Source organism: Bacillus sp. 105MF (assembly GCF_000374885.1).
GTDB lineage: Bacteria > Bacillota > Bacilli > Bacillales > Bacillaceae_G > Bacillus_A > Bacillus_A pseudomycoides.
The window spans coordinates 1-57671 of the sequence record NZ_KB895573.1 but is presented as its reverse complement, the minus strand read 5'-3'; the positions used below and the strand labels follow the sequence as shown (position 1 = coordinate 57671).

The following is a 57671-nucleotide window of genomic DNA, read 5'->3' as shown; positions in this document are numbered from 1 at the left end:
GTGAAACTCATCATGAAAGATTAGCGGTATTTTCTTCTCTTACAGAGGCATTGGAAAAGGAGAAAACAGTATTTGCTAGCGTACTTAATCAAATAGGTAGATTGCGTAACCTAAAAAGTAACCTGTTACAAGAAAAGGAGGTATTGTCACAATCGCTTCAAGCAAACGGTATTTCTAAAAATGCATTATTGGAAATGTGGAATGCTATTGAAGGGAATCTTGAAAAGTTATCGAGTGTTATAGCGTTTCATAAAAGAAGTAAGGAGACGTTTACTTGGCATGATTTGATGACATTGGAAGAAAATAATCAGGTTCAAATTCCGTTTTCAATAGCAGTAGAAAATATATATGAGGCCTTAAAGGATATCGATGAAGAACTAGCTCAATTTGCACAGCACGCTATTATGAATGGTTGGGTTGATGCTGAGCCAAGAGATAATAGGCCACCTAGTGGATTTTGCGCTCCTTTTTTAAGTGAAGGAGAATCTCGAATTTCATTACGGTATGATGAAACAATTGATAGCGTAAGAATATTAGCTCATGAATTAGGGCATGCATGGCATTTTTATGTAATGAGCAATGAGCAGTCTACTGCTTTTTTAGATGACTACCTTCCAATGTGTATGGCAGAATCAGCATCTATTTTCTTTGAGATGGTACTTGTAGATTACTTAGTTAAAATAGCAGAAAGTGAAGAACTGAGAAAATCATTGCTTAGCTGGAAAATCAGAAATAGCTTTAATTATGTAATGGCCATTCGAGCTTCATTTCAATTTGAGCAAACATTTTATGAAGAAAGTCAAAAGGGACCTTTAAGTGCGGATGAATTAGAGAGATTATCTATACTTTCACAAAAAGCAGCTTATGGAAATTCTTTAACAGAATATCAACCTTTTGTTTGGATGAAATATGGTCAATTTTATACAGCGAGTGTTCCTTTTTACAATTATCCATATACATTTGGTTATCTACTAAGTTTAGGATTATTAGAAATTGCAAAACAAGATGGTAGTGAGTTTCATTCTAAATACAAAAAATTCTTGTGTGAGACTGGAAAACGCCCAGTCGAAGAGTTGGTGAAACAATACTTTCACATCGACCTTGCTGATAATGAGTTTTGGGAGAAAGCATTACTTCAAATAAATAAGGATATTGATGAGTATTTACAGTTTGTACAAGAGGAAGTTTAAGTCATTTATTATAAGAGAACACATAGGGGAAGTGTATGTAAGAAATGGAACAACAGTACATAAAAGGCATACCATTTTGTAGCTTAGAGTATAAGAGAGTAATAGATTTATTAAAAAATTGGTTATCTGAAAAGGAAAATAAACCAAAGTTTATTGTTACGGCAAATCCCGAAATTGTAATGTCTGCTAAAGAAACTTCAGCTGAATCTGTACGTTTTAAAAAGATTTTGTTATCAGCGGACTTAATAACAGCGGATGGAATAGGAGTTATACTTGGTTCTAAAATTTTAAAAGGAAAATTAAAGGAGCGCGTTACAGGTGCAGATTTAACTCATGACTTAATAGAGTATTGTAATCAAGAGGGATACCGGGTGTTTCTTTTTGGTGCTGCACCAGAAAGTAATGAGAAAGCATTAGAAAATTTGAAAATACGTTTTCCACATGCGGTTTTCGAAGGACAGCATGGATTTGTGAAAAATGAGCAGATAGAAGAAGTCAAAGTTCGAATTCAACAATTCGAGCCACACTTGCTATTGGTAGGATTAGGATCTCCTAGGCAAGAGGTATTCATCTATGAAAATCTTCAAGAATTAAACGTACCTTTATCTATTGGTATTGGAGGTATGATTGATATTTTATCCGGCACGGTAAAACGAGCTCCGAAACTAATGAGGGATACTGGTACAGAATGGTTATATAGGTTAGTAACACAGCCTAAAAGAATAAAACGACAGTTAATACTTCCAAAATTTTTAGTATCGGTTATGGCTGAGAGAGTCAGAAAAAGCGTTCATTAATTTTTTATAATAGAAACTTTATATATAATCGAGAAGAGGTAGACGACCAATGAAAAAAATCGGTATTATTGGAGCCATGCAAATTGAAATAGACTTACTTTTAGAAAAATTAGATATTTATGAGGAATATACAATTGCAAGAATGCCTTTTTATAAAGGAATATTTATGGATAAAGAGATTATTGTCACTCGCTGTGGTATTGGGAAGGTCAATGCCGCTTCGTGTGCACAAATTTTAATAGACAAATTTGAAGTGGATTGCATGATTAATACAGGTATTGCGGGAGGGTTACATCCTGATGTTAAAGTTGGTGATCTAGTTATTTCTACGAACGTTACACATCATGATGTAAATAAAAATCAAATGAAGAATCTGTTTCCATTCCAAGAAACATTTATTGCAAATCAGGAATTAAGAGAACTTGCACGAAAAGCATGTAATACCAGTGGTTTAGACATAAATGTTCATGAAGGAAGAATTGTAAGTGGGGAATGCTTTGTTGAAGATGCAAAGCTAAAAGAGAAATTGCTGGATGAATATGCGCCTCATTGCACTGAAATGGAAGGATCAGCAATTGGGCATGTTGCCTTTATCAACGATATACCGTTTCTTATAATTAGAAGTATTTCTGACAGTGCGGATGATGATGCAACTAGTTCTTATGAAAACTTTGCAAAAATTACAGCCGATCAATCTTCAAGAGTTATAATGGAAATGATTAAGAATATATCAAGTAACACAGTTGTATGATTTATATGTAAAGAAGGGCCTCTTTAATAAAAGAGGCCTTGTTAAGTTAAAAGAAATTTTTAACAGAGAGGTGATTATAATAAAGAGTGTAGAAATTAAAAAGATTATAGACCTTTCACAACTTGATATCACTCATCTTATAAAAGAAAGTAAAGAAGAGGGATTTCATTTTCTTCTGAAATTAGTAAATGAATACAAAAGCAAAACGAACACCTTTAGTAAGGTAGGGGAAGGCTTATATGGTATTTTCCAAGGAGATACTCTAATTGGAATTGGTGGCTTAAATAAAGATCCATATACGAAAACTGAAACGATTGGACGGTTAAGAAGGTTTTATATTTCCAAAGCATATCGAAGGAAAGGGCTAGGAAACTTATTATTAAAGAGGATACTATCTGATGCAAGAGAACATTTTCAAATTGTCGTTCTATATACAGACACAGAACGAGCTAGTCAATTTTACACTTCAAATGGATTTCTGAAAAGTGAAGAATATAAAGGATCAACCCATTATGTGAAATTATAAAAAAGATTCCATAGACGATGTTTTATGGAATCTTTCTCTTTCTATTAGTGATTATGATGATGTAACTTTCAAATGCTTTAATAAATTTTCAGGTTGACCTTGTACATAATAAAAGTGTGGATTATTTTCATCATCATAAATCATGATATAGGGTTTTTCGTTAAGCGGAAGTAGTACAAGAACTTCATCTATCGTTGTATGTATCCATTGGTTTGTAATCACCACAGGTTTAGACAAAGGGATTTTTACCATATGTCCAGTTTTAGGGACAACATTTAGATTTTTAAATGCTCCAGTAATTGATTTTGCATATTGTATTGCCTCTTTTTGAATTTCTGTGTTTAGAGATTGTTTTTGCACGACCATTTCCTTTTGACAATCAAATACTTCAATTTGTTTATTTGTTTCTGCGAAAACAGTTGCTGATAATAAAAACGAAAACAGAAAAACAAATCCTATTTTTTTAAACATGGAACAACACCTCATATTTACTATACCCTCAAACCCTATAAATATTTTTTGTCACATTCATGTAACAAAAATGTTGTACCATAACAAAGTAAAATAAGAAATTCATGTTACTTTGTTATGAAAATGATTACAATTTATAAGGCACATATAGATAGTTAATGGAGGAAGGTACGAGTGAGAGTATTAATCGCAGATGATGAGCAGGATATGCTTAAAATTTTAAAAGCTTATTTTGAGAAAGAAGGGTTCCAAGTTCTTTTAGCAAAGGATGGAGAAGAAGCACTTGAAATATTTTATGAAGTAAAAATTGATTTAGCAATTTTAGACTGGATGATGCCAAAAAGGAATGGGATCACTGTATGCCAGGAAATAAAAAAGAACTCGAGTGTGAAAGTATTGATGCTTACTGCTAAAAGTGAAAATGAAGATGAACTTGTGGCCTTACAAAGCGGGGCGGATGAATATGTGAAAAAGCCATTTCATCCAGGGATTTTACTTACAAGAGCTAAAAAACTACTGAATCAAGATGAAGTCATACAAGTTCAAAATCTAAAAATAGATTTGATAAAGAATAAAGTATATAAAAGTGATAAAGAATTAGAAATTACAAAAACAGAGTTAGAATTAATTAAATGTTTTTTAAATCATAAAGGTACAATATTAACACGTGAAAAGTTACTAGATATTGTATGGGGATTTGATTATTTTGGAGATGAGCGAACAGTGGATACACATGTTAGACGATTGCGAAAAAAAATAGGGGAAGATATTATTAAAACGCACCGCGGTTTAGGTTACAGTTTGGAGGATGAACGTGAATAAGCTTGGTAAAAAACTTTTTGTTAGTATATCGTTAACAATCGTTCTTATATTTACTATTTCATTATTGTTAATGAACTATTTTTTACCGAAATATAATATATACAAAACACGAGAAAAATTAAATATCATTACAGATCAAATCCAGTCTTCGTCTGTTGAACACTTAACAGCTACTATAAATCAAATTGAGAATGAGAATAATGTAACAATTGTGTATACTCCTATAAAAAATACAGAGGATGAAATTAATGAATCGTTACGCTCTGGGCTTATAAAAAAAAGAGTAACATTGAACAAGTTTTGGATTACAAAAGAAGACGTAATGAAAGTGAAAACTTCTGGACAAGCAAATAAATTATATGATCAAGAGAAGCTAAAAGCGAGCTTTTTTGCGAAATTTATTTCGAAAAATGAAATGTTAATCTTAGTAGGAGTATCTATTGCGCACTCGAATGAACTAATCGAGACACTTAATACATTTAATATATATATTTTTGGTTTTTCAATATTTCTTGTCATTGTACTTGTTTGGATATTATCAAAAACGATTACAACACCGTTGAAAGAATTAAGCGATGTTGCAGAAGATATTTCCAATCTAGAATTTAAGAAAGCAAAAGTGAAAACAAACGATGAAATTGGCGATTTAGCCAATAGTATTAATATTATGAGTGATAAATTATATGAAGCTCATCAAGATTTAACGAATAGAAATGAACATTTAAAACGGTTTATGGGGGACATTACTCATGAATTAAAGACCCCCATCGCTTTAGTCAAAGCATATTCTATGGGGATTAAAGACGGTCTCGATGATGGGACATATTTAGATACAATTATTAAACAAACTGATCAAATTTCAAATTTAATAGAAGAGTTATTACGTTTTTCGAAATTAGAAAGAGACTTGTTACAAAAAGAAGAAGTGCAGATAGAACCCCTTATTAAAAGTATAATTGATAAACATGAAATTGAGTTCCACGCAAAAGGTATACATTTACAAATAGATTGTCGTGCGAGAGATGCTAGTGTTTATGTAGATTTGGATAAAATGAAAATGGTATGTAATAATTTAATTTCAAATGCAATCAAATATACAACAAATCAAAATATCAAGATTGTATTGGAAGAGAGAAAAGATTATGTATATTTTAGTATCCAAAATGGAATTGCTCCTGAAGTAAGTACAGATATCGAAAAAATTTGGGAACCATTTTATGTATTAGAAGCTTCACGTAATAAAGAAATATCAGGAACTGGATTAGGATTAGCCATTGTAAAGAGTATTTTAGAACGACATGGTTTTGAGTATGGTGTCTCCATTATAAAAGAGGAAATACAATTTTATATGTATATGGAAAAGAGTTTACGAAAGTTAAACATACGATAATTTGAAGAGGATACCATGTCCAATATAAATTAATTTAGAAAACAACCTATATTAAACAAGTCATTATCCTGACCAATAAACAATACTATAAAGAGAAAAATATAATGGAGGTGGAGTCATGGGAGTTGTTAACGCTACAGATGCAGATATTGCACTTTTAGCAAGATTACTCAGAGCAGAAGCCGAAGGAGAAGGAACTCAGGGTATGTTACTCGTCGGAAATGTAGGAATTAACCGACTAAGAGCAAATTGTTCTGACTTTAAAAACCTTCGTACCATTAGACAAATGATTTTCCAAGAACATGCATTTGAAGCTGTTACGCATGGATATTTCTATCAAAGAGCAAGAGAAAGTGAAAAACGTTTAGCTCGTCGAGTTATCAATGGAGAGAGGTACTGGCCTGGGAAATTTAGTTTGTGGTATTTTAGGCCACCAGGCGATTGTCCTCAACAATGGTATAATCAGCCCTTTGTAGGACGTTATAAAAAACACTGTTTTTTTCAACCAACAGCCGCAACCTGTGAACAAGTTTATAACACATTTTAAACACTGATAAAAAAGTCTGTGATTACAGAAAAACCAATCCAAAAATGAACTGTACCTTATAAAGTGAAACTTTAATCAGTGGGGGTTTTCTTCATCCTCCACTGATTATTAGTTGAACGAATCGGGCTTTTACGGACAGTTCATCTCCCACCTAACTTCTTTGCTTTCGCTGAATTTTGAGGTGGGAGTGTTACTGTCCGTTAATGCGGGATAAAGTGGACAGTTTAATAAAAAGACCTTTAGAAATTAAGCACTTAAAAGATGGTTCCGGTATTCTACCGGAACCATCTTTTTGAGTGCCCACGATTTGGGGTACAGTTCAGATAACCTTCGTAAGCTCTTTTTATTTTTTGAAATTGTATTCTGTCAAATAGATGTCACATGAACATTTTATAGTATAGGTATACAAGGATTGAGCATAAACGATATAGGAGATATGAATCTATGAAACAATTATTAAAATATATAGTAGTAATTTGCACGTTGATGCTTTTATGTTATGCAGCTTATATGAAGTATGAAAAACAAAAAGAAATTGAAAATAATAAATTAGTAATTACTGAAATCTCGAAGCAGTACGGTATACCAGACTGGATTCCACTTGCAATTGCTGATCATGAAACAAAATTTAATCGAAAAGCTGTTGGAGATAAAGGGACATCTTTTGGGCTATTTCAGTTACATCGGGGCGGATTAGCACCTGCACAATTATCAGAAGAGAACTTAAAAGATGCAAAAACGAATGCAATAATAGCAATCTCACATATGGTGAGTTCCTATAAACGTGGAGTAAACAAAGGATTAACAGAATTAGCTCTTTTAAAATATGTTGCCAATACATCGGGATGGCCTGGAAATTTAGGAGAAGATTGGACAAATAATAATACGAAATATAATGTTGGGTTAGAGAAATCCTATGAGCTATATAAGGGAGAGTAAAATATAACAAATTCCTCAAGTTTTCACCTCTTTATAAACTGAATTTTCTGTTATTTCGTTGTATAGTGAAAGAAGTGGTAGAAGAATATAAAGGGGGAAGGAATTTGAGGAAAAAACAGTTTGTAATTGCGCTTTCAGCAATGTTTTCTCTAACACTTACATCTGGCATATCTAGTATTACGGTACATGCAGACCAGAAAGAAGAGAATTCAAAGAAATTTACTTTACCGCTAAATGGGAAAGTACCAGAAACGTTAGCTCAATCGGCAAAGATTGAGTTAGAAAATGGAATGACGAAACCAATTTATTCACTTGATGAGGCAATTGTAGAAAATTTATTTGTAGAAACAGAGATTGATAGTGACCGAGATGGTAAAAAAGATCGTGTATCGGTAAAGGTAATGCGACCGAAAACAGAACCGGGTGTGAAAGTTCCTGTTATTTATGAAATGAGTCCTTATCGTTCAGGGATAAATAATGTACCAGTTTATAATGTAGATGAAGAATTACATCCTACGGAAGGTAAACCTTATGCAGGACCAGCTAACCTCGGTTCATATGGAAATTATTATGTTCCTCGTGGATATGCCGTTATTTTAGGTGAAAGCATTGGTACTGGGAAATCAGATGGATGTCCAACAACTGGTGACGAACAAGAAATTATCGGTACAAAATCTGTTATTGATTGGGTAAATGGAAGAGCAAAAGCATTCACAGAATATGGTGAGGAAATACAGGCGGATTGGTCTACAGGAAATGTCGGGATGACAGGTGCTTCATATAATGGCACATTGCCGAATGCTGTTGCAACAACAGGAGTTGAAGGGTTAAAAACAATTATTCCTATTGCCGCGATTAGCAGTTGGTATGATTATTACCGTGCAAATGGTGCAGTTGTTGCACCAGGTGGTTATCAAGGTGAAGATACAGATAATATGGCCGAAGCAGTATTAACGAGAAAAAATCCTGAAGTTTGTCAAAAAATCATTAAAGAGCTTACTGATGGGCAGGACCGAAAAACAGGAGATTATAATGATTTTTGGGACAAGCGTAACTACGTGAAGGATGCAAAAAATATAAAGGCAAGTGTATTTGTTGTACATGGTTTAAACGATTGGAATGTAAAGACAAAACAGTTTTCACAATGGTGGGAAGCTTTAGGAGAAAATAATGTGCCACGTAAAATGTGGTTACATCAAGGAGGGCATGGGGGAACATCTAGTAATAACTGGCAGCAAACACAAAATAAATGGTTTGATTATTGGTTATACGGAATTGAAAATGGAATTATGAATGAACCGATGGTAGATGTACAGCGAGAAAATAAAACGTGGCAAAAATTAAAAAATTGGCCAGACCCTGCAGCAGCTCCGTCTAAAATACGTATGCTTTTAAGTAATAAAGCAGTAGATTTACCGCTTCGAATGGGTGCGGTACAACAAGTGTCTTCATTGTTAGATGATGCAAAAATTAAATCGAATCAATTACTAACAAATCCAGAATTAGAATCACCAAATCGGTTAGTATATGTAATGCCTAAGCTCGAAAAAGAAATGAGAATAAGTGGTACACCAAAAATTTCATTTAAGGGGAGTATTGATCGTCCAGTTTCAAATTTAACCGCATTACTTGTTGATTATGGTGGTGAGAAACCAGAAATTGTGACGAGAGGATGGATGGATCCACAAAACTTGAATGGAAAAGAAGAGTCAACACCAATTATACCAGGAAAAGATTACACATTTACATGGGACATGCAGCCGGATGATTATGTATTCCAAGCCGGCCATCAAATCGGAGTCGTATTAATTGCAAGTGATTATGACTATACGATTCGTCCAAAAGCAGGGACGAAACTTACAGTAAAATTAAGTGAATTAACACTGCCAATTGTAAAATAGAAGGAAGCCTCCGAATGTGGAGGCTTTTTTTGTACTGAAAAAAGGGGATGGATTCTAACATCAAATTGCCGAAAGGATGTTAGAAAGGGAATGAAAGAAGCGAAGAGAGTATTAGGATACCCTACATTCTTAGTATAAGTATTACGTTATTTTGAAATAACAATAGATTTATTATATAATATTTTCGTATTAATAATGGAGAATAGTAATTTTTAAAATAAGGAGAATGTAATATCCTATGAAAGATGTAGATTTTATACTAGAAAGTGACGAAACATTAAAGCCATCTGAACGATTAGTATTATTACTATTAGAAAAACATAGAATTCTATATACAAATGATCTGCTAGCACTATCTAATTTATCATATAAAACATTAACGGATTCATTAACTGAACTCGTAGTAAAATCATATGTATTAAAAGAGACGGGGAAGGGAAGAAGGCAAAATTGCTATAGGCTAATGTAAAAGTTATTGTATCTATAAAAGAATATAAAAATCATTTTTCAAATAAAATACAAAAAACATTTTCGTATTTTATTTGAAAAAATACAATTTAAGTAGGTACCTACTAATGATTGTTTTTATATTAAAACTAATTAATCATTTTCGCATTCTCAAAAAGATATTAGAAATAAAAAAATGTAATAAAGTCACTACAGTACGGAGTTTTTTTATTTCTATATAAACGTGGTGGTTTATTTTATAGAAAGATACAAAAATATATTTTTGATTAAACCCCAAACAGTTCATTCTAAAAATGAATTATTTTTTATTAGAAAATTATTTTTTTATTTGGTAACAAAGTAATGAAAATGAGGTTTAATATTTATAATATTATTATGTAAACTATAATGAGTTGAAAAGGAATTCTCCATGTTTAATAGAATTATTTCATAGTTAAAAAATGAAACGAGTCTATGTAAGAGGGGGATAAAGATGAATCCAATTGTAGCAATTACAAATGCTGTAATGAATGGAGAACAAATGTAAAGTTTGTTGATGAAGGACATATTATTACTTCTGGAGGAATTTCGTCCGGAATTAATATGTCATTTCATATAGTGAAAAATTTATTAGGGGTAGAAATTGCAGAAGCAATAGCAAAAAGAATGGAGTATGATATTGAGTTGTGCAATTAGTTGAATATGAAAGTCTTATTTATGTAGTGGGATAAAAAAGATCAGTAACAATGAATTGTTACTGATCTTTTTTTGTTTAAAGCTTTCGTATATATGCTAATTCTTCTTCTAATAGAAGTGGTCGTACAGAAGCAGCGGCATTTTCGGCTGCTTGATTAGCTGTTTTTGCTCCGGGAATAGAAACAGATACAGCAGGATGCGAGAGCACATAACGAAGGGCCAACTGCCCCAAAGTTTGTTTAGGGTTTGAAAGGGATCTCAATTGTTCAACCTTGCGTAAATCATCTTGAAACCATGTTTCTTTCGGCCAATCTTGTCGTAAATCACCATCAGGGAATGTTGTTTGGTCAGTAAATTTCCCTGTTAATATTCCCATTTTTAATGGTCCACGAATGACAGCTCCTAAGTTTTTCTCTTGTAAGTAAGGTAAAATATCATTTTCAGGTTCTCGGTTAAGTATGCTGTAGTCAAGTTGTATAACATCAATCTGCCCGTCTTTATTAAAATTTTTAATATATTGTAAATCATGCGTAGAAACACCAACTGCTCTTACTTTTCCATCTCGTTTTAAAATTTCAAATGCGCGAAGGAACGCTTCGGTTTCTTCTCTTTTATCCCACCAAATATGACAAAAGTAAACATCAATGTAATCTGTTTGCAGGCGAAGTAAACTAGTTTCAAATACTGCAATTACTTTTGCTGCTGTATCGTAGACAGGTTCTCCATCAGGATCATAGTGATGACCAATTAAACCTCCCTTTGTGGAAAGGATGATATCATTACGATGTTCTTTGATTGCTTGTGCCACTAATTTTTCACTATGACCTAAACCATATACATCAGCGGTATCAATAAAATTTACTCCGCATTCAATTGCTTTTTTCATTGCAGAGATAGAATGTTTGTCATTTACAGGACCCCATTCATCGCCACCAATTGCCCAAGCGCCAAATCCAATTTCAGAAACGGTTAAACTGGTTTTTCCTAATGCGCGGTATTTCATTTGTTTACCTCCTTAATAAAAGGAATCCCTAATAAATTATTCACTGAAAAAGCGAATGTGTTTGTGAGATCTTTTTGCTTAGCTTAAAAACATAAAACACTAATATATAGCACAAAAAATAAAATTTTCATCTGAAATATAGAGATGTCGTCGAAAGCTATCTCTAATTGGTTAATTTATGAGATTTTTTTATGGAGGAGCTTATTTTACGAGAAGAGAATTTAGGTTAGTAAGAAAGTATGCCTGTGGTAGTGAAATAAAATGGGTTAGGGGGATTTAAAAAATGAGGAAACTCAAGAAAGTAAATGTTCCTCATACACCACAATATCAAACACAGTCTAATGAATACCGAGTTATAAATAAGAGAAAAGTACGGCGATTTGTTTTAGTTTTTATTTTTATTCTTTCGGCCACTTTTTATATTCAATATATCCTTACTAAGCAACAAGAAATGATTGTAGAAAAGCGAGATACGATTAAAAACCAGCAAAAGCAATTACTTTCTTTAGAAAAAGATTCGCGTTATTTAAAGAGTAAAGTTGAAAATTTGACAGATAATGAAGAAGAGATTTTAAAGTTTGCGAGGAAAGAGTATCAATTCTCTAAGCCGAATGAAACTATATTTGTACTACCTAAGTAGATATACAGTAATGAAAGGAAAACATCTGTAACAGTTAGCAAATAGCTAACTGTTTTTTTAATATTAAATATTTTTATTCGTTCTTTGTAGGCAGTAATACTTTCTTATTTTATAAAAAGATATGTCATAACTGAGAATTTTTAGAGATGATATAATTCTCAAAAAAGGAGAGGGTAATATGAAAAAAGCAGACTTTATATATGAATTAGAGAAACGGATTGAAAGTATAAACGGAGACGTAAGTATCATGATACAAGGGGAAATTATGTATCGGTACAATGAACAATTGGTGCATCCATCAGCTAGCCTTATTAAGTTACCTATTCTTTCATGTGCTATAGAAAACATAAAGGATGGAACCTTAAATCCATATGAATTAATTCCTATTTCATCCCTCGAAAAGACTGGAGGAAGTGGCATTGTTGCTGCATTACATACACCAAATGTAACGATACAAGATCTCATTACATTGATGATTACAGTTTCTGATAACACTGCGACGAATTGGCTTATAAATAAGTTGAAAATAAATGATATTCAAAAACATATTGATTCACTGCAGCTAAATGGAACGAAACTACAACGATATATGATGCAAACACCTAAAGAAACGGGAAAGGATAATTTCACAACAGCTGAAGATATTATATCTCTTCTAAAGCATTATGATAACGATGAACAATTTTATTACCCACTTGAAAAACAACAATTAACTCATAAATTATGTGGGAATTTAGAGGGGATTGAAGGACTTTCCATAGCAAACAAAACAGGAGAACTGCAAACTGTTACACATGATGCTGCACGACTAAACATAAATAACAAAACGGTATATGTAGCTGTTTTAAGTTCAAATGTTGAATGTGTAAATCATACGAATTATATATTTTCAGAGATTGGACATTTAATTGTACAATATTTACTAAAATAAATATTGTTAAAATTCTGTCAATTGTATATAATATACAGTAAGCGGATACATTTCTTAATTAACGATGAGTCTATAGCTTATTCGCCTGTTAAGAAAACCGTTATCCTTGTATAAGAAAGGAAGATTTATGTGTACGCTTCTAATACGATTTATATCGTAGGGGACGCAAAAGCACCTCAAAACAATCCAATTACAGAAAAATTTAAAAGCTATTTTGTTGCATTTGTTGTTGAAAAAGATACAGGGAAAATTGTAGATGCGGATTGTTCAGCAACCATTTCATTAACTGCTCAATTTGTAAAACATTTATTTCTACATAGAAATATGAATGATCCACAATTAGTAGAAGAAATTAAAAATCGTTATTTCGGATCATCTCAAAAAGCATTGCTTGTAGCATTAAAAGATGCACAAAAAAAATATAATCAAATTGCTGCTTTGTCTACACATTCATAGACAAAATCCAGCCATAAGATTCATTCTTATGGCTGGATTTTTTTATTGGACAGAAAGGATGAATAGAAATGAAAATCATGGATTTAACAGTAAAACGTCGCTATATTAAGCTTCATACACCGTTTAAAACAGCTTTGCGCACTGTAACAGAAATTGAAAGTATTGATGTTTTTATTCACACAGATGAAGGGATTGTAGGAAAAGGGGCTGGGACTGCGACTCCAGTTATTACTGGGGATTTTGCAAGTGGAATGGGAGAAGCTATTTTAGGGCCAATCCGCTCTGTGTTAATCGGGAAAGAATTGCAGCAATTTCAAACGTTGTTGTTACAAATCCAAATGAGCTGTGTAGGCAATACGAGTGCGAAGGCAGCAGTAGATATGGCTGTATATGATGTGTATTGTCAATTTCATAATATCCCATTATATGCGTTATTAGGTGGAAAGAAAGAGATTCAAACAGATATTACAGTAAGTGTTGATGAACCTTTATTAATGGCGAAAGAAGCAAAAAGTCATGTGGAAAAAGGCTTTAACACATTAAAAATTAAAGTTGGTAAATCAACAGAATTGGATTTAGAACGTATTGAAGCGATCAGAAATGTTGTGCCGAAGGATGTAACTTTGCGATTAGATGCAAATCAAGGATGGAGTCCAAAAGAAGCTGTATCGATTATTCGAGAAATGGAAAATAGAAATTTAAATATAGAATTTGTAGAACAGCCCGTTCATGCGAAAGATTGGGAAGGAATGAAATATGTAAAAGATCATGTGCAAACACCAATCATGGCTGATGAAAGTGCTTTCTCGGCGCAAGACGCTTTAAAGCTTGTTCAAGGGCAATACGCCGATTTATTAAATATTAAATTAATGAAATGTGGCGGGATACGGGAAGCATGGAAGATTGCCGATATTGCTGGCGCTGCCGGTGTAAAATGCATGGTTGGTAGCATGATGGAATCATCGCTTTCTGTGGCGGCAATTGCACATGTAGCAGCCGCTCATCCAAATATTCACTACTTTGATCTTGATGCTCCTTTATGGTTAATGGAAGAGCCAAGCGGAATCACATATAACGGACCAAGGGTAAACCTGCATCACGCAGTGAATATAGAATAAAGTTTCGGCAGAAGAATTGTTTTTGATGTCACGCTTTGCTTGAACAGGGAGGCATATTAATAAAAGGAGGATGTGTTTATGAGAAAATCCATTACTTTGCTTTTTAGTTGTTTGTTAGTATTTTCATCTATTTCAGTTGCAAATGCTGAAGAGGTAAAAAGTAATCAAGCGTATGTAGATGTGGCAGCAGCAACATTATGGACTGGGCCAAATTTGCTTCGTCCAATTGATGAACCAAGTGCGATGAATCCTGTTAATCTATGGAAATGGACGAAATCGATGACGCTCGATGAAAAGCTTTGGTTAACAAGTACAAATAAATTAGAAACACAAGCTTTATTAGGGCAAGAAGTAACAATCATTGATCGGCAAGGTGAGTGGGCAAAAGTAGTTGTTCATGGCCAGCCAACGCCAAGAAATGAAGCGGGATATCCAGGATGGGTCCCGGTAAAACAGCTAACCTATAATCAAGAATTTGCAGGGAAAAAGGAACAACCATTTGTTCTTATTACAAAACCGACAGCTATTTTATACATTAATCCATCTGATAAATATAAATCTTTAGAGGTTAGTTATAACACACGCTTACCGCTAATAAGTGAAGATAATATGTCGTTTCGTGTAATATTACCAAACGGACAAAAAGCATGGTTACGGAAAAATGATGGAAAGGTTTATAAATCACAAAATGAAATCCCTATTCCAACGGGAGATGATTTAGTGAATACTGGGAAGTTATTTTTAGGATTGCCGTATATATGGGCTGGAACAAGTGGTTTTGGCTTTGATTGTTCTGGTTTTACACATACAATTTACAAATCTCATGGTATTACAATCCCGCGTGATTCTGGTCCACAATCAAAAGCAGGTATTGCTGTTGAAAGAGAAAACTTGCAAAAAGGTGATTTGCTGTTTTTTGCTTACAATCAAGGAAAAGGAAGTGTTCACCACGTAGGAATGTATATTGGAGATGGGGAAATGATACATTCTCCAAATGCAGCGAAAACAGTTGAAATTATACCAGTAGATACACCAGGTTACATTGAAGAATATGCAGGGGCACGTCGCTATTTACCTTAATGTGAAAGATTAGTAGGAATTTAAAAAGGGGGTTTTAAAGTGAAAAAGGTTACTCGCTTTTCATTAGTTAGTACGTTACTTCTTTCTTCGTTTTTAGCTGGTTGTGGAAAAGAAAAGTCCACGACAAAACCAAGAGAAGAGAAGAAAGTATTGCAGTTAACAGAAACAGGAGAAATTCCATCATTAAATTCCTTAAAAGTAACAGACGCTGTTTCATTTAACGTATTAAATAATGTAATGGAAGGATTATTTAGACTTTCAAAAAATGATGAGGTCATTCCTGGAATTGCTCAAAAGCATGAGGTTAGTAAAGATGGGAAAACATATACATTTCATTTGCGTGATGCGAAATGGTCTAACGGTGATCCTGTAACAGCACATGATTTTATATATGCTTGGAAGCAACTTGTTAATCCAGAAACGGGCTCTGAATATGCATATATCATGTATGATGTGAAAAATGCAGAAAAGATAAATAAGAAACAAATTGGATTGGATGAATTAGGAGTAAAAGCTCAAGATGATAAAACGTTTACTGTAGAGTTAGAACATCCTGTCCCTTATTTTACAAAATTACTTTGTTTACCATCCTTTTATCCAATTAATGAGAAGTATGCGAAAGAACAAGGAAATAAATATGGTTTAGAAGCAAATAAAACTCTATATAATGGACCATTTACATTATCAGAATGGAAGCATGAAGCAAGTTTTACAATGAAGAAAAACAATCAATATTGGGATAAAAAAGAAGTGAAATTAGATGAAGTAAATTACCAAATTGTTAAAGAAATTTCGACCGTAGTAAATCTATATCAAACAGATAAAATTGATCGTGCTGTTATTTCAACAGAATTTGTTGATAAATATAAAAATGATAAAGAATTGAAACAATATACAGATCCGGTTATGTATTTCTTCCGATTTAATGAAAATGTACCAATTCTAAAAAACAAAAATGCCCGCCTCGCACTTAGCATGGCTTTTGATAAAAAGGGACTTGCGACTTCATTTTTAAACGATGGATCAGTACCTGCAAACTACTATGTTCCAAATGGCTTTTTAAAAGGGCCAGATAAAAAAGATTTCAGGGAAACAACGACAGAGTTTAATAAAACGAATGTGAACAAGGCAAAGGAATATTGGGAGAAGGCCAAGCAAGAAACAGGAACGAATGAAGTTACGTTGGAAATGTTAAACTATGATTTAGAAAACTTTAAAAAAGTAGGAGAATATATTAAAGAACAATTAGAGAAAAACTTACCAGGATTGACGATAAAAGTGAAACTACAACCACATTCTCAAAAACTAGCGTTAGAGAAAAAGAAAGAATACGAAATGTCATTATCGCGTTGGTTACCGGATTATCCAGATCCAATGACTTACTTAGATGTCTTTATTTCAGAAAGTGGTGTCAATAATACTGGCTATGCAAATCCAGAATATGATGCATTAATTAAAAAGACAAAAATGGAATTAGGAAATGACGAAAAGGCACGTTGGAAAGCGATGCAAGATGCAGAGAAAATGCTATTGGATGATGCGGTAATTGCACCGGTGTTCCAGCGCGGATTATCTTATTTACAAAAACCATATGTGAAAGATTTATATGTACATCAATTCGGACCCGCGACTAGCTTGAAATGGGCAAATGTGAAAAAATAAAATGAAATATACAAAAAACAGACTGTGCCTAGAGAACAGTCTGTTTTTGTATATAACAATGTTTCATTATTGAAATTAATAAAAGAGAGAAAAATCATGCTATAATTTACCAGGATAAAAATTAAGATTTTATTGAAGGGGGAAAGGATATGTCTATTCATGTGAATGTAAAATTAATGAATACGAAAAGACTCTATATGAGAAAACCTCGTTTAGAAGATGTGGATGCTTTCTATCAAATTGTAAAAAACAATGAGGTAGGTAAGTGGCTTGCGATATCTAGAGGTATGTCACGAGAAGAAACTGAACAATATATTGGAAAGTTCATAGCGCATTGGAATGAACATAATTTTGGTGTATGGCTTATATTCAATCCTATCACGAGGGAAATGATGGGACACTGTGGTTTAAGGTATATTGATGGAACAGAAGATTTAGAAATCATGTATCTTCTCGATCCGAAGTTTTGGGGAAAAGGATATGCTACAGAAGCAGCCCATGCATCGATCCAATATGCTTTTCATGATTTGAAAGTCAAAAAATTAACTGCAAGAATTAGAATTGCCAATGAGAAGTCAAAGAATGTTTTAGAAAAGGCTGGATTTAAGTACACACATGATGTGGATTTTGATGGACATCAATTATCATATTATGAGTATAAGAATTTATTCTGATGAAAATTTGAATATTCATACAAATTACCCAGATAGTTTGTAAACATCGTATAGATTTATATACAAGTTTAACTTGTCGAAAGATAAAATCATTACTGAATTTAGAGTGTGAAAGAAATACAAAATCTTGTATAATTAAAATGTTTACTTGGAAACATTTCTTATAATGGATGCGTACATAAGTTGTGATAAGAGGGGGAAATACATGTAAATGATAGATGAATAGAATGGAGCATTTTTACGGAATAAAGGAGAAGAGAAAGAATGATGACGTGTTGTAAGCAAGGGTTAGAATTATTAGTAGACATGCAATATCGAGGTAATAAGAGAATGATTGTAAGTGGTTCTAGTGTAAGGTGGGTAAACAAATGAAGATGAAGCATGCTTTTGGCCCAATCATTTTAGCATGTATAATCTTTATCGTTATATTGCTTATTCCATCTAAATATCTAGTTTCACTTATTAGTAATGAAAAGGTAGAAGATGCGGCGACTTCATTACAAAAAGAAAAATTACAAGGTGTTTTTTTGCAACAAAAAATGTTGGAGAATTTGAATTATTTGCCGATGTACGGTTCATCTGAATTTTCCCGAATGGATGCATATCATCCGTCTAACTATTTTAAAGTAAAACCCGAAGGATTTACACCGTTTCTAATAGGAACTGGCGGAACGCAGAGTCTTGCTCATATTTTAAATGTGACTTCCACAATGGATCAATTAGAAGGAAAAAAAGTAGTATTTATTCTTTCACCACAATGGTTTACCAAGCAGGGGGTAAATGAAGGGAACTTTAGTAGTAACTTTTCTAAACAGCAAACATATCATTTTATTTTTAATGATCAAATAAAACCTGAAATGAAAAAGAAAATTGCGAAGCGGTTGCTAGATTTTAATGTTGTCCGCAAAGATTCTATATTAAAAAGCTCACTAGAAGGTATTGTATATAATGATACAACTCATAAGATAAAAGCGGGAGTATTGAAGCCGATTGCCTATATAAACCGAAACATTGCGGATCATAAAGATTTAGTGACATCTATATTCAATATAAAGCCAAAAAAAGAACAAAGAAATATGGAATTACGTTCACTTTCCTGGGAAGAAACAAGAAGGCATGCTGAACAGGTTGGGAAAGTAGAGTCTACATCAAATACATTTGGAATTGAAAATCCATATTACTATAAAAACAAATTTCAAAAGAAATTACATGGATTAAAAGGATATAAGGCAAAAGAATCTTATGATGAATCGCCAGAATATGAAGATTTACAAATTATTTTAGATATTTTTAAGCAAAAGAAAGTGAAACCGCTTTTCATTTCTGTTCCTGTAAATGGACCTTGGTATGATTACGCAGGGTTCCCAAAAGAACGTCGTGATGTTTATTATAAGAAAGTTCGAGAACAAGTTGAGAAAGCTGGATTTCCAGTTGCAGATTTTACTAGTCATGAATATGACAAATACTTTCTAAAAGATACCATTCATTTAGGATGGAAAGGCTGGGTATATGTGGATGAAGCATTACAACAATTTCATGCAGGGAAATAAATTTTAAGATTAAACCAAAAACAGGAACGGCTTTTTAAGCTGCTCCTGTTTTTTAATACAAAGGATTCTGATGTGGACAATTAGGAAATGGATGTATATCTTGAATTTGCCTAAAGTCATAATGTTTCATTACGAATTGCGCTTGATACAAGTATTCATACAAATAAATATGTCCACCATGCACACCGCATAAAACTCCAGATGTACCCTGACCATTTACGAGAGAAACACCAACGGGCTGACCAATTAAATATTGTACTTTTTGTTGCCAATGCATGTGTATATCCCTCCTTTTAAGATAATATACAAACTTAGAGAAGGAATGGTTGCTTATCCAGTCAATTTTACATAGGAGGATTTTAATACTTATTATCGATTTGGGAAAGAAAGTATGAAATTAAATGATTATTTCTTGGGTCTTGTTCAACATGATTTAAAGCATAAAGAAGAAATTCTGGATCTTTTAGAAGATAAGCATATCAAATTATAAAAGTAAGAATAAAAGAAAAATGAAATAAAACATCATACATCTAATTGAATGTATGGCGTTTTATTTCAAATTCATTATCTCGAATGATTCATTTAAACAAGTTTTCTTCGTTTCTTTAGCCATATTTTTAAAGTGAAATACAAAACAATTAGTATTACTCCGCCAATTGCAAACGATGTTACATACGGCCCAGCAACTTCATCGATATTGCCCCAATTTTCTCCTAGCTTTTCACCTAAATAGATAAAGATGATTGACCACGGGATAATCGCAAGCGCTGTAAGGGTAATAAATCGGATAGGTGACATTTTTGTAATGCCGGCAGGGATTGAAATGGCATGACGAACGACTGGAATGAAGCGTGCTGTGAAAATAACACCGGTTCCATAACGATTAAACCATGCTTCTGCAGAATCGATTTGTTTTTTATGAATGAAAATGTACTTGCCATAACGCTCTAGTACAGGTCTTCCTCCGTAACGCCCAATCCAATAAATAAAGATTTGTGCGATCACACCACCAATAGTACCAAATACAATGGCGCCTATAAATGAGATGTTTCCTGAAGATACTAAATAACCTGCATAAGCGAGAACGATTTCACTTGGAATAATCTCAATCATGAGTCCAAACATTATGCCCCAATAACCTAGTCCTTCTAAAAATAGTAATACAGAATGAATAAAACTACCTAACATGTTGCACCTTCTATTTAATAGATTTTTTCAAATGGTAAGAGGAGATATACTACTTACTAATAAAAAATAATATGTACACAATTTCTTATATACAGATTATACCTTAATTGTTGATTTTATAGCTATTTTAAGATTTCATTTTTAACATGATTACGAAAGAGAAATCGCGCTTTCATTCAAGAAAATAAAATGAGTGAGAAGTGTTTATATGATGCTTACAACTTATAAATTTGGTTTTTATCTGTATTATCTTTCTTATAGTAAGGTATAGAAATTAGAATTTCGTGAAGAGAGAATGAAAAGTATGTTAGAAATTTCTCATATTGTAATAAAGGGGATTTTATCCCGTTATTCGCTGGTGATAAGACACTCATCTTATAATTAATAGGGAAGTGGAAGTCAGAGAGACAGGTAGAGCTAACAGCTAGTGAAATCCAGATCGATTTAATTATCAATAGGAATGAAATTCACTAATAAAATGGGTGTTTTATAAGGGAGAAGATAAAAAATTCGAAAAAAAGAAAAAATCGTTATAATAATGCAGAAATTTATTTTGGAAGGGTGAGAAATAATGGAGATTACAGATTCCATTTATGGAATGATTTCTATTCATGATAGAGACATAATTGAATTAATAGAAACGAAAGTATTTCAAAGATTAGCTTATATTAAATAACAAGGGCATACATACTATGTACATTCAAATGCGACACATACAAGGATAGAACATTCTATCGGAGTATATGTGCTTGTGAATAAAGTTATAGATCATCTCATTGAAATAGGAGATATTACTTTCTCAGAATATGAAAGGAAAGTTGTTTCTGTTGTAGCTCTTCTTCATGATATTGGTCACGGGCCATATTCACATTGTTTCCAACGAATATCAGGTCAAGATCATGGTGATTGGACGATACGAATTATTCAAGAAGATAGAGAAATACGTACTATCTTAGAACGGACATCTGATTTATTAGAAGATGTAATTAAAGCTTTGTCAGAAGAAAATGTTTTTCCAATTATAGATGAAATTTTATTTTTATCATTAGGCATGGATCAGCTTGATTTTTGGAATCGGGATTTGCATTATTCATCATTGGAATTAGAAAGAGGTCCCATTGAAAAGCTTATTTCTACTATGCGTATGATCAATCAAAAGCTTGTTATTGAAGAAACAGGGATACCATAAATAGAGCATCTTGTAAAGGTGAAAAGCTCTCTTTATCACAATGGATTTGGCCATCCGTTTGTAGTGGGAAAAGATTTGTTATTACTACTTATTTTTCAGAAAATCCAAGAGTTACAGCTTCCTTTGTATAATCCGATATTACAAAACTTCTTTCATAAGAGAGAAGAACTGAAAGTGAATGATTTCCTCCCTTTAAATGATCAAGCTATTTTAAACGAGTTACAGTGCGTTGCAAAATCTGAACATGAGGAATTAGCAAAACTAGCTCAATTATATCTTTCAGCATCAAAAAGTTTGAATTGGAAAGAGGGAAAAGAAGGTGATTTTAAGAATTGTAAAAAAGAAGCTCGATATATTTCTGAAGTTATGAGTGAGAATAAAGGTTATAGTTCATACATAGGCGGAATTTATATAAATAGAAATGCACGTTTTGAGGACATTTTAGAGACTTCTAAATACATTCAAGAAGTAACTGCTTTACCCAAAAGAGGGTACATGTACTATTTATAGCAGGATAAACAAAAAAGAGGAGCGCAAAGCGCTCCTCTTTTTTTATGGCTTTACATCTAAATTTTGTAAAAATAATGTTGCAGAAACATAGCGTTTCGCTAACATTTGTACATATGCCGTATGTACAGAAAGTGTTGCGATAATAATCGCATTACGAATGGCTTCTCGTTGCTCATTGTTGATTTGATCAAACTGACTTGCGATTTTATCTGCTTTTTCTTTTACAATATTTTCAATTGTACGAATGGTATCAGTCGCGTTTAATTGTAAACAACCACCTTGATTCAATTCCTCAAATAAAGAAGAATAAGCGACGTATAAATGAACAGGATTGATTAAATCATCACTTCGATCTGCTGGATCATTTACGATGAGTCTTAACAGCTTACGAATGGATTCAAAATCAAGTGCTGTTTTTAAATCTTCAACAATGAATAATAAAGCTGCTTGTTCGATAGAATATTTTTTTCCTTTTTGTGGTGAACCAATCATTTCTTTTATATCTCGTTTTACCCAGTTTTGCATAGCTGTTACAGAAAAACTGGTATTTTCAATTTGATTACCAAGCGCAACGATCTCATTTAAAGAAAAGCCAATATCTGTATCTTCAATTTTAATGAGCTTTTCAAAAATAGGTGAAAGAGCGGTTGTAATAAAAGCTGTAACACTTTGTCCACATTCAATATCTTTTTTATGTGACTTTGCCCAAGCTTCTTGTAAAATAACGAGAGGCTTTTTTGCATTCCATCCTCTAAGAGAAAGAAGGAGCATTGCCATTTCGTTTCGTGTGAGATGAAATGTTTCCATCTTTTCACCTCCAAAATTATAAAAGTTCTTATGAACTTATAATATGTTTTGTTGCTTGTAAAGTCAATTCTGTTTTTCATTATTTTTCCTGTCATTTTATAAATTGTTAATAAAGTTAAATAAATAACACTTGCTTATTATAGAAAAAGTTCATATAATAGGTTCATAAGAACTTTTTGTTTAACTTTAAAATAAATCTATCATTCTTATTTTAAAGAAAGATAGATTTCACATATATCTATAATAAAAGGAGAATGGATATAATATGTTGAAAAAAATCGTTACAGTAATGACTGCATTAATGGTTGTTTTTGGGGCTAGTAGCTTTGTTTTCGTAGATCATGCGGCAGCGAAAAGTTACAAGTCGGGTCAAAAATCATTTACACCAAGTTCAGGACAAAAATCAAAAGTTGATTTAAACAAAAAAGATTCTAATGTGAATGCACAGAAAACAAACCCTGATACAAAAACAAAAGCATCAAACACAGCACCGAAGAGTAATAAAGGGAGCTTTATGAAAGGTTTATTACTAGGTGGTCTTGGTGGTCTACTAATGGGAAGTTTATTTGCAAACATGGGAGCACTTGGTTCTGTATTAGCGTTCATGGTAAATATGCTAGTAATGGCTGGTATCGTAATGTTAGCGATTCGAGCATTTAAATATTTCAAAAATCAACGTAAGAAACAGGCAGAAGAAGCAGTATGGAAACGATAAAAATTTCTGAACAAGAGCTGATAAACGCACTATGTGTGTATATCGCAGAAAAGCGACAAGTTGGCCCAGAAGCAGTTTTAGTTGAACTAATGTACGATGATGACTATGGTTTTTCTGCTGAAGTAGAAGTAAATGGTCGCAGGCAAATTTTAATTCAAGCAAACTTAATTGAAGCACTTCGCTTATGGCTTGATAGGGAATACAATGTCAATCCGTTTGCGGCAAGGTTACAGCTTGAGTTAGATGATGAAGAAGGTATTTTCGCATTGGCGAATTTAAATAACTCGGATGAGTAGTCAAAAGGAGCTGTTTAGATTAATTTCAACAGCTCCTTTTAGTATGCACATTTTTAATGAAATAATGAACCCAGTAGTTAAGTAAGGGTGAATACCTTTGCTTCTTCATTTGAGTGCCCAGCTAAGCTGGGCACTATTCTCTAGGCAATGAATTATACAACTTCTTGAGGCGGATTTTGATCATCTTGATTTAAACAAAAATGACTCCAAAGTTCATTCATTTTACGTCTACCAGCGGTAACCATTGGGTTAAATTGAATTGCAGCTTGTTCGCGGACATCCTGGACATTTTGGATAGCTTGCTGTAATTGTTGTCCGACTGAGTTTAATTCTGTACAAGCATGCTTAACAATTGAAAGACCGGCAACAGTTCCTTGCGCCATAGCAATTTTCCCACTTTCAATTCCAGTAATATTTCCAGCTACAAATAATCCGTGAAGAGGGGTTTCCATTGTCTCTGAATGGAATGGGACATGTCCACCCAGTTCAGGAATGTAATGGAATGGGCATCCTGCTACGGCAGCGAGCTCTGCAAGTGGATATAATCCTCCTGCGATACAAACAAAGTCTGCTTCATATATTTCTTCTGATCCTTTTATAATATTTCCTTTCGAATCAATGTTAGCAACACGAACACCCTCTACTTTATCCGTTCCGATAATTTCAATTGCAGCTTTGCAAAGGTGGAGTGGTGTACCATTTATTTTTATACCGTTATTCGGATAAAAGGTTAAACCAGCTTTTCGAATCCAATCATGTTTCATAAAGCGACTTCCGATGCGTAGTAAAGCTGATGGGGCAAGGTGGGCAGCGTTTAATAGTGACTTTAAAACTTCCTCTGGTTCACCAGCTTTTTGGCTAAGGTCACCCTTTTCAGGGAGTACGATATGATCAACAGTAATACCAGCTAGTTGTAATTCATTTAAAATTGCAAATGATAAAATATTGGCTCCGATAATAATTCCTTTTTTCCCAACTTGGACTCTATGAACATTTGTCATAACTTGAGCAGCGCCAATTGACATGACTCCTGGAAGAGTCCAGCCAGGAAGTGGGATAGAGTATTCAGCAGCCCCGGTAGCAAGTAGTACAAAGGGGGCTTCAATTGTACCTATGCTTGTATGTACATACCAAATGTTTTCGTCTTTTTCTAAATTGTATACTGACACACCGCATCGAATATCTATTGAGAGTGCTTTTGCATCTTGATGAAGGCGTTCGGATTCTTTTATTCCGTTCCACCATTCTCCAGTTGGTTCTTGATGTAATTGTCCTAACAATCGTCCGCCAGGCTTCATAAATTCATCAATAACAAGTACGTTAAGTCCAGAACTAGCGCAAGCAATTGCACCAGCTAATCCTGCTGGTCCCGCGCCAATTACAATTACATCCATCATCGCTTTTCCACCATCTTTCTAATAATATTTGGATGCTGTTTCCCACTTTCAACAACCATTTCGTTTTCTACAACAGTTAAGCACGCTCGGACGTTCATTTGATTATTAACTGTTACGCGGCATTCAGAACAATGTCCAATGTTACAGTAAATTCCTCTAGGTGTACCACTATCTTCATGAACGCGTAACGTTCTAATTCCATTTGCAAGAAGGGCAGCAGCAATCGTTTCATTTTCATATGCTTCGTATTCTTTATCGTTAAATTGAAATGAAATACGTTTTCTATCGTCTAAGTTTCCTAAAATAGGATGATGTAAAATTCTATTCATTGCTTTTCACCTACCGCTCCAAAAGTTACTGCGCGTATTGGTGGTTGATATTTTAATGGAATCTCATGAGGTGATGTTCCAGGATTTGCAATTTCTATCATTCGATCTATTGTCGTTCTACATGTACGCCCCCCGCAAAAGCCCATCCCAGCACGTGTTCTTAGTTTTAGCTCCCGAGCCGAGCAATTATATGCAGTAATTGTCGATTGAAGTTGTCCGTATGTAACTTCTTCACAACGACAAATAATTAAATTCTCTTTATTAGACATGTATATTCCTCCTCTAGTTCGGTTTACAAAAATTATAATGCAAAAGGTATGCCAATATAGAGGAGGGGAGGTTTTATTGTAACCCGAGTCTTTTTAAGCGGTTGTATAAAGTAGCTCTTGTTACACCAAGTTGTTTCGCACATTCTAATTTATTACCATTTAAAATTCGTAAAGCTCTTTTGATCACTTTTTTCTCGTGTTGATCCATCTCTTCTTGTAAGGAAAAAATCGTGTTGTTGTTACTGACTAATGAATAATGAGATGCTATTTCCTCTGGAGTACTGTTTGTATGAAAGGGTAAATATTCTTGCTTTATAATGCCGTCCGTTGCAAATACGACGAGTCTTTCTATAACGTTGCGCAGCTCGCGAATATTCCCCCGCCAATCGTAATGAAGGAGTTCGTGCATAATTTCTGGGGGGAAATCATGAATTGGTCTTTTGTAATTTATTGAAAAGTCGTTTAAAAAAGAATAGGTTAATTCTATAATGTCTTCTCGTCTTTCACGTAATGGTGGAATGTGAAAGCTAACTACATTTAAGCGATAATATAAATCTTCACGAAATGTTCCTTTTTTCATCTCTTCTTGTAAATCGCGATTTGTAGCTGCAATAACACGAAAATCAATATTAATTTCTTTTTCTCCACCGACACGATAATATTTTCGTTCTTGCAGTACACGCAAAAGCTTAACTTGCATATCGAGTGGCATTTCGCCTATTTCATCGAGAAATAAAGTGCCACCTTGTGCAAGTTCTATTTTGCCTTTCTTTCCTTTACTATTCGCTCCAGAAAAAGCTCCGCGCTCATAGCCGAATAATTCACTTTCAAATAATGCTTCTGGAATTGCACCACAGTTAATCGAAATGAAAGGGGCATTTTCCTTCTCACTTGCTTCATGAATCGCTTTCGCAAATACTTCTTTTCCGACACCGCTTTCTCCTAGTATTAAAACGGTCGATTTAACAGAGCAAACTTTTCTAGCCAATTGGATCGTTCTCTGTATGACAGCACTCTTTCCTTTCATGGAATGAAAGGGATCGGATGTGTCTTTATATTTTGCTACTTCTTGTTCTAAGCGGTGCACTTCATGTGACATATTAAATAACTTTTCATTTAGTACAACCTGACTTGTAACATCCGTTTCAGAAACGACTGCACCGATAATTTTGTTGTCGCAATAAACAGGATTTGAATTAATTAATACAAATAGATCGGAGCGAGGTTGATGATACTGAGCTACTATACGTTTTCCTTTATGTAATGATTGTAAAATTTCTAGATCTTTATAATCAAAAAAATGAGTAATAGGTTGTCCGATAATGTCTCCATGTTTTACTGAAAATATTTTTTCGGCTCCATCTGTCCATGTACGAACACGTTCATTATCGTCGATAACAGTAACTGAAGAATCTGTCGTTTGAAGAACGGTATTGTAAAATGCCTGTAATTGATTGTAAGAATTATAGAGAAAAGGGACCATTTGGGTAACAGTTATACAGTGTGTTGGATCTTGTGTTTTATTGAGAATAACGACTGCGAAATGATTAGAAAATGCTTTGATTAAATTAGAGAAGGAGTCTTCTTCATATAAAGTTGCACAAAGTAATTCTTTCGTATGTGCATTAAGGTAATAAAATTCGCCATTTTTTTGTTTGATGTGACTTATGTCGAATGTATGATTTGTTGAAAAATATTTTATAAGTTCTTTTATTGATGGGAACGAAAATGCCATATTATCCTCCTGTAGTGTGAAAAATTTTAGACACTGATAAAAAAATAATACACTTATTTCTGTTAAATTCAAAATATTTTTACATCTATTTTTCTCACATATGAAAATAAATATATTTTGAGTTGGCATACCAATTGCATAAATAGAGGATGAGAGATTTGAAAGAAAGGAGGGGGCTGCATGAGACACTGTGACGTTTTAATACTAGGCGGTGGAATTATTGGCTGTTCTATTGCTTATTACACTTCAAAATATGGAAGAGACGTAACAATCATTGACAAGGGGGAATTTGTCAGTGGCACGTCTTCACGGTGTGACGGCAACATTCTAGCCATTGATAAAGACCCAGGATTTGATAGTCAGATGTCGCTAGTAAGTCAAAAATTAGTAACGGAATTAAGTGAAGAATTGGAACATTCGTTTGAATACCGAGCGCCAGGAAGTATTCTTGTCTGTGAGTCAGAGGAGGAAATGGAGGCAGCTCAAAAATGGGTGAATCGTCAAAAAGAAGCTGGCTTACCGTTTCGGATGCTTGATAGACAAGACATAAGAGAAGAATCACCGTTTTTCGCTGATGATTTATTAGGTGGTTTAGAATGTGCAACAGATTCGACTGTAAATCCGTATCTCCTTGCTTTTTCACTTCTTGCAGAAGCGGAAAAATTGGGGGCAAAATCTTTTAAGCATACAGAAGTAAAAGAAATGAGGAGAGCCATAGATGGTTCCTTTATTGTAGAAACGACAAATGGAACGTTTACTGCAAAGCAAATTGTGAACGCAGCGGGAGTATGGGCCCCTAAAATTGGAGAAATGTTGGACCTATCTATACCGATTGAGCCAAGAAAAGGACATATTATCGTAGCTTCAAGGCAACAACATGTAGGCTCTCGCAAAGTAATGGAATTTGGTTATTTAATTTCTAAGTTTGGTGGGAAACGGAAAGTCGATGCTTTGACTGAAAAATACGGTGTAGCTCTCGTGTTTGAACCAACAGAAAGTCAAAATTTTTTAATTGGTAGTAGTAGAGAATTTGTAGGATTTCTTACGAGGATAAACAACGAAGTAATTAAGTGTATTGCGAATCGAGCGATTCGTTTTTATCCAAAAATGGCAGATATGATGGTTATTCGTTCTTACGCTGGCCTGCGTCCATGGACAGAAGATCATTTGCCGATCATTTCACGAGTAGAACATATTCCAAACTATTATATCGCTGCAGGACATGAAGGGGATGGAATTAGTCTCGCAGCAGTTACAGGGAAAGTTATTGAAGAGCTCTTAAACGAAAGAGAAACATCAATTCCGATTGAACCGCTTCGTTTGAATCGTTTTACAGAAAGGGTGTTAAACGGATGAGGTCACAAAGAGTCTTTACGACGATTGATACGCATACAGGTGGAAATCCTACGAGGACGTTAATTAGCGGACTTCCAAAATTAATAGGAGAGAACATGGCAGAAAAAATGCTTCATATGAAGAAAGAGTACGACTGGATCCGTAAATTGTTAATGAATGAACCGCGCGGTCATGATGTGATGTCTGGGGCGTTATTAACAGATCCGTGTCATCCAGAAGCGGATATAGGTGTCATCTACATAGAGACAGGTGGATATTTACCGATGTGTGGTCACGATACGATCGGTGTATGTACGGCTTTAGTTGAATCAGGTTTAATACCTGTATATGAGCCGATAACTTCTTTGAAATTGGATACACCAGCTGGTCTTGTTGAAGTGGATATTTCTGTTCAAGACGGTAAAGCAAAAGAAGTATCTTTTTGTAATATACCAGCTTTTTTACTAAAGAGTATTTCTGTCCATGTTGAAGGGATTGGAAATGTAGATGTTGATATCGCATATGGCGGAAACTTCTATGCCATTATCGATGGGGAAGCGCTTGGTCTAGAGTTAGTGCCAGAAAATGCTTCTACAATAATTGATAAAGCGATCCAAATAAGAAATACGATTAATGAAAAATTTGAAGTTATTCATCCGCAATATTCATTTATAAAAGGGGTAACACATATTGAATTTTACACAGATCCTACCCATGAAACGGCACATGTGAAAAATACCGTTGTTGTTCCGCCGGGAGGAATTGATCGTTCTCCATGTGGTACGGGAACATCTGCGAAGCTAGCTGTATTATACGCTAATAAAAAAATTACAATGCAAGAAGAATTTGTTCATGAAAGTATTGTTGGCTCGTTATTTAAAGGAAGTGTAATAGATACAACATATGTGGAGAACATTGAAGCTGTAGTAACAAAGATCACTGGTTCAGCTTGGCTAATGGGAATGCATAGATTTTTTTACAATGAAGAGGATCCACTGAAAGAAGGATTTTTGCTAATTCCGCCGATGGAACATGAAACGGAGGAAGTGAAATGAAGATTCAAAAAATGTATATGACAGTAGATGTACACGTAGCTGGTGAAGCGTTTCGTGTAATTAAAGACGTACCGTGTAAATACTATCATAGTTTGGAACAACTAAATGAACAAATTTCTGGTGAATTAGCAGAGGAAATACAGCTTTTATTAAATGAACCACGTGGGTTCATAGGTTTAAACGGATGTGTTGTCGTTCCTTCTATTCATAGTGAAGTTGATGCAGCTGTATTATTTTTTAATCATAAAGGAGCAATTCCTCTTCATTACGGTGGGATTGTCGCGGTAGTAACTATGTTACTTGAAAGTGGACACTTAAAACAAAGCGATTCAAATCAATACAAAATTGAAACGCTATGCGGTGTGTTTTTAGTCCGTGCACATGTAGAAAAGGATGAAGTCGTTTCTGTATCGCTAGAAAGTAAAGTGTGTTACTCAATCGAAGAGAATCTACCACTACATAGTCCTATTGGAAATATACACTACTCTCTCATACAAGCTGATCAAGTATATGCAGTGTTTCAGAAAGAGGAATGTTCTCCGGAAATTTGTATTGAAAACATTTTTGAATTAAAGAACTGGGGAAAAGCTATACTTGAGTCCATGCCAAAGCAGCCACTTATAAAAAGAGTCGTTTTAGTAGATTCTTCCCACATAAAAGAGAATCGTATAAAAACAATTACGTTTCAGGATGACGACTATATTGTACGTTCGCCTGGATTCGCATCAACAAGTGTTTCGTATATAAGTAGCCTTTCTATAGGTGATGTACGTACGGAAGAACCTTTTATTAATGAGAGTATTTTTAATAGTTTTGTGAAGGTGCAAAAAGTGAATAAGGAAGAGAAAGGATATACATTTACTTTCACAAGCAGAGGGTTTATTACAGGTATGCAAACATTTGTATTAGACCCTACTGATCCATTTCCAGTAGGCTTTTTATTAAAATAACGGTTAATATAGTATGTGGAAAAAACAAATGAAATGTAAGGGAGAGAATATGATGAAAAGTATAAAAGGAGCATTTCCAGTATTAATTACTCCGATGGATGAATTTCAAGAGATTGATTGGAACGGAGTGAAACAGAACGTAAACTATTTTATTGAGCAGAAGGTTGCCGGCATCATCATTAATGGAAGTACGGGAGAATTTGTTAGTTTATCAAAAAAAGAACGATTTAAGATGGTGGAAACGGTATTAAAAGAAGTTGATGGACGCATTCCTGTAATTGTTGGAACTGCTGCAGAGACGACGAAAGAAACGATTGAATATACGAAGCATGCAGAAGCTCATGGCGCAGATTGTGTATTAATTATTAACTCTTATTATTGTAAACCGAAAGAAGAAGAAATCTACTTTCATTTTAAAGAAATCTCAAATGCTGTAAATATACCAATTATGTTATACAATAACCCGTTTACCTCTGGTGTTGATATGAGTATAGAGCTTATGCTTCGAATAGGAAAAGAATGTGAAAATGTTACACATATTAAAGAATCTAGCAGAGATATTCGTAAAGTGAGAGATTTAGTAAGACAAGGAGAGAGTGCTTTTCAAGTCTTTTGCGGATCCGAAGATTTAGTTATGGAATCATATTTAGTTGGTGCTACTGGATGGGTCTCTGTGGCGGGTAATATCGTTCCGGGACTTGTTACAAAAATGTATGAGCATTTTCAAAATGGAGAGTTCGAAAATGCATGGGAGATTAATGATACAATTTTGCCTCTTTGTGAATTCCTAGAAGGGTCAGGGAAATACGTACAAATTGTTAAACGTGCAATGGAGTTACACGGACAAACTGGAGGTCCATCTCGTTATCCAAGATTAGGATTGACACAGGAAGAAGATCAAAAACTTCAACAGATTTTATTACAAATAACGGCTAATTCAGCTGTTTAAACTAAGGAGGAGGGGAAAATATGTTAACGACAAACATGGAGCTAAAATCAAAAGTAAAAGCGTTTTTAAATGAAGAAATCAAATTGTTTATTAATGGTGAATTTGTTCCTTCTATTAGTGGAAAGACGTTTAAAACATATAATCCGGCTACAGAGGATGTTCTTGCGGTAGTGAGTGAGGCGCAAGCGGAAGATATTGATGTAGCGACGAAAGCTGCAAGAGAAGCTTTTGAAACGGGCCCTTGGTCTGAAATGACTACTGCAGAAAGAGCACATCTTATATATAAATTAGCTGATTTAATTGAAGAACATAAAGAAGAATTAGCGCAGCTAGAAGCTTTAGATAATGGGAAACCGTATCAAATTGCGCTTGAAGATGATATTCCAGCGACAGTAGAAAATTACCGGTATTATGCTGGTTGGACTACAAAAATTGTAGGACAAACAATTCCTATTTCAAAAGATTATTTAAATTATACACGTCATGAACCGATTGGGGTTGTTGGTCAAATTATTCCTTGGAATTATCCGTTAGTTATGTCCGCTTGGAAAATGGGTGCTGCTCTTGCGACAGGATGTACGATTGTATTAAAACCAGCAGAGCAAACACCGTTATCTTTACTATATGCTGCAAAGCTTTTTAAAGAGGCGGGATTTCCAAACGGTGTTGTAAATTTTGTTCCAGGTTTCGGACAAGAAGCAGGAGCAGCAATCGTAAACCATCATGATATTAATAAAGTAGCTTTCACAGGTTCGACAGTTACAGGGAAATATATTATGCGTCAATCTGCTGAAACAATTAAACATGTAACGTTAGAACTTGGAGGTAAGTCACCAAATATTATTTTAGAAGATGCCGATTTATCTGAAGCTATTAATGGTGCCTTTCAAGGCATTATGTATAATCATGGTCAAAACTGTAGCGCAGGATCTCGTGTGTTCGTTCACCGGAAACATTATGAAAGAGTAGTAGATGAACTTGTAGAAATGGCGAATAAAGTTAAGCTTGGTGCTGGGATGGAAAAGGATACAGAAATGGGCCCGCTCGTATCTAAAAAACAACAAGAGCGTGTGCTAAAGTATATTGAACAAGGAATGGCTGAAGGAGCAACAGTTGTAGCTGGGGGAGAACGGGCATTTGAAAAAGGTTATTTTGTGCAGCCCACAGTTTTTACAAATGTTACAGATGATATGACAATCGCAAAGGAAGAAATATTTGGACCAGTCGTTGTAGTTATGCCATTTGATTCGACTGAGGAAGTAATTGAAAGAGCGAATAGCTCTTCTTACGGATTAGCAGCAGGTGTATGGACACAAAATATTAAAACTGGACATCAAGTCGCAAATAAATTAAAGGCAGGAACCGTTTGGATTAATGATTATAATTTAGAAAATGCAGCGGCACCATTTGGCGGATACAAACAATCCGGAATTGGACGCGAATTAGGGTCGTATGCACTTGATAACTACACGGAAGTAAAGAGTGTTTGGGTTAATATAAAATAATGATCAAATAGGAAGAGTGAACGGACAACTTGAATGAACGGTGAGGTTGTCCGTTTTATTTTTTAAGCACGCAATAAATAACTCTTTTTCACACAATTATGAGGGGGATTGGGATGGAAAAGTTAGTAGAGTGGTTAGTAGGACAAGTATGGAGTATAGGATTAGTTATTTTTGCGTTAGGAGCAGGCGTGTATTTCACAATTGCTACTCGGTTTTTACAAATTCGGTATTTTAAAGAGATGATCAAACTATTATTTGAAGGAAAGAGCTCAGAGACCGGGATATCTTCATTTCAAGCATTTTGTTTAGCGTTATCGGGCCGGGTCGGAATTGGAAATATTGCTGGTGTAGCGACAGCTATTGCTTTTGGTGGTCCAGGAGCTGTGTTTTGGATGTGGGTGATGGCTCTATTAGGAGCAGCTAGTGCATTCGTTGAGTCAACGCTTGCTCAAGTATATAAAGGTAAGGTAGGAAATGAATATCGAGGTGGTACACCATATTTTATTGAAAAAGGCTTAAAAATAAAATGGTTTGCCGTCATTGTAGCGGTTGTCGTGACGATTTCATACGGCGTTTTATTGCCAGGGATTCAATCAAGTAGCATTGCGGTTGGATTTGAAAATTCTTCTGGTATTAGTAAATATATGACTGGTGTATTTTTAGTTGTATTGCTGGCAGCGATTATTTTTGGCGGAGTAAAGAGAATTGCTGCTGTTTCTCAAACTCTAGTACCGTTTATGGCAATTGGTTATGTAATTGTTACATGTATCGTTTTAATTGCTAATATAACGGAAATCCCTAATATGTTCACACTTATTTTCTCAAGTGCATTTGGAATCGATGAAATGTTTGGCGGAATTGTTGGAGCAGCCATTGCATGGGGAGTGAAACGAGCTGTATTTTCAAATGTTGCTGGTGTTGGAGAAGCAACGTATAGCTCTGCAGCTGCTGAAGTATCACATCCTGCTAAACAAGGGTTAGTACAAGCATTTTCGGTTTACATCGATACAATTGTTGTATGTACAGCAACAGCTCTCATGGTTTTAATAACAGGGATGTACAATGTCATACCTGAAGGAAAGAGCGCCATTGTGAAAAATATGGGGAATGTTGAAGCAGGTCCAATTTACACACAACAAGCAGTTGAAACTGTTATGACAGGTTTTGGTCCATTATTTATTTCAATCGCAATCTTTTTCTTTGCATTCACAACTCTACTAGCATATTACTATATTGCCGAAACTACACTTACTTACTTGGATCATAAATTGAAATTTAAATGGTTAAAAACGATTTTGAAATTCGGATTTTTAATTATGGTTTACGTCGGTAGTGTGGAATCAGCTTCACTTTTATGGAATCTTGGAGATTTAGGGATAGGCAGTATGGCATGGCTGAATCTTTTAGCGATTTTATTGTTAAGTAAGACGGCATTAAAAGTATTAAAAGATTATGAAACGCAGAAAAAAGAAGGGAAAGATCCAATATTTGACCCTAAAAAAGTAGGGCTTGAAGGTGTTGTATTTTGGGAAGAAAAGTGTAAAGAAGGTGAAAATGAAATTTCTAGAAGAAAAGTACCAGTAGATGATAGTGTGAAATTGTAGCGTTATATATTTTTAAGGTTAAAAAACTGAAAATTATATCTTTTACGATAATATATCAACAACATGGTTTTATAAATGATGTATTACTTCATTTATAAAGAAGGCATTGGAAATTTTTTAAAACCAATTCCAGAAATCACAGAAACATATCATGCATTTACACAAGCTTGTTTCCAGGAAGGTGCATTCACAAAACGCGAAAAACAGCTCATTGCGTTAGGGATTAGTTACTAAAAAATTAATCACGACAGAAACGATTCCAAATAATAAAAAGGAAATCTTATTTAAAACAACCTCTTTAGGAAAAGAACTGTTTTACTTACACCGGGCGTTGCATGATGTAAGTAATAGAGGAGTTATTCGATTTTTAAATAGATATAATCCAAATGAATTAAAGTTGGTTTCTCGTTTCCTAGAAGATACTTTAGAAGCATCGTGGGTAAGGGGCGAACTTAATAAAATAGAAGATAAAAATTTTGAGTAAAAGGAATTGTGCAGAAATTAATTTTAAAGGCCATTGTTTTAAATGGCCTTTTTGTTTTGATTAAAAAATGAGTTTTAAAGTTTTAACATACTAGGTCCTTTGAAAAATACGTTATGACAGTGATTGAATAAAAGAATGTAGCACATTGTTAAAATGATCAGCTTCTTCTAGAAATGGACAATGACAGCTGTTTTCGAAAATAACGAGTTGAGAGTTATTAATATGTGCGTGTAAATGTTCGCCCGCAGCAACTGGAATTAATTTTTCTTCTCTACCGAAACAAAGTAAAGTTGGTTTTGTAATTGCATTTAATTCTTTCCGATAATCAACAACAGATTGATCGAATAAAATCGCGCTCGCAATAGATGCTGGAACCTTTGTTACCTCCTCAAGCATCCAAGTTGAATCTTCTGTAGAAAGGGGATTTTTAAACATGAGAGGGATAAAACCCTTTAGAAACTCAACTTGATTTGTTTGAACTTCTCTCATGAAATGAATAAGTGTTGGGAAATCAAAGGCACCAATAGGGAAATCGGGCCATTTAAAATCTGATGCTAATTCATCAACAATAACAGAACCTTTAATATTTTGTTCTCCAAATTGCTTTATATATTCCCATACAACAAATGCCCCCATTGACCAACCGACTAAGATAACATCTTTTAAAGATAAACTTTCTATAAAAGCATGCACATCATGGGCATAGTTTGTAATTGTATGTCCAGTTTCAATATGGGGAGAGCGCCCGTGACTTCGTAAGTCAATTGAAATCGCACGATATTTTTCACTGAAATAAGGGATTTGTTTATGAAAAAAACGGCTGCTCATCCAGACGCCGTGAATAAAAAGAATGGGCGTACCTTCTCCGCGCTCTTCGTAGTATAAGTTCACACCATTTTCAAGCTTGATAATAGGCATAACGGAAAGCCTCCTTTTAATAAATGGACTTTTTATGATTTTATTCTGCTTTTCATGTTTTTTTCCTCTTATATAGGAGAAGTAAGATGTTTTTTTGTTTAAAATAGGGCAGAACCTTTATTTTATTTATAAAAAATGTGTTTAAAATATTGTCATATTTGCTTCTTTAAGATATCCTTTTCATGAAGAGGTGGAAATCATGGAAAAAGTACTAGTTTTCGGGCATAAAAACCCAGACACAGATGCAATTTGTTCTGCAATTGCTTATGCAGAGCTGAAAAAAGAATTAGGAATGAATGCTGAGCCTGTACGTTTAGGTGAAATCAGCGGTGAAACTCAATTTGCGTTAGATCATTTTAAAGTAGAAGGACCGCGTTTTGTTGAAACAGTAGCAAACGAAGTGGACAACGTGATTTTAGTTGACCATAACGAACGTCAACAAAGTGCTAACGATATCGAATCTGTTCGTGTGTTAGAAGTTATCGATCATCACCGTATTGCTAACTTTGAGACAAGCGATCCTTTATACTACCGTTGCGAGCCAGTTGGTTGTACAGCTACAATCTTAAACAAAATGTACAAAGAAAACGGCGTTGCAATTCGTAAAGAAGTTGCAGGTTTAATGTTATCTGCAATTATCTCAGATTCTTTACTATTTAAATCTCCAACTTGCACAGACCAAGACGTAGCTGCAGCTCGTGAATTAGCGGAAATCGCTGGTGTTGACGCGGAAAGCTACGGCTTAGAAATGTTAAAAGCTGGTGCAGATTTAAGCGGTAAAACAATGGAGCAATTAATCTCTCTTGACGCAAAAGAATTCCAAATGGGCGATGCAAAAGTTGAAATCGCACAAGTAAACGCTGTTGATACAAACGACGTTCTTGTACACCAAGCGGAATTAGAAAAAGTAATCTCTGCAGTAGTAGAAGAAAAAGGTTTAGACCTATTCTTATTCGTTGTGACTGATATCTTAACTAACGATTCTGTTGGTCTTGCTATCGGTAAAGCGACACAAGTTGTTGAAAAAGCATACAACGTAACATTAGAAAACAATACAGCAACTTTAAAAGGTGTTGTATCTCGTAAAAAACAAATCGTTCCTGTATTAACAGAAACGTTCCAAACTCTATAAGAGAAGTTTTGGATGAAAAGGAAAGGACAAACAGATATATAGTCTGCTTGTCCTTTTTTGTTTTTAGGAAGCATAAAATTTCGGATATTAAGGTCTGTTATTTTAATGTTTCATTTAGGGAAAATGGAACTTGGGTAGGAAGAAAAGAAAAACCTGATATTTTTATCTGTGAATTAAAAATGCTATGATTTCATTAGTAATTACTATGTCTTAAAAGTAATAATGAAAAAATAAAACAAATTATATATAGGATCGAAAGAGAAAAGAGGGAAAAAGGGAATAATGAAAAGGCTATGCATCATTCCATGTGGAAAAAAGAAAATCTGGGATCAGTATCCTGATAAGGGACCAACAGAAGCAAAGGATGTATACATTAGTCCATTCGGAAAAGCATGCCAAGCATATGCTTCGCAATTTTTTTCACACTGGATTATTTTATCAGCTAAACATGGATTTTTACTGCCAACTGATATAGTAGAAAAAAACTATGATCTTGCTTTTAATTCGAAAAGTAATGAGATTATTAGTATGGAACAATTAGAAAGACAGATGATTGAAAAAGACTTGCTAGACTTTGATGAAATTGTCCTGCTTGCAGGCAAGAAGCATAAAAAAGTAGTGACAAAGTTATATCCGGAAGAAATGATTTCCTATCCGTTAGAAGGCTGTAAAGGAATTGGATATATGCTGCAGAGGTTGAAGTGGGCGGTTGGAAATCATAACGAGATTCAGTAAAAGTTAAAAGAACTCGATTTATCCCGCATTAACGGGCAGTAAGCCCCCGCTGATTAAAGTTTCACTTTATATTGTACATAAGGGTGCTATGTATCGTTAGAAATATAGACTTATAAGGAAAAAAGCTAGATGAGGAGTTAATGGGCGATCCATTTTTTGTTGATGTAAAAGATGTTAATTTCCCAGTGCATATAGCTGAACATGGAATGGGTTAATGGGAGAGGTAGTTATGTTATGTAGATATTGTCAGTCTTTAGTACAACAACCAAAACAAAAGAATATAAGTGGAAAGCACCCAAATCGGGTGCTTCTATTTTTAAGAGAATTTCCATTTAGAACATACTAAACGTTATAGTTTATTACTTGCTTCATAAGGTTTCTTATTTCTTTAACTGGTGGTTTTTTATCGTATACATCAACATATGAAAAATAATAATTTAAATTTCTAACAAGACCTTTGCCAATTTTTGTACTTAGGAAAGGAAATACTTGTCCAGTGTAGTCTTCGAGAGATTTACAATAGTATTTTTCATCCAAATAAATACTATATTTACATGTTAGCTCTACTAGTGGGTTACCTTCAGAATCATATACATCTTTAGATTCAATAATGTCTATTAGTGCAAATCTATCATTAAGATAAACTTTTTTCTTCTTTTCAGGTTTATTAGAAAGAATAAAAGCGAGACCTAGTGCATTAATCAATACGTTTCCTCCTACAAATAAAAAAGATATTAATAAAATATATCGATACATGTTAAATGTAAAGTGGTAAGGCAAATGGTAAAAGATTACTGTAAATATTATTAAGGGATTTCTAGAAGATAAAAAATATTATAGAGTTGGATTTATGCAGAATTTTAAAGAAAATATTCTTGAGTAAATTATAGGGAATTTAGTTGAAGTAGATGTTATTAAAAGTGAATATAAAAGAAATGAATCCCTGCAAGGGAAATTGCAGGGATTCATAAGGGTATTGTCGAGAATGTCGAACTCGACAAAGTAATCTTAGCATGAATTTCTTGGAAAGAAACCTGGTAAATGTGTCCAAATGAATGTCTAGTATGGGGGCTATAAGAAACCTTTCAGACAAAGTCAAAGAGACCTACTTCCCGCAGCAGGTCCCTTTAACTAGATAATGTTGATGAGCAATAACCCATCTGGAGTACTTTTATCGTAACAAATGGAAAGGGTTTTGTGTATTGAGAAAAAATTTTAAGCAGACATTTACGGTAGCCATATATATGTCGAATTTTTACGCTTGTGTTCAATTCATAGAGTAATGAAGGAATAAAAAAGACCTGCAAGTAAGAAGCAGGTCGTAAGAAGGGGCTTTAATCCAACAGATTAATTAAACGTTATCAATTGTAATGAATGAAGTCCATAGGTTATATGTTGAGAAACTTTATATGAAAGATATTAACGTTTTGTATTCTTGAAAAAGAGATTGAAAAGAGCTGTGAAAATCTTCCTATACGAGAATAAAGTTCTATATTTATAAAGAGATTCATATTTCCAAGCATCACGATTAGAAACCTTGAGTTGTTTATTCGAAGAGCGAAAAACAATTAGATTATTGTTGCGTTTCATAAATAAACCTCCCTTAGTTTGATGCGGATATATTATGGGAATGAATCTGTAATTTGTGTGAGAAATAGTTTAAATGAGAATCTTTTCTTTTCATTATCGTATTGAAATTTCCTTTTCATAAGTATTTGGTCTGTTTTTGAAGTACTGTAACCCATAGAAACCAACTAGTATTCCAATACTTATTAAAATCCAGATGGAAGAGAAAGAGAGAATGATAAGAAAACAGACAATCAAACTTAAAGAAAGAATTTTGTTAAAGAGACCTGGTAATAATTTATATGCTGCAAAGATTCCACAAATGGCATTACAGATAAAGAAAGCATTTGCAATGGCTACAATTTGTTCTACTGTAATGAAATCGTTATGAAGACAGATAAATACAATGGTATGTACGCCGATTAAGAAAAGTAAAGAATAGATTGATACATTCGATTTCGTACGATAGGAAAGTGTATATAATTTCTTTATATATTTTGCTTCGGAAGCGATAAGACGCGAGACCCCGCCAACAACTAATAAATATGTACTCATGCAAAGAACAGTAGTAATAAAAGCGATAAGAGGAACAGCAAACTCTCCAAATAAAGTAGCTAATATGGCTGTTATTCGTAAGTCTTCTTGATGTGAACTAGGAATTACAATCCATTGTGTGGCGCCTGCCACGACAAGACAAACAACCGTTACAGTAAGTGTGCTTATCGTAATTGCTTGTGGGATGGTTTTTTTTCGATTTTTGACATCCATACTGTAATTCCCAATAATCTCCCAACCTACTAAAGCCCAAAAGAGCAATAAAATACTATATCCAAAATCTCCAAAAGAAAAAGATGTTTGAACTAGCTGTTCCGATCGAAAATGAGGGATAGAACGAATTCCACCGCTCAATAAAAGAACGGTTGCAGCTGTTGAAAATACAAATGATATTTTTCCAATAGATGATATATCTAATAATAAAATCAATACACAAAGGCACATTAAAAGAAAACCAATTCCCTCTAATGGAACTTTAAAGTTTGAAAATAAAGCCGCTATATATTGACTGGCTGTCATAAGAACAGCTGTAGGTCCTAGACAACCTGCTATGATAAAGAAAATAGAAGTTAATTGCTTCATAGAAGGTCCAAAAGCTTGATCTACCGCATGTGCAACCCCAGATTCACTAGGGAAGAGAATACTTAACTTACCAAATAAGGAAGCGAATAGAAAACCAATTCCCATAATAAGTAGCCAAGCGATAATGGCATAATCTCCAGTTGTTTTGTAGATCAGTGGAGGAAGTAAAATAATCCCAGACCCTAAAATTGGACCAATAATTAAACCGCTGAGCAGTACTGGTCCTAATTTTTTCTTTCTCATATATGTATACATCTCCTTTTGAAAAATTGTGTTTCTTCTATTGTAATTCGAGTTTATCTATCAGTAAAATAGATATATATGAAGTTATTAATCGGAAATTGCGATGTTAGAATGGAGAGATTGAGATGGAGATTCGGCATTTAAAAACATTTAAAACAATTGTTGAGTTAGGAGGATATACACGGGCAGCCGACTATTTAGGATATGCACAATCTACTGTAACAGGGCATATTCAAGCAATTGAACAAGAAATGGGACAGCCTTTATTCAATCGATTAGGGAAAAAAATGGTGTTAACAGATGTAGGAAAGCATCTACTGCCTTATGCAAATGAAATGATTGCTTTGTCTGAGAAAGCAAAACAAATCCCAAGTGTGGATAATGAGATTACTGGAAAAATTGTAATTGGTGCCCCAGAATCATTAACAATTTACCGCTTGCCCTCTATTCTTCATGAATATAAAAAGAAGTATCCAAAAGTAAAAATTACATTAAAAGCTTCAACGTGTCGGGAATTGAGAAATGATTTAAAGAGTGGAAATATAGATATTGCTTTCCTCTTAGACACTGAGCGTCAGGAAGAGGATTTACATATTGAGCAACTTGTCATGGAGCAAATGGCATTTGTTTTTCCAAAAGATTACACTGTGACACAAACAGATTCGCAAGATGTCCAATTTTCTCAAGAGGAAACGTTTTTGTATACGGAACGTGGTTGCAGTTATCGAGCATTTTTTGAGCATTATTTACAAAGACAAGGCATTCAGCATGAAAGTACATTTGAATTTTGGAGCATTGAGGCGATAAAGCAATGTGTCATGTGCGGATTAGGAATTTCTTTATTACCAATTATTACGGTTGGGCAAGAGCAGAAAGACAAGAAACTACAAGCTGTTATTTTAAATGAAGCAAAGTTTGCAACACAACTTGTATATCATAAAAATAAATGGTTTTCTCCAGCTTTACATGAGTTTTTAATGATTATTCGTAAGCATGCGAAGGGATGGAGAGAAGTAGAGAGTACAGTAACTTTTAACTAATGATATAATATTAATAGATGAAAGACTAAGAAAAGCAGGTGAATCTTTTTTGTTTACAAAAGCACAAGAACTTTTAGCTTCCTATTTTGGCTACTCGTCATTCCGTAGAGGGCAGGATGAAACAATTAAAAATGTATTGGCTGGAAAAGATACAGTTTGTATTATGCCAACAGGCGGTGGCAAATCAATTTGTTATCAAATTCCAGCACTAGTATTTGAGGGGACGACATTAGTTATCTCACCTTTGATCTCACTTATGAAAGATCAAGTAGATACATTAGTACAAAACGGGATTTCAGCTACATATATTAATAGTTCTATTTCAATTACAGAAGCAAATCAACGAATCCAATTAGCGAAACAAGGTCATTATAAGTTGTTATATGTGGCGCCGGAGCGTCTTGATTCAATGGAATTTGTAGATCAATTAATTGATATGAAGATACCGATGATCGCAATTGACGAAGCTCACTGTATTTCGCAGTGGGGACATGATTTCCGTCCAAGTTATTTACATATACATCGTATATTGGACTATCTTCCAGAAAAACCACTTGTACTTGCGTTAACTGCGACTGCAACACCGCAAGTGCGTGAAGATATTTGTCGTGCGCTAGAAATTGATCAAAAGAATACAATTATGACAACGTTTGAACGGGAAAATTTATCGTTCTCGGTAATCAAAGGACAGGACCGAAATGCATATTTAGCGGATTATATTCGTCAAAATAAAAAGGAATCTGGAATTATTTATGCAGCGACAAGAAAAGTTGTTGATCAGTTGTATGAAGATTTATATAAAGCAGGCGTTTCAGTTGCACGTTATCATGCTGGAATGAATGATCATGATCGAAATGAACAGCAAGAGCGATTTTTACGTGATGAAGTGAGTGTTATGGTAGCGACATCTGCATTTGGTATGGGGATAGATAAATCAAACATTCGTTATGTGATTCATTATCAACTCCCGAAAAATATGGAAAGTTATTATCAAGAAGCAGGACGTGCTGGTCGTGATGGGTTAGATAGTGAATGTATTTTGTTATATTCTTCTCAGGATGTACAAGTGCAGCGTTTTTTAATTGATCAATCTACTGGGGAATCACGTTTCTCAAATGAACTTGAAAAACTGCAACATATGACAGATTACTGCCATACAGAACAATGTTTACAATCATTTATTCTAGAGTACTTTGGAGAAGAGCCGAAAGAAGATTGTGGACGCTGCGGGAATTGTACGGATGAACGTGAGAGCGTCGACGTTACGAGAGAATCACAAATGGTCTTATCGTGTATGATTCGAACAAATCAGCGATTTGGAAAGCAAATGATTGCACAAGTATTAACGGGATCAAAAAATAAAAAAGTAATTGAATTTAATTTCCGTATATTACCAACTTACGGTCTTTTATCGAACCGTAGCGTAAAAGAAGTAAGTGAGTTTATCGAGTTTTTAATTTCAGAAGAATTAATTGCGGTGGAACACGGGACGTATCCAACCTTAAAAGTAACAGCCAAAGGGAAAGAAGTATTACTCGGAAATGAAAATGTGTTACGGAAAGAAAGAGTAGAAACAAGACAGATTGTAGGGGGCCATCCACTGTTTGAGATATTACGTGAAGTGCGGAAAGAAATTGCACAAGGAGAAGGCGTACCACCGTTTGTTATTTTCTCTGATCAAACGTTAAAAGATATGTGTGCGAAAATGCCACAAAGTGAAAATGAGTTACTACAAGTAAACGGGATTGGGGAGCATAAACTTGCGAAGTATGGTTCTCACTTCTTACAAGCAGTTATTCATTTTATGGAACAAAACCCAGATTACGCTGAAACGATGAAAACAGAAGTTGTTACGGAACGAAAAAAATCTGGAAAAGCATCAGCAAATTCTCACTTAGAAACGTATGAAATGTATAAACAGGGAACCGAGTTAAGTACAATTGCCAAAGAACGAGACCTATCACGCCAAACTGTCGAAAACCACTTAATTCGTTGTTATGAAGAAGGTATGGAAGTAGATTGGCCAAGTTTCGTTCCAGCAGAATACGAATCTCTTATTGAATCAGCAGTACAACATGCAGAAGGCGGATTAAAATCTATTAAAGAACAACTTCCAGATGAAGTGAGTTACTTTATGATTCGTGCTTATTTACAAATAAGAAAATAGAGAAGTATTAAGGGGACAGGGAAATGCACTATGTTTTTGTTTATGGCACTTTAAGAAAACAACAAGCAAATGCCCATTATTTACATGGGGCAACATGTATAGCTGAAGAAGCATGGACTCATGGGAAACTATTTGATACAAATGAAGGTTATCCTGCAATGATTCTTTCGAGTGATAATAAGGTATATGGAGAAGTATATGAAGTAAGTGATGAGATTTTAAAAAAATTAGATGAACTTGAAGAATATACAGGTAATCCAGAAAAAGATTTATATGATCGGATTACACAGACCATCTATTTTGGGGATAGAAGTATAGGGGCATATGTCTATATTGCACAAAATGACGGGATGTTACAGAGACTAATAATTACTGGTGATTGGGCGAGTTATCGAAATTGAATCGATAAGGGAAGTAAGGAATTATCCCGTATACATGCATCGTTGCAATTCTTTAGAAACCAATTCTAGTTCATCAGAAATCGATAAATTTATATCAAAAACGCCATTCTTTCTGTATATTTCTACAAAAAGAATAGCGTTTTTTTCATTATGTGGATAGAAATTTATCCCGCATTAACGGGCAGTAAGACCCCCACCTCAAAATTCAGCGAAAGCAAAGAAGTTAGGTGGGGGATCAACTGCCCGTAAAAGCCCGATTCGTTCAACTAATAATCAGTGGGGGATGAAGACAACCCCCACTGATTAAAGTTTCACTTTATATTATCTTGATAGTGATGGGGCGAGACTCCATTATGTTAAATCGATAATATAATGACACAATTGACAAAACATGCGACACTATTATAATAGTACATTGTTATATAGGTAACAAAACATTGTTTTTTTAGCGAGAAGGGTGTGTAATTATGAAACAACATAATGAAAAAATGAGTGGAAAAGATCAAAAAATTAAAGTTGAACGTGTACAAACTGGAATTAGAATGGAAAAAAGAATGGTAAAAGTTTTGAAAGCGATGGCAGAGTATCATGATATTTCACTAGGCGTTCTTCTTGAAAGAATAGTTCTTCATGCTTTTGAAAACAAACCTGTATTTAGCCAAGAGAGTCTTGAAAAGGTTAAAGCTATAAAAGAAGTTTATGATATGGATTATGGTTTAGAAATCAGCCGTAGGTGGAATGATTCGGAAAATTAGAGTGATTATTTTTAAGTACATTATCATCTAGATTTCTTGAAAACAATCCGTGAAATAAAGAAGCTAAATAAAATTATCAGGAGCGATATGAAATGAAATTTAGTACATTAACAATATTTGACAATTACCCCGATCAATTATCCCGAACTTCTAGACAATTCTATAATGAGGTATTGGAGCAAGCCATTCGGGCTGAAGAAATGAATTTTGACGGAGTATGGTTTACAGAACATCATTTCTCAGATTTTGGTATTAATCCCTCTCCAGCAGTTCTGCTCGCTGCGGTATCTCAAAGGACGAATAGAATTCGCCTTGGTGTGGGTGTTTCAGTACTTCCATTACACAACCCTATACGAGTTGCTGAAGATTATGCGATGGTTGATCTTTTATCAAACGGAAGATTAGATTTGGGGTTAGGTAGTGGATATGCACAGAAGGAATTTGATGGTTATAATATTTCATTGGAGGACAAAACTGAGCGTTTTAACGAGTCTCTAGAAGTGTTACGTAAGGCGTGGTCAGGTAAGCCTTTTTCCCATCAAGGAAAGTTTTTTCAATACAATGATCTTAAACTTAGTGTCCAGCCAATACAAGCTCCGTTTCCGCCTCACTGGATTGCAACCTCTAGTGAAAAAGGTGTTAGTCATGTTGCTAGTATGGGAAGCAATTTCATGGGTCTTGGGTTTAGTAAATCACGGGATGAATTAGCAAAGCTGATTGATACGTACAAAAATATGTATCTGAAATCAGGATACGGTAATCCAGACCAGTTAGAAATCCCTGTTGCATTTCATGTTCATGTTGGTGAAACATATGTAGATGCTGAATCCAATGCAAAAGATCCTTATCAACTATTTATGAATACTCCGCGTGGGACGAATATCTCATATGAAGACCTTAAACATAAATTCAATCCAGTAATAGGAAGTCCTGATGAAGTTATTAAACAAATTCAGTCCTACAGGAAAATAGGTGTTACGAATTTTATGGCAGTAATGAGTTTTGGTGGATTGGAACATCATAAAGTGCTTTCATCCTTAGACTTATTTGGCAAGTATGTAATTCCAGCATGTAAGTGAAAAATTGATAGGACCAATTACACTTCAAAAAAGATGGTTTTATTTACTCCGACTGGGAATTAATAGCTTAATAAGTGAATTTAGCATATAAATTTCATATTTGATGGCGATGGGATTTTATTTATGCCTTTATCTATTTTATCAATGAACATTTTTGTACGAATGTTTATCGTATAAAAGAAAAAATTAAATAATGAATAGTGAAAAAAGGCGGGATTTTTTCTTGTATTCTTATATTTTAGAAAATTCCAGCTCGAACTATTGACTTTATAAATGTATTTTTTATACAATTGTATCTCGACTGAAAAATTTGAACGGACAGGAGGGAATCAGCATTATGAGTACTATATTTGAAGAAGAATTCCAGCGGATGAAAAAAACTTTAGCTACAATGGATGAACAACTAGACAAATTGGAAAAAATTCCAGTTTACTATGGTGAGGATTTTAAAGAACAAATACTTGAAAGTATGAGGGAGTCAAATCGGCAAAACCTACGTATTGGTGTGCAAGAACCATACTTTGGGCGATTAGATTTTCAGGAGGATGGACAGCCAGAACCAAACCCGATTTATATTGGTAAAGTAGGTGTTTCTGATGAAGAAACGATGAAACCAATTGTTATTGACTGGCGCGCACCTGTTGCTAGTATGTTTTATTCGTTTACTGGTGGTGAAGAACCGGCTTTTTATCATTCACCAGATGGCTTAGTAGAGGGCGATGTGTATTTAAAAAGGAACATTGCTATTCGCAAAAGAGAACTGGAACGTGTTGTTGATACATATGTAAAAGGAAGTGAAGATGTATCTCTTGCAGATGATTTCCTTCTATATCGATTAGGTGAAAACAAGGATAATAAATTAAAAGATATCGTTTCGACGATACAATCTGAACAAAATGACATTATTCGTGCAGAGAAAAACATGCCATTATTAATTCAAGGGGTTGCAGGAAGCGGAAAAACAACAATCGCTTTACATCGCCTTGCTTTTTTAATTTATGAATATCGCGAGCAGCTAGAGGCAGAGAGAATGATTGTATTTGCTCCAAATAGTTTGTTTTTAGATTATATTTCTAGTGTACTTCCTGAACTTGGTGTAGGAAATATTAGGCAAACAACATTTCAAGATTGGGCGCTAAATACATTAGATGATGCGGTGAAATTGAAAGATACTGACGAAAAGTTGAAAGAAGCTTTTTCGATAAATCGCGATGATAAAAAGGTTATGCTCGGTAAATTAAAAGGAACGATGAAATTTAAGTCATTTATTGAAGAAAATATTGTTCAATTTGAAAAGAATTTATTACCAACAAAAGATTTTGAGGCATGGGATAAAGCATCTATTACAGTGGAAGAAATTAGAAAATGGATGCAAGTGGAATATAAGCACTATCCATTAAGGAAGCGTAGAGAAAGATTAGTCGGCCGAATAAAGCGCTGGATTGAGATTGAACTTAAAAAGTTTGAAGGAACAAATGAGAAAAAAGCATTAAAAAAAGAAGCTACAAAGAGATTAAATGCCTATATGAAATTTTGGCCTAAAATGAGCCCGTTATCATTTTATAGTTCGATGATGAAGCAAAAAGAAATATTGGAAGTTTTACCTGAAGAACTTGTTCAGGAAACAGAAAAAAATTGTCGTAAAAAAGAAGTGTATGTAGAAGATTTAGCACCTCTTATTCATATTCACCATCGATTAGCAGGTATCGAAATCGGGCAAAAATTCCACCATGTTGTTATAGATGAAGCACAAGATTTTTCACCATTCCAAATTTATATATTAAAAGAAATTACAATGGGTAACTCGTTTACGATTTTAGGTGATTTATCGCAAGCAATATATGATTATCAAGGGATTGAAGACTGGAATGACTTTAAAGAAGTATTTCAAGAAACCGGTTATTATGAACTGACGAGGAGTTATCGTTCTACAAAAGAAATTATTGAATTTGCAAATGAAGTCATTAAAAATGCTGAAATTCCAGTAGGGCTCGCAACCCCTGTTTTCCGTAGTGGTGAGAAAGTAAAGGTTATTTCTACGGACAATCAATTTGCCGCAATTGTAAAGACTCTACAACATATGCAGAGTGAAAATGTGAAGACGATTGCTGTTATAGGAAGAACAGATGATGAATGTCGTGATATATATGAAAAGTTAACAGCTACAGGAATCACTGCTAACGTCATCGAAGCAAACCAAAGTAAATATGAGGGTGGTATTTCAGTTGTACCTGTGTATTTAGCAAAAGGGCTAGAATTTGATGCGGTACTTCTTATCGATGTTGATGAAGTACATTATAAAGGTACAAAGCATGATGCGAAACTATTATACGTTGGCTGCACGAGATCTCTCCATGATTTACGGATTTTCTATTCTGGGGAAGCATCACCTTTAATTCAAGGAATACAAGAAGAGTTTTATGAAAGTAAATAATAGATGTTTCAAGAGGATTTTCAAGTAATGGGGTAGCACCCCATCGTCATCAACCTAACGAAATTAAATACCCCCAAAACGAAAATTTTCTTTCTCTACAGTTAGTTCTTTTGAGAATGCAGCGTATTTTTTAGTTTTAGAGAATAATGAATTTCTTAACTTAACGGCTATGAGTGCTATCTCCTATAGTGAATATTTTTTTTAAGCGGTTCAGGAACAAACATAGGCTGTGGAGAAGACTTTCTCCACAGCCTAAACTTCTTAATAGGAGCAGTTTTTAGTATGTCTTGAGTAAAAACTTTGATCTCTTCATGTATAAACTCTGATGAAATACGATTCCTGATTTGTTTCCTCCACAATCCATTCTGCCATCATATAAAGTAAAAAAGAGATAAAAACACTGTATGAAGTATAATTTCTCTCCTCGAATATATATTCTTGGCCCACGTAACCGGCTACTAAAAGAATTACCTTCTTCAACCATTTTCCTCTAAAATATCCCATTCATTATAAACATTAATTTTTTCTAGAATAATTGGATTTAAATAACGGATTATCGACATTAAATTATGTAATTTTGCATAATGTTACATAAATTCGGCATTTTCTCTTTTTTTTGACAAGAATAGACAGTATACTTTTTACAAGTTTAATATTTCAGAAAATTATACGAGGTGAAAAACATGAAAAATAAAAAAACATTAGCTACAGTTGCATTAACAACAGGATTAGCTTTAACAACTGTAACACCATATGGACTAGGTCATGCAGAGGAAACAGATCAATTACAAGTTCAAATGCAAGAGGATTCGTTTCGTACAGGTGAACTTACACGACCATCACAAAAGGCACCAGAAAATGTAGTGAAAGATGCTCTTAAGGAGAAGACAGAGCAAGCTTTGTCTCCAAAACAAGTTAATGGAGAAACGGGAGTAGATTATAAGGTTCTTCAAAAGCGTGGTTCTTATGATGGAACTACACTTGTGCGTATGCAACAAACATATGAGGGAAAAGAAGTATATGGGCATCAATTGACTGCACACGTAGATAAAAAGGGTGTTATTAAAAGTGTTTCAGGAGATAGCGCACAAAATTTAAAACAAGAAGATTTAAAGAAGCCTATTAATCTATCACAAGAAGAAGCGAAACAATATATTTATACGAAGTACGGCAATGATATCAAGTTTATTTCTGAGCCAGAAGTAAAGGAAGTTATTTTTGTTGATGAAAATAATGGACAAGCCAGCAATGCATACCAAGTTACATTTGCTGCTGCAACACCAAACTATGTATCTGGAACCTATTTAGTGAATGCTCATAATGGTGATATGTTAAAAAATATGGTACAAGAATCAGATTTAAAAGCAAGTGAAAAGCTTGTTGGAGCCTTAAAGGAAAGTAGAAAAAGCAATCTTACATCATTAACTGGAACAGGAAAAGATGATTTAGGTATATCTCGTACATTTGGTATTTCTAAACAAAGTAATGGGAAATATGCACTTGCTGATTACACTAGAGGGCAAGGAATTGAAACGTATGATGTGAATTACAGAGATATTACTAAAGAGGAAAGCTATTACCCTGGTACACTAGCAACTAGCACTTCAACAACATTTAATGATCCAAAAGCGGTAAGTGCTCATTTCTTAGCAACAAAGGTATATGATTTTTATAAAGATAAATACAAGCGTAATAGTTTTGATAATAAGGGACAAAAAGTAGTTTCAGTTGTACATGCCTGGGATTCTGAAGATACAAATGATCCGAAGAATTGGCAGAACGCATTAAGTGCTAATAATGGTAGCATGCTTGTATATGGAGATCCTATTGTAAAGGCATTTGACGTAGCAGGACATGAATTTACACATGCGGTTACATCTAGCGAATCTAATCTTGAATATTCTGGAGAATCTGGTGCGATTAACGAGGCGTTATCTGATATTATGGGAACAGCTATTGAGAAATATATAAACAAGGGGAAATTTAACTGGACAATGGGAGAACAAACTGGATCAGTTTTCCGTGATATGGCAAATCCATCTTCAGTTCCTTCTTCAACTGGAGTACCGTATCCAGATGATTATAGTGAATTTAACGATTTTAATGGATGGGATAATGGAGGTGTTCATTTCAACTCAAGTATTATTAATAAAGTTGCGTATTTAATTGCAAAAGGTGGCACTCATAACGGTGTAACTGTAAAAGGTATTGGTGAGGATAAAATGTTTGATATTTTCCATTATGCAAACACTGATGAATTAAACATGACTTCTGGTTTCTCCGAATTGAGATCGGCATGCCTTCGAGTTGCAGCAAATAAATATGGGGCGAACTCAACTGAGGTTCAAGCAGTTCAAAAAGCTTTTGATGCAGCAAAAATTAAGTAAGTAAGAAATATAGTTCTTATCCGTATTGATGGACTCAACACATAATGGTTGTATAAGCAAGAGGGTAGGCCAGGTTCTGCTATTGTTTCGACAACATTATGGAAAGCTAGATAGTACCTTAGGTACTATCTAGCTTTTTACAGAATAAAATGTCGGAAATTTTTTTGTTATAATATTAATATAATAGGATGAAGAATATTATGGATACACATATAATAGCAAAAGAAGAAATAATAACATTATTAAGCAGTTGGTATAATGCAATTATTTCTCAACATATAATAAAAGCTAAACACTTAAAAGAAGAGATTGATAGAAATATTCATAGTATTGAAGAAGACTCTAATATCTCTATCTATTATTCCCTACTTAACTTTAGATATAATTTACTGGTTTGTGATATAGATGGTTCTAAAGACTGTCTAGAAAAGATTGCTCCATTTCCAGAACAAACCGAAACATTTTTGAAATATTATTATCATTTCTTCAAAGCTATTTATGCAATTTCAGTTGGAAATCATAATGAAGCTAAAGAACAATATGAGAAGGCTGAAAAACTCTTAGCAACTATTCCAGATGAATTAGAAAAGGCTGAATTTGATTACATGTTTGCAGTATTCCATTATCAATCCTTAAACCCGTTGTTGGCTGCTAAATATGCTAATAAGGCAAAAGAGGTATTTTCGAAGCATACAGGATATGAAATGAAAGTTGCTTCCTGTCAAAACACCATAGGACTTGCTTGTACTAAACTTAGGCTGTATGAAATTGCTGAGGAAAATTTCATTTCAGCTCTTAGAATATTTGAAAAATATGGAGAAGAACAACTAATAGCTAAAGTGAAACATAATTTAGGATTATTATATGCTGATCAAAACCTTTCAGAGCTAGCGATTAAGTATTTAAAGGATTCTTTAAAAAATAACCCTAAAACTATGTTTTTATTAGCTAGGGAATACTATAAGTTAGGAGAAAATTTTCTTGCTGCAGATCTAATTGAACAAGGATATAACCTTACAAAACTTAAAGAATATAAGTGCCATTTTGCTATCTTAAGAGAACTGAATAAGGGAGCAGAGATTGAGGAAATAGAGAAAGTTATTATGACAGGAATATATTACTTCAAGAAAGAAAATCTATGGGGTCATGTAAAAGAATATGCTTCAATTCTCGGAAGTAAATTCTATGACCTAAGCAATGATGAAAAAGCCAGTAGATTCTTTCACATTGCCCTAGATGCTGACAAAAAAGATTTGGAGAAGGGAGCCTAAAAATAATGAAAAAAGTACTTTTAACTGTAATGATTTTTACAGGGATTTTATCTTTTGGTGTTGCTAATCAATCTATTGAAGAGCCATCAGCTAAAGCTAATCTACTTTGTTTAGATCATGGAGAAACTATCTAATTGAAAAAAGAGAGTGCCTTTTTGGGAAAAGGGACTCTCTTTTTTCAATTATTTTATTATTTATGATTCACATACGTATCAAACTATAAGTGGATATATCCAGCTGTAATACGTTGCGCCTCCATTAAACGTTTTCCGGTCACCGGTGTTACTTCAACACGCCGTTTATTCCGCTATTTGTGGGCAGTAATACTCCCGCCTCAAAATTCTGCGAAAGCATTGTCCAGCTCTAGCGGCTAGAATCTCCGGTCGTTTCGCCCTCTCGGACGAGGCAAAAAGCGCCTCTCTGTCGGGGGCTCCAACGTCCTGCGATTCTGAGCGAGCCGCTTACGCTTTTCTAAAGAAGTTAGGTGGGAGATAAACTGTCCGTAAAAGCCCGATTCGTTCAACTAATAATCAGTGGGGGATGGAGAAAATCCCCACTGATTGAAGTTTCACTTTATCAGCAGCGTCTTGTGATACAGTGGCGTCTATAAATAACTCTTTCGTCTTATCATGAACAATTAATGGGAAATCAGCTTTTGCACCAACTGCAGAAGCGTGGACCCAATCTTCTGGATTTACACTTTTCCAGTTCCAATAGCCATTTCCATCTTTTACTTTATAATTGTCTTTTACAATATCGACGAAGTTTTCATATTTTGAGTGTAAGGCAACTGGAAGCGAAACATTAGTAAAGTTTGCTGCATGCATAGGCTGATTAACATCTCCTAAATAATGAAGTGATAATCCTAAATAGAAAAATGCATTTTTCAAATCGTTATCGGAAGTTAATTAGATCCATCTTATAAAATAATAAAGTAATAGGAATACTGTTTTAATAATCTATTTCTTAATATTGCTGTCTATAGCAAAAATGTTCATTTTAATTACAACCTAAATAATAATAGATTGGTAAATATTATATCACTGTGCCCCGTTTTTACACGTATCTCGGCTGAACCCCTAGAAGAAAATTTCCCCTGTAATGTTTATGGAAAATCAAATTACTATTCATAAGATAATAATAGTATGAGTTATTTATGGTTGATATGACTATATTTATATGTAATTGTGCATTTCCAAATAAAGTAAAATTACATATAAAGTACCATTAAATTATATTAAAAACATTTTTTAGCAAGAGGTTAATATAGATCAATGAAAATCACTATATTTTAGGTTTAATTATCATAGTATAATTATTTCACTTAGTGAAGTGATTAATAAGATTTAACTTTTTTTAATATAATTTTTTTATATTATGAATATAAAATATCCGAATTATTAAATATAAATGATGGAATTTTATTGTTTACTTATTAAAAACATAGTGTTTAAATGAGGGGGAAGTAAGGTCCTTACATTCTATGAGAAGTAAATAATAACCAGAGTTTAACACTCTATCCGAAAGAATTCTCCTTCCTCAAGCGTGTGCAAGGAGAGAGTCTAGCGCTAGGTCGTTCAAGATATATGAATAAGATTGTAAAAAGACAATAGTGAAGAGGTGTACGGAATGAAAAATAAAATAATTAAAGGATTTTTAATAACATCCATTGTTACTGGGGCAGCTATTCCTATCAATACTCTCGCAACGCCAATCGTTAAGGCAGAAACGCAACAAGAGAACACGGATATTTCCTCATCATTACGAAAATTAGGTGCGCAATCTAAATTAATCCAAACATATATAGATCAAGCTTTAATGAGTCCTAATGTACAGCTAGAGGAAGTTCCATCTTTAAATACGAACCAATCCCTAATCAAGAAAGATATGACAGAATGGTCATCGGAACTTTATCCAAAATTAATTCTATTAAATTCAAAAAGTAAAGGATTTGTAACTCAATTTAATAGCTATTACCCAACATTAAAACAGTTTGTAGACAATAAAGAAGATAAAGAAGGGTTCTTGGATAGACTTGAAGTTCTTCAAGATAAAGCTATGACAAACCAAGAAAACGTACAACGTCAGATTAATGAATTAACAGATCTTAAATTACAGCTTGATAATAAACTTAAAGATCTCGATACTGATGTGACAAAAGCACAGGGTGCACTAAGTTCAGAGGGAACAGGGAAAATAGACCAGCTAAAAAATGAATTACAAGATACCCAAAAATCAATTCAAAATGATTTACAACAAATAGCATTGTTACCGGGAGCTTTAAATGAACAAGGACTTACTATATTCAAAGAAGTCTATAATCTTTCAAAAGATATCATTGAACCGGCTGCCCAAACAGCGGTGGCAGCGTATAACAAAGGAAAAGAAATTAACAAATCTATTTTAGAAGCAGAGAAAAAAGCAGAGCAAGAAGCGAAAGAAAAAGGTAAATCTGCTTTAGAGATTGAAGCTGCCAAAAAAGAAGCTCGTGAAGCAATTGAGAAAAGCAAACAAGCTGAAATAGCTGCAGCTGCAGTTACAAAGACAAAAGAGTATGACCTTACGAAAGTTATTGACCCTGAAAAAATTAAAAAAACATATAGTGCCTTCGCTGAAGTAAATAAACTAACAGCAGAACAGCGAGCACATTTAGCAGATTTAGAGACACAAAACCAAAAATTTTATGATTTAACAAAGAACCTAACAGTAGCAGATTTACAAAAATCTATGCTTCTTATTATGCAAAATGATTTACATACATTTGCAAATCAAGTAGATGTAGAACTTGACCTATTAAAACGCTATAAAGAAGATTTGGGTCTAATCAAAAATAGTATTACAAAATTATCTACTAATGTTGATACAACTGACCAGCAGTCTCAAAAGGATACATTAAGACAATTAAAAAATGTAACAAGTTACCTTGAAGAACAAGTTTATAAGTTTTAATATTTCGAATTTAATAAAAATAATACAGAGATTATAAGAATCTATCAAAAAACTGAGAAGGAGAATAGTTATGAAAAAACTTCCATTTAAAGTGTTAGCTGTAGCCACTCTAGCAACATTTATAACTGCTACTAACGGTAACACTATTCATGTACTTGCCCAGGAACAAACCGCTCAAGAACAAAAAGTAGGGAATTATGAATTAGGGCCTGAAGGACTGAAGAAAGCATTAGCTGGAACAGGATCTAATCTTCTTGTAATGGATTTGTATGCAAAAACAATGATTAAACAACCAAATGTAAATTTATCCAATATTGATTTAGGTTCAGAAGGAGCAGAATTAATTAAAAATATTCACCTTAATCAGGAACTGTCACGAATCAATGCGAATTATTGGTTAGATACAGCGAAGCCGAAGATTCAAAAAACAGCACGTAATATTGTAAATTACGATGAACAATTTAAAAATTATTACGATATATTGGAAGCTGCTGTACAAAAGAAAGATAAAGCAGAGTTAAAAGAGGGCATAAATGATTTAATCACTACAATTAATACAAATTCAAAAGAAGTTACAGAAGTAATTAAGATGTTACAAGACTTTAAAGCAAAACTGTATGACAATTCTATAGGGTTTAAAAATAATGTTGGTGGCCCAGATGGGAAAGGTGGATTAACGGCACTATTAGCCGGAAATAATGCCCTAATTCCACAAATTCAAGCTGAAATTGAGAAGCTACGTTCTACTCAGACAGAGCATTTTAACAATGTATTAGCATGGTCAATCGGTGGTGGATTGGGAGCAGCCATTTTAGTTATTGGAGCTATTGCAGGAGCGGTAGTAATTGTTGTGACTGGCGGTACAGCAACACCGGCCGTTATTGGCGGACTTTCGGCTCTCGGTGCAGCTGGTATCGGTTTAGGAACAGCAGCTGGTGTCACGGCGTCTAATCATATGAACTCTTATAACGAAATTTCTAAAAAAATCGGAGAATTAAGTACGAAAGCCGATCTTGCTAGCCAAGCAGTTATTTCGCTTACTAACGCGAAAGCAACTTTGACAGATCTGTATCAAACAGTGGATCAAGCAATACTGTCTCTAACAAGCATCCAACAACAATGGAATAAAATGGGGGCCAACTATACAGATTTACATGATAATATCGACTCTATGCAAGAACATAAATTCTCTTTAATACTTGATGATTTAAAAGCTGCTAAACAAAGTTGGAGTGATATTCATAAAGATGCAGAATTCATTTCGAAAGACATCGCTTTTAAACAAGAATAGAACTTATAATCAAAACCTATATTAGGAGGAATACGAAATGCTAAATAAAATCCCTTACAAATTAATCGTTGCATCGGCGCTTTTAACTATGACAACAACTTCTGTAGTCTCACCAGTAGCAACTTTTGCAAGTGAAATTGAACAAACGAACAATGGAGATACGTCTCTTTCAGCAAATGAAGTGAAGATGAAAGAAACCTTGCAAAAGGCTGGGTTATTTGCAAAATCTATGAATGCCTATTCTTATATGTTAATTAA

General features: G+C 34.1%; 51 protein-coding genes and 5 pseudogenes (1 of these 56 running past the window's edge). 43 read left to right on the top strand and 13 right to left on the bottom strand.

Features of this window, described 5'->3' with window-relative positions:
- From C564_RS0113600 to C564_RS0113585, 4 genes are all read left to right on the top strand, one after another.
- Positions 1-1190, top strand: the 3' portion of a protein-coding gene (locus C564_RS0113600; RefSeq protein WP_018765693.1) for a M3 family metallopeptidase. It extends 451 nt beyond the left edge of the window; only the last 1190 of its 1641 coding nucleotides appear in the window; the start codon falls outside the window, past its left edge; it ends in the stop codon at positions 1188-1190.
- A 44-nt stretch (positions 1191-1234) separates the two neighbouring features.
- Positions 1235-1987, top strand: a complete 753-nt coding sequence (locus tag C564_RS0113595) for a WecB/TagA/CpsF family glycosyltransferase (RefSeq protein WP_003207420.1) — start codon at positions 1235-1237, stop codon at positions 1985-1987.
- Between the two features lie 49 nt (positions 1988-2036).
- Positions 2037-2738, top strand: a complete 702-nt coding sequence (locus C564_RS0113590) for a 5'-methylthioadenosine/adenosylhomocysteine nucleosidase (protein WP_018765692.1) — start codon at positions 2037-2039, stop codon at positions 2736-2738.
- Positions 2739-2814: 76 nt separating this feature from the next.
- On the top strand, positions 2815-3264 hold the full coding sequence (locus C564_RS0113585) for a GNAT family N-acetyltransferase (protein ID WP_371399142.1): 450 nt from the start codon (positions 2815-2817) through the stop codon (positions 3262-3264).
- 51 nt (positions 3265-3315) lie between these two features.
- Here the strand turns inward: C564_RS0113585 and C564_RS0113580 are convergent, their stop codons facing one another.
- Entirely contained in the window at positions 3316-3735 is a 420-nt protein-coding gene (locus tag C564_RS0113580; protein ID WP_018765690.1) for a hypothetical protein, read from the bottom strand.
- Positions 3736-3909: 174 nt separating this feature from the next.
- Between C564_RS0113580 and C564_RS0113575 the strand changes: the two genes are divergently transcribed.
- The 7 genes and pseudogenes from C564_RS0113575 to C564_RS38205 form a co-directional block, all read left to right on the top strand.
- A complete protein-coding gene (locus tag C564_RS0113575) occupies positions 3910-4557 on the top strand; it encodes a response regulator transcription factor (RefSeq protein ID WP_006095078.1) in 648 nt (215 codons plus the stop codon).
- Positions 4550-5947, top strand: coding sequence for a sensor histidine kinase (locus C564_RS0113570; protein WP_018765689.1), 1398 nt, complete (start codon positions 4550-4552; stop codon positions 5945-5947). Before C564_RS0113575 ends, C564_RS0113570 begins: the two co-directional genes overlap by 8 nt.
- A gap of 118 nt (positions 5948-6065) precedes the next feature.
- On the top strand, positions 6066-6494 hold the full coding sequence (locus C564_RS0113565; protein WP_003198028.1) for a cell wall hydrolase: 429 nt from the start codon (positions 6066-6068) through the stop codon (positions 6492-6494).
- 444 nt (positions 6495-6938) lie between these two features.
- Positions 6939-7433 carry a transglycosylase SLT domain-containing protein gene (locus C564_RS0113560; protein WP_018765688.1) on the top strand — a complete coding sequence of 165 codons (495 nt, stop codon included), beginning with the start codon at positions 6939-6941 and terminating at the stop codon, positions 7431-7433.
- A 104-nt stretch (positions 7434-7537) separates the two neighbouring features.
- Positions 7538-9334, top strand: coding sequence for a Xaa-Pro dipeptidyl-peptidase (locus tag C564_RS0113555; protein WP_018765687.1), 1797 nt, complete (start codon positions 7538-7540; stop codon positions 9332-9334).
- 238 nt (positions 9335-9572) lie between these two features.
- Positions 9573-9803 carry a hypothetical protein gene (locus C564_RS0113550; protein WP_003198034.1) on the top strand — a complete coding sequence of 77 codons (231 nt, stop codon included), beginning with the start codon at positions 9573-9575 and terminating at the stop codon, positions 9801-9803.
- Between the two features lie 518 nt (positions 9804-10321).
- Positions 10322-10477, top strand: a pseudogene (locus tag C564_RS38205) (DJ-1/PfpI family protein); the annotation flags it as partial.
- A gap of 76 nt (positions 10478-10553) precedes the next feature.
- On the opposite strand, the gene C564_RS0113540 reads toward C564_RS38205, so the two are convergent.
- Positions 10554-11480 carry an aldo/keto reductase gene (locus C564_RS0113540; protein ID WP_018765685.1) on the bottom strand — a complete coding sequence of 309 codons (927 nt, stop codon included), beginning with the start codon at positions 11478-11480 and terminating at the stop codon, positions 10554-10556.
- Positions 11481-11763: 283 nt separating this feature from the next.
- Between C564_RS0113540 and C564_RS0113535 the strand changes: the two genes are divergently transcribed.
- The 8 genes from C564_RS0113535 (at position 11764) to dltD (ending at position 19591) form a co-directional block, all read left to right on the top strand.
- Complete coding sequence (locus C564_RS0113535; RefSeq protein WP_018765684.1) at positions 11764-12120, top strand: FtsB family cell division protein; 357 nt, start codon at positions 11764-11766, stop codon at positions 12118-12120.
- Positions 12121-12298: 178 nt separating this feature from the next.
- Complete coding sequence (locus C564_RS0113530; RefSeq protein ID WP_018765683.1) at positions 12299-13051, top strand: serine hydrolase; 753 nt, start codon at positions 12299-12301, stop codon at positions 13049-13051.
- A gap of 129 nt (positions 13052-13180) precedes the next feature.
- Complete coding sequence (locus C564_RS0113525) at positions 13181-13507, top strand: DUF3870 domain-containing protein (protein ID WP_003198042.1); 327 nt, start codon at positions 13181-13183, stop codon at positions 13505-13507.
- Positions 13508-13575: 68 nt separating this feature from the next.
- Positions 13576-14625: a dipeptide epimerase gene (locus tag C564_RS0113520; protein ID WP_003198044.1), complete on the top strand. Its 1050-nt coding sequence runs from the start codon at positions 13576-13578 to the stop codon at positions 14623-14625.
- Between the two features lie 78 nt (positions 14626-14703).
- Positions 14704-15705 (top strand): C40 family peptidase, encoded by a 1002-nt coding sequence (locus C564_RS0113515; protein WP_018765682.1) that lies wholly within the window; start codon positions 14704-14706, stop codon positions 15703-15705.
- 39 nt (positions 15706-15744) lie between these two features.
- Positions 15745-17367, top strand: a complete 1623-nt coding sequence (locus C564_RS0113510) for a peptide ABC transporter substrate-binding protein (RefSeq protein WP_018765681.1) — start codon at positions 15745-15747, stop codon at positions 17365-17367.
- Between the two features lie 149 nt (positions 17368-17516).
- On the top strand, positions 17517-18041 hold the full coding sequence (locus tag C564_RS0113505) for a GNAT family N-acetyltransferase (RefSeq protein WP_018765680.1): 525 nt from the start codon (positions 17517-17519) through the stop codon (positions 18039-18041).
- A 368-nt stretch (positions 18042-18409) separates the two neighbouring features.
- Positions 18410-19591, top strand: coding sequence for a D-alanyl-lipoteichoic acid biosynthesis protein DltD (dltD, locus tag C564_RS0113495; RefSeq protein ID WP_018765678.1), 1182 nt, complete (start codon positions 18410-18412; stop codon positions 19589-19591).
- 52 nt (positions 19592-19643) lie between these two features.
- Here the strand turns inward: dltD and C564_RS0113490 are convergent, their stop codons facing one another.
- Positions 19644-19868: a hypothetical protein gene (locus C564_RS0113490; protein WP_018765677.1), complete on the bottom strand. Its 225-nt coding sequence runs from the start codon at positions 19866-19868 to the stop codon at positions 19644-19646.
- Between the two features lie 305 nt (positions 19869-20173).
- Entirely contained in the window at positions 20174-20779 is a 606-nt protein-coding gene (locus tag C564_RS0113480) for a DedA family protein (RefSeq protein WP_003198056.1), read from the bottom strand.
- Positions 20780-21350: 571 nt separating this feature from the next.
- Between C564_RS0113480 and C564_RS36770 the strand changes: the two are divergent.
- Positions 21351-22478, top strand: a pseudogene (locus C564_RS36770) (HD domain-containing protein).
- 42 nt (positions 22479-22520) lie between these two features.
- Here C564_RS36770 and C564_RS0113460 read toward each other — a convergent pair.
- Positions 22521-23285 carry a DUF1836 domain-containing protein gene (locus tag C564_RS0113460; protein WP_006095061.1) on the bottom strand — a complete coding sequence of 255 codons (765 nt, stop codon included), beginning with the start codon at positions 23283-23285 and terminating at the stop codon, positions 22521-22523.
- A gap of 265 nt (positions 23286-23550) precedes the next feature.
- Between C564_RS0113460 and C564_RS0113455 the strand changes: the two genes are divergently transcribed.
- Entirely contained in the window at positions 23551-24000 is a 450-nt protein-coding gene (locus C564_RS0113455; RefSeq protein ID WP_003198066.1) for a hypothetical protein, read from the top strand.
- Positions 23988-24296, top strand: coding sequence for a YxcD family protein (locus C564_RS0113450; protein ID WP_018765672.1), 309 nt, complete (start codon positions 23988-23990; stop codon positions 24294-24296). Before C564_RS0113455 ends, C564_RS0113450 begins: the two co-directional genes overlap by 13 nt.
- Positions 24297-24448: 152 nt before the next feature.
- Here C564_RS0113450 and C564_RS0113445 read toward each other — a convergent pair whose 3' ends face one another.
- The 4 genes from C564_RS0113445 to C564_RS0113430 form a co-directional block, all read right to left on the bottom strand.
- Entirely contained in the window at positions 24449-25693 is a 1245-nt protein-coding gene (locus C564_RS0113445; protein WP_018765671.1) for an NAD(P)/FAD-dependent oxidoreductase, read from the bottom strand.
- The gene (locus tag C564_RS0113440; RefSeq protein ID WP_018765670.1) at positions 25690-26022 is read right to left on the bottom strand and encodes a (2Fe-2S)-binding protein; all 333 of its coding nucleotides are present in this window, start codon (positions 26020-26022) and stop codon (positions 25690-25692) included. Before C564_RS0113440 ends, C564_RS0113445 begins: the two co-directional genes overlap by 4 nt.
- Entirely contained in the window at positions 26019-26291 is a 273-nt protein-coding gene (locus C564_RS0113435) for a (2Fe-2S)-binding protein (RefSeq protein ID WP_018765669.1), read from the bottom strand. The genes C564_RS0113440 and C564_RS0113435 overlap by 4 nt, the downstream gene beginning before the upstream one ends.
- Positions 26292-26364: 73 nt before the next feature.
- A complete protein-coding gene (locus C564_RS0113430; RefSeq protein WP_018765668.1) occupies positions 26365-28026 on the bottom strand; it encodes a sigma-54 interaction domain-containing protein in 1662 nt (553 codons plus the stop codon).
- A 180-nt stretch (positions 28027-28206) separates the two neighbouring features.
- Between C564_RS0113430 and C564_RS0113425 the strand changes: the two genes are divergently transcribed.
- The 7 genes and pseudogenes from C564_RS0113425 to C564_RS34745 all read left to right on the top strand — a co-directional run.
- On the top strand, positions 28207-29382 hold the full coding sequence (locus C564_RS0113425; RefSeq protein WP_018765667.1) for an NAD(P)/FAD-dependent oxidoreductase: 1176 nt from the start codon (positions 28207-28209) through the stop codon (positions 29380-29382).
- Positions 29379-30416, top strand: coding sequence for a proline racemase family protein (locus tag C564_RS0113420; RefSeq protein WP_018765666.1), 1038 nt, complete (start codon positions 29379-29381; stop codon positions 30414-30416). The genes C564_RS0113425 and C564_RS0113420 overlap by 4 nt, the downstream gene beginning before the upstream one ends.
- Complete coding sequence (locus tag C564_RS0113415; protein WP_018765665.1) at positions 30413-31366, top strand: proline racemase family protein; 954 nt, start codon at positions 30413-30415, stop codon at positions 31364-31366. The genes C564_RS0113420 and C564_RS0113415 overlap by 4 nt, the downstream gene beginning before the upstream one ends.
- A gap of 52 nt (positions 31367-31418) precedes the next feature.
- Positions 31419-32315, top strand: coding sequence for a 4-hydroxy-tetrahydrodipicolinate synthase (dapA, locus tag C564_RS0113410; protein ID WP_018765664.1), 897 nt, complete (start codon positions 31419-31421; stop codon positions 32313-32315).
- A 20-nt stretch (positions 32316-32335) separates the two neighbouring features.
- Positions 32336-33820 (top strand): aldehyde dehydrogenase family protein, encoded by a 1485-nt coding sequence (locus C564_RS0113405; RefSeq protein WP_003198084.1) that lies wholly within the window; start codon positions 32336-32338, stop codon positions 33818-33820.
- A gap of 113 nt (positions 33821-33933) precedes the next feature.
- Complete coding sequence (locus tag C564_RS0113400; RefSeq protein ID WP_018765663.1) at positions 33934-35424, top strand: alanine/glycine:cation symporter family protein; 1491 nt, start codon at positions 33934-33936, stop codon at positions 35422-35424.
- Between the two features lie 47 nt (positions 35425-35471).
- Positions 35472-35652: pseudogene (locus C564_RS34745) on the top strand (carboxymuconolactone decarboxylase family protein); the annotation flags it as partial.
- Positions 35653-36019: 367 nt separating this feature from the next.
- On the opposite strand, the gene C564_RS0113390 reads toward C564_RS34745, so the two are convergent.
- Positions 36020-36826 carry an alpha/beta fold hydrolase gene (locus C564_RS0113390; protein WP_003198091.1) on the bottom strand — a complete coding sequence of 269 codons (807 nt, stop codon included), beginning with the start codon at positions 36824-36826 and terminating at the stop codon, positions 36020-36022.
- 199 nt (positions 36827-37025) lie between these two features.
- On the opposite strand from C564_RS0113390, the gene ppaC reads away from it, so the two are divergent.
- Together ppaC and C564_RS0113380 are read left to right on the top strand one after the other, a co-directional pair.
- Complete coding sequence (gene ppaC / locus C564_RS0113385) at positions 37026-37958, top strand: manganese-dependent inorganic pyrophosphatase (protein WP_018765661.1); 933 nt, start codon at positions 37026-37028, stop codon at positions 37956-37958.
- Positions 37959-38240: 282 nt separating this feature from the next.
- Positions 38241-38693 carry a DUF6884 domain-containing protein gene (locus tag C564_RS0113380; RefSeq protein ID WP_018765660.1) on the top strand — a complete coding sequence of 151 codons (453 nt, stop codon included), beginning with the start codon at positions 38241-38243 and terminating at the stop codon, positions 38691-38693.
- 342 nt (positions 38694-39035) lie between these two features.
- On the opposite strand, the gene C564_RS0113375 is transcribed toward C564_RS0113380, so the two are convergent.
- Both C564_RS0113375 and C564_RS0113365 read right to left on the bottom strand, forming a co-directional pair.
- Positions 39036-39398 (bottom strand): hypothetical protein, encoded by a 363-nt coding sequence (locus tag C564_RS0113375; protein WP_018765659.1) that lies wholly within the window; start codon positions 39396-39398, stop codon positions 39036-39038.
- Between the two features lie 978 nt (positions 39399-40376).
- Complete coding sequence (locus C564_RS0113365) at positions 40377-41639, bottom strand: APC family permease (RefSeq protein ID WP_018765657.1); 1263 nt, start codon at positions 41637-41639, stop codon at positions 40377-40379.
- A gap of 125 nt (positions 41640-41764) precedes the next feature.
- Between C564_RS0113365 and C564_RS0113360 the strand changes: the two genes are divergently transcribed.
- The 9 genes from C564_RS0113360 (at position 41765) to C564_RS38055 (ending at position 53307) form a co-directional block, all read left to right on the top strand.
- Positions 41765-42679 carry a LysR family transcriptional regulator gene (locus C564_RS0113360; protein WP_018765656.1) on the top strand — a complete coding sequence of 305 codons (915 nt, stop codon included), beginning with the start codon at positions 41765-41767 and terminating at the stop codon, positions 42677-42679.
- A gap of 49 nt (positions 42680-42728) precedes the next feature.
- Positions 42729-44846, top strand: coding sequence for a DNA helicase RecQ (recQ, locus tag C564_RS0113355; protein ID WP_018765655.1), 2118 nt, complete (start codon positions 42729-42731; stop codon positions 44844-44846).
- Positions 44847-44869: 23 nt separating this feature from the next.
- A complete protein-coding gene (locus tag C564_RS0113350; protein WP_006095045.1) occupies positions 44870-45247 on the top strand; it encodes a gamma-glutamylcyclotransferase family protein in 378 nt (125 codons plus the stop codon).
- Between the two features lie 467 nt (positions 45248-45714).
- Positions 45715-46002: a hypothetical protein gene (locus tag C564_RS0113345; protein ID WP_003197969.1), complete on the top strand. Its 288-nt coding sequence runs from the start codon at positions 45715-45717 to the stop codon at positions 46000-46002.
- A gap of 92 nt (positions 46003-46094) precedes the next feature.
- Positions 46095-47081 (top strand): LLM class flavin-dependent oxidoreductase, encoded by a 987-nt coding sequence (locus C564_RS0113340; protein ID WP_018765654.1) that lies wholly within the window; start codon positions 46095-46097, stop codon positions 47079-47081.
- 337 nt (positions 47082-47418) lie between these two features.
- Positions 47419-49515, top strand: coding sequence for a HelD family protein (locus C564_RS0113335; protein ID WP_018765653.1), 2097 nt, complete (start codon positions 47419-47421; stop codon positions 49513-49515).
- Positions 49516-50198: 683 nt separating this feature from the next.
- Complete coding sequence (locus tag C564_RS0113325; RefSeq protein WP_018765651.1) at positions 50199-51902, top strand: M4 family metallopeptidase; 1704 nt, start codon at positions 50199-50201, stop codon at positions 51900-51902.
- A gap of 200 nt (positions 51903-52102) precedes the next feature.
- Complete coding sequence (locus C564_RS0113320) at positions 52103-53173, top strand: Rap family tetratricopeptide repeat protein (protein WP_018765650.1); 1071 nt, start codon at positions 52103-52105, stop codon at positions 53171-53173.
- 5 nt (positions 53174-53178) lie between these two features.
- Positions 53179-53307: a hypothetical protein gene (locus C564_RS38055; RefSeq protein ID WP_006095044.1), complete on the top strand. Its 129-nt coding sequence runs from the start codon at positions 53179-53181 to the stop codon at positions 53305-53307.
- A gap of 438 nt (positions 53308-53745) precedes the next feature.
- On the opposite strand, the pseudogene C564_RS32060 reads toward C564_RS38055, so the two are convergent.
- Positions 53746-54072: pseudogene (locus C564_RS32060) on the bottom strand (zinc dependent phospholipase C family protein); the annotation flags it as partial.
- Positions 54073-54802: 730 nt separating this feature from the next.
- Between C564_RS32060 and hblC the strand changes: the two are divergent.
- The 3 genes and pseudogenes from hblC to C564_RS32055 form a co-directional block, all read left to right on the top strand.
- The gene (gene hblC, locus C564_RS0113305; RefSeq protein WP_018765648.1) at positions 54803-56122 is read left to right on the top strand and encodes a hemolysin BL lytic component L2; all 1320 of its coding nucleotides are present in this window, start codon (positions 54803-54805) and stop codon (positions 56120-56122) included.
- 70 nt (positions 56123-56192) lie between these two features.
- Positions 56193-57413, top strand: a complete 1221-nt coding sequence (hblD, locus tag C564_RS0113300) for a hemolysin BL lytic component L1 (RefSeq protein WP_018765647.1) — start codon at positions 56193-56195, stop codon at positions 57411-57413.
- A 37-nt stretch (positions 57414-57450) separates the two neighbouring features.
- Positions 57451-57671: pseudogene (locus C564_RS32055) on the top strand (hemolysin); the annotation flags it as partial.

Excerpts from the sequence above, each read along its gene's own strand:
- C564_RS0113415 (WP_018765665.1), top strand. The coding sequence starts at position 30,413 with ATGAAGATTCAAAAAATGTATATGACAGTAGATGTACACGTAGCTGGT.
- C564_RS0113595 (WP_003207420.1), top strand. The coding sequence starts at position 1,235 with ATGGAACAACAGTACATAAAAGGCATACCATTTTGTAGCTTAGAGTAT.
- C564_RS0113520 (WP_003198044.1), top strand. The coding sequence starts at position 13,576 with ATGAAAATCATGGATTTAACAGTAAAACGTCGCTATATTAAGCTTCAT.
- hblC (WP_018765648.1), top strand. The coding sequence starts at position 54,803 with ATGAAAAATAAAATAATTAAAGGATTTTTAATAACATCCATTGTTACT.
- C564_RS0113565 (WP_003198028.1), top strand. The coding sequence starts at position 6,066 with ATGGGAGTTGTTAACGCTACAGATGCAGATATTGCACTTTTAGCAAGA.
- C564_RS0113350 (WP_006095045.1), top strand. The coding sequence starts at position 44,870 with ATGCACTATGTTTTTGTTTATGGCACTTTAAGAAAACAACAAGCAAAT.
- C564_RS0113360 (WP_018765656.1), top strand. The coding sequence starts at position 41,765 with ATGGAGATTCGGCATTTAAAAACATTTAAAACAATTGTTGAGTTAGGA.
- C564_RS0113400 (WP_018765663.1), top strand. The coding sequence starts at position 33,934 with ATGGAAAAGTTAGTAGAGTGGTTAGTAGGACAAGTATGGAGTATAGGA.
- C564_RS0113515 (WP_018765682.1), top strand. The coding sequence starts at position 14,704 with ATGAGAAAATCCATTACTTTGCTTTTTAGTTGTTTGTTAGTATTTTCA.
- C564_RS0113505 (WP_018765680.1), top strand. The coding sequence starts at position 17,517 with ATGTCTATTCATGTGAATGTAAAATTAATGAATACGAAAAGACTCTAT.
- C564_RS0113365 (WP_018765657.1), bottom strand. The coding sequence starts at position 41,639 with ATGAGAAAGAAAAAATTAGGACCAGTACTGCTCAGCGGTTTAATTATT.
- C564_RS0113560 (WP_018765688.1), top strand. The coding sequence starts at position 6,939 with ATGAAACAATTATTAAAATATATAGTAGTAATTTGCACGTTGATGCTT.
- C564_RS0113450 (WP_018765672.1), top strand. The coding sequence starts at position 23,988 with ATGGAAACGATAAAAATTTCTGAACAAGAGCTGATAAACGCACTATGT.
- C564_RS0113380 (WP_018765660.1), top strand. The coding sequence starts at position 38,241 with ATGAAAAGGCTATGCATCATTCCATGTGGAAAAAAGAAAATCTGGGAT.
- C564_RS38055 (WP_006095044.1), top strand. The coding sequence starts at position 53,179 with ATGAAAAAAGTACTTTTAACTGTAATGATTTTTACAGGGATTTTATCT.
- dapA (WP_018765664.1), top strand. The coding sequence starts at position 31,419 with ATGAAAAGTATAAAAGGAGCATTTCCAGTATTAATTACTCCGATGGAT.
- C564_RS0113440 (WP_018765670.1), bottom strand. The coding sequence starts at position 26,022 with ATGAATAGAATTTTACATCATCCTATTTTAGGAAACTTAGACGATAGA.
- C564_RS0113435 (WP_018765669.1), bottom strand. The coding sequence starts at position 26,291 with ATGTCTAATAAAGAGAATTTAATTATTTGTCGTTGTGAAGAAGTTACA.
- C564_RS0113580 (WP_018765690.1), bottom strand. The coding sequence starts at position 3,735 with ATGTTTAAAAAAATAGGATTTGTTTTTCTGTTTTCGTTTTTATTATCA.
- C564_RS0113460 (WP_006095061.1), bottom strand. The coding sequence starts at position 23,285 with ATGGAAACATTTCATCTCACACGAAACGAAATGGCAATGCTCCTTCTT.
- C564_RS0113345 (WP_003197969.1), top strand. The coding sequence starts at position 45,715 with ATGAAACAACATAATGAAAAAATGAGTGGAAAAGATCAAAAAATTAAA.
- ppaC (WP_018765661.1), top strand. The coding sequence starts at position 37,026 with ATGGAAAAAGTACTAGTTTTCGGGCATAAAAACCCAGACACAGATGCA.
- C564_RS0113320 (WP_018765650.1), top strand. The coding sequence starts at position 52,103 with ATGGATACACATATAATAGCAAAAGAAGAAATAATAACATTATTAAGC.
- C564_RS0113535 (WP_018765684.1), top strand. The coding sequence starts at position 11,764 with ATGAGGAAACTCAAGAAAGTAAATGTTCCTCATACACCACAATATCAA.
- C564_RS0113325 (WP_018765651.1), top strand. The coding sequence starts at position 50,199 with ATGAAAAATAAAAAAACATTAGCTACAGTTGCATTAACAACAGGATTA.
- C564_RS0113425 (WP_018765667.1), top strand. The coding sequence starts at position 28,207 with ATGAGACACTGTGACGTTTTAATACTAGGCGGTGGAATTATTGGCTGT.
- C564_RS0113405 (WP_003198084.1), top strand. The coding sequence starts at position 32,336 with ATGTTAACGACAAACATGGAGCTAAAATCAAAAGTAAAAGCGTTTTTA.
- C564_RS0113445 (WP_018765671.1), bottom strand. The coding sequence starts at position 25,693 with ATGATGGATGTAATTGTAATTGGCGCGGGACCAGCAGGATTAGCTGGT.
- C564_RS0113550 (WP_003198034.1), top strand. The coding sequence starts at position 9,573 with ATGAAAGATGTAGATTTTATACTAGAAAGTGACGAAACATTAAAGCCA.
- C564_RS0113590 (WP_018765692.1), top strand. The coding sequence starts at position 2,037 with ATGAAAAAAATCGGTATTATTGGAGCCATGCAAATTGAAATAGACTTA.
- C564_RS0113340 (WP_018765654.1), top strand. The coding sequence starts at position 46,095 with ATGAAATTTAGTACATTAACAATATTTGACAATTACCCCGATCAATTA.
- C564_RS0113490 (WP_018765677.1), bottom strand. The coding sequence starts at position 19,868 with ATGCATTGGCAACAAAAAGTACAATATTTAATTGGTCAGCCCGTTGGT.
- C564_RS0113455 (WP_003198066.1), top strand. The coding sequence starts at position 23,551 with ATGTTGAAAAAAATCGTTACAGTAATGACTGCATTAATGGTTGTTTTT.
- C564_RS0113390 (WP_003198091.1), bottom strand. The coding sequence starts at position 36,826 with ATGCCTATTATCAAGCTTGAAAATGGTGTGAACTTATACTACGAAGAG.
- C564_RS0113335 (WP_018765653.1), top strand. The coding sequence starts at position 47,419 with ATGAGTACTATATTTGAAGAAGAATTCCAGCGGATGAAAAAAACTTTA.
- C564_RS0113430 (WP_018765668.1), bottom strand. The coding sequence starts at position 28,026 with ATGGCATTTTCGTTCCCATCAATAAAAGAACTTATAAAATATTTTTCA.
- C564_RS0113530 (WP_018765683.1), top strand. The coding sequence starts at position 12,299 with ATGAAAAAAGCAGACTTTATATATGAATTAGAGAAACGGATTGAAAGT.
- C564_RS0113420 (WP_018765666.1), top strand. The coding sequence starts at position 29,379 with ATGAGGTCACAAAGAGTCTTTACGACGATTGATACGCATACAGGTGGA.
- dltD (WP_018765678.1), top strand. The coding sequence starts at position 18,410 with ATGAAGATGAAGCATGCTTTTGGCCCAATCATTTTAGCATGTATAATC.
- C564_RS0113540 (WP_018765685.1), bottom strand. The coding sequence starts at position 11,480 with ATGAAATACCGCGCATTAGGAAAAACCAGTTTAACCGTTTCTGAAATT.
- C564_RS0113480 (WP_003198056.1), bottom strand. The coding sequence starts at position 20,779 with ATGTTAGGTAGTTTTATTCATTCTGTATTACTATTTTTAGAAGGACTA.
- hblD (WP_018765647.1), top strand. The coding sequence starts at position 56,193 with ATGAAAAAACTTCCATTTAAAGTGTTAGCTGTAGCCACTCTAGCAACA.